Raw genomic sequence first — 54,571 nt, forward strand, 5'->3', positions numbered from 1 at the left:
GGATGGTACGTCCGCGACTTACATCGGTCGTCTTGCCGCTGTACGATATCGGCGCCGTCGCAATGCGTCTTCTGACGAAGTATATGAGTAACGAGGAAGCCGGGGATCCTGCCTTTATCCTCCCTCACCGGATGGAAGTGCGTGAATCTGCAAAGTTCGATGATTAAATGGGAAAGGAGTTGCCGCAGTATCGGCAACTCCTTTTTTTGTTGCGGCAGATTCGTCTGCCGGGTATTCTTCATCTTTTCTCGCTTCGGATGATATGCAGTGCTTTTTCCATCATCAGGCGATTTTTCTCCTCAATTTCTGCTTTGCGGGGAATCGGCTTAAATAGCGGATCGGGATCTTCCCAATCAGGAATAAGGGGAACGGGCGACTCCTGATTATACTTTTCAAGCCATTCTTTAGGGAGGGGGCCGGTAGGGATATCCGCCTCGTTCATCGTGAGCCAGATAAGTGACCATGCCCGCGGCACGACCCGCCAAATGTCGTAACCTCCGCCTCCGACTGCGACCCAGCGTCCGCCGCAATATTGTTCGGCGAGTTCCATGGCTACTTCCGGAATTCCGCGGTAGGTTTTCATCGTCGAGTGCAGATGGGTAAGCGGATCGAAATAGTGGGCATCTGCACCGTTTTGGGTGAGGATGACATCGGGTTTGAAGAACTCCGCAATCTCCCGCACTGACGTCCTGTACACTTCAAGGAACGACTCATCCTCTGTGAAAGCATCTACAGGGAAGTTGAAGGAGGTTCCATATCCCTGGCCGCTGCCACGTTCCGTGATGGATCCGGTTCCCGGAAACAGGTAACGGCCCGTTTCATGGATGGAGACTGTACAGACATTCGGATCATCATAAAAGCTCCACTGGACACCATCACCATGGTGGGCATCTGTGTCGATGTACATGACCCTCGCACCATACTTTTCCTGCATATAGCGGATGGCGACCGAACTGTCATTGTAGACACAGAACCCGGATGCCTTTCCGCGGAAGCCATGATGGAGGCCACCGCCCAGATTAACGGCGCGCCGTGCCCTGCCCTCCATCACTTCATCGACCGCTGTAAGGGTTCCGCCGACAAGCTGGGCACTCGCTTCGTGCATTTGGGGGAATATGGGTGTATCTTCCGTTCCGATTCCGTAATTCTCGGCAACAACCTGATCGACTTCGCCGTTTCCGGCTTTTTTGACGATTTCGATATACCGCTCATCATGAATCAGTGCCAGCTCCTCATCCGTCGCGACCCTTGGCTCTACGATTGCGGAATCGGGGAGGGCATTAATCGAGCGAAGCAGGTCGGTGGTCAGCACGAGCCTTTTCTGATTGAATGGATGCGTCTCCGAGAACTTATAGTCAAGCTGACCCTCGGAATAGACGAACGCCGCCCGTTTCATTACTGCATTCCGGGTAGACTCGGCCATAGCACGTCATATCCTTCCTTGCGCAGATCTTCGATGATGGAGAGCGGATTCATCGTCTTGACCCGGATGACAAGGATCTTGTGGTCCAGCCGTTCCTTGTCCGGATAGACAAGGACACTCAAGACGTTCGAGTTGTTTTCGTAGAAGACTTTGGACACGCCATGAAGGACGCCGGCCACATCTGGAACGCGCACTTCGATTTGAGAGCCGGGTTTGCTGGCGCCTGTAAGCTCTATGTAGCGGTAGAGCAAGTCGGTTTCGGTAATGATGCCGACCACTTTCCCGGACGATACGACTGGCAGGCAGCCGATGCCATTTTCATAGAAAATCACGGCTGCATCTTCCACAAAATCAAGCGGATGCCCGGTGATCGGATTTTTCGTCATGATTTCAGAAATTGGAAGTTCGTAAATCGAGGGATCCTGTTTCCCGATCAGCGATGAAGGAATGGCCTCTTTCATGTCGCGGTCCGAGACGACCCCGATGATACCACCTTCGTCATCGATGATGGGGAGGTGGCGGATCTTTTTTTCTTCCATCAGTTCACGTGCTTCACGGATAGTCCGGCCCGGGCCTAGTGTCACTACTTCCGTATTCATGATTTCCTCAAGAATCATCCCCAACACCCCTTTTGTTCAGTTAGTACATGAACCGGTTCATGAACCGCAACTGGTCAAATTGCTGTACTGATTCCTGATCCACGCGGCTTCCGATCTTTGCCATCAGGCAGTTTGCAGGATGGGAACTGATTTCCGGGTCGTCTGTCGCGTAGTAGGTCAGGCCCCCGGCATTCATCATCTTCTCCATCACTTTCCGGTACTCCCACACATTCAGGTTCGTACCCTTCAAGTCCCAGTGCCAATAATATTCGGTCGTAATAACGATGTAGTCTTCCATCTCATCATCCATCATCGACACCTTCAGCAACTGTTTGCCGACGCCCCCGCCCCGAAAGGCCGGAATCACTTCAATCGCCCCGAGTTCAATCAGATTTTCCATTTTGCCTTCCGACCAGCGTTCGAGAGGGTCCGGATACAGGAACGTTACATATCCCACAATCGTGTTTTCGTGGCGGGCAATGATGATCCGCCCTTCAGGCAATTTCGCGATGCCGATAATGGCACGATGCTGCTGTTCCGGCTGGCGGAAAGCGACCAGATCTTCGTGGAATTCAAGTGATTCCAGTTTTTCCGGGGAGACCGGCCCCTCGATGATCAGATCACCCGACGGATGGGCCAGCTCCGCCGAATAATAATTTTTCACATGTTCCAATATGTCACCGCCTCATTATAGTGGCTATTTCAGATTATACATGAATGCGTTCTCCCGATGGCGGAGAATTTTCTCATTTTTGTGACTGAGCCATACAGCTTGCTTCATCACCGCCAAATTTCCTTTTCCCTGAATCAAACTATTCATTCATGACATTGACCATAATGATTAGTTGTAATATTCTAAACATACTGATCGGTCAGTATAACGGTAGTCTGCTAGGCGCGGTCATAATGCAACAATTTCAGGGGAAGAGGGGGCACAAAAGATGAGTGTTTTGGATTTGTTCAGGTTGGATGGAAAGACTGCGATCGTCACCGGTGGGGGAAGAGGACTCGGTGCACAGATTGCCGAGGCATATGCTGAGGCTGGTGCGAATGTGGTCGTTTGTTCGCGGAAGCGGGAGGCCTGTGAGGAAATGAGCATCAGGCTTAAGGAAATGGGTGTGGACTCACTTGCATTTCAATGCGATGTCACAAATCCTGAAGACGTCAAAGCGGTTGTGGAGGGAACACTTGAACATTTTGGTAATATCGATATCCTCGTCAATAATAGCGGAGCAACTTGGGGAGCTTCGGTTGAAGAGATGCCGCTTGAGGCCTGGGAAAAGGTTATGAACGTCAACGTAACCGGCACTTTCCTCATGAGTCAGGAAGCAGGGAAAACAATGATTACCCAGAAAAGCGGAAAGATCATCAATATCTCCTCAATTGCAGGTTTTGGCGGAACGCCTCCATTTATGCAGACCATCGGCTACAACACGAGCAAGGGGGCGGTCATGACGTTCACAAAAGACCTGGCGGTGAAGTGGGGCAGCCACGGCATTAACGTGAATGCCATCGCACCCGGGTTTTTCCCGACCAAGATGTCGAAAGTGCTGATCGAGAGGGGCAAGGATACCATTATGCAGAACACACCGCTCGGACGGCTCGGGAGCAATTCGGACCTTAAAGGGGCCGCTCTTTTCCTGGCATCCCCGGCATCCGATTTTGTCACGGGGGAGGTTCTGGCCGTAGACGGAGGCATGCACGCCCTATAAACCAGTGAACACCGGCAATCATACATCAGACCACGGGATACGGATGGAGAATGCCCGATGAAAGAAAAAATCATCCGCGCCAGCGTCACCCTTTTTGAGGAAAAGGGGTTCAGCGCAACATCGATCCAGGATATTACCGATTCAATCGGAGTGACCAAAGGAACCTTCTATTATTATTTCAAAACCAAGGAACAGCTGCTTATGGAAATCCATAAGGAATACATCACCGGCCTGCTCAGCCGGCAACAGGCCATAGTCGAAAACGCTGAGTGGTTGTCTGCGGAAAAGCTTCGCGCGATGATCGGGCTGCTGATCCTGGATATCCGGAAAAACGGTTCGAGCGGACGGGTGTTTTTCCGGGAGATCCGTCATCTGTCGCAAGCGAATATCCGAGCTGTAACTGAAGATCGGGACCGGTTCCGACTGAACATCGAGGCCGTCATACGGGAAGGCGTCGAGTCTGGAGAATTCCGGGAAGATCTCAGACCGGATATGGCTGCATTCGGAATCCTCGGAATGGCGAACTATAGCTATAACTGGTTCGACCCGGAGGGGGAGGTGAATCCGGATGAACTTGCAGCCATCTATGCCGGCATGGTTCTTGATGGAATGAAAAGCGGTGAAGGACCTTTCAGGAAGAGATAAAGGAAGAAGCCGTACGTTGACTTGTCTCCTGGAGGACGGGAATCGGAAAGCAGTGTTGAGACGCCCTCCGACCGAAAGAAATTTCGCGGAAAGCCTGCTTGTTCATGGCGACCGTTTAGCTGGGTAAAGGGATTTATTCCCACTCTGACCAAAGGCCCAAAAGTTAAAAGATTGCCACATATTCTGATTTTTCGTGTAGAATGGTAGAGTATTCGTATAACGAAAGGGTGATTTTATGGCAACAATGGAACAGAGCATCATTCCGGTTAAAGAGGGGGACTTTAACCTGGCGGACTATGAAAAGACCGCAAAAGAGTTCCGATGGGAAGATGCCGAAAAGGAGTTTAGCTGGTCCGATACAGGCAAGGTGAATATCGCCTATGAAGCCGTAGACCGCCATGCTGAATCCTTCCGGAAAAATAAAGTCGCACTTTATTACCAGGACCAAAACCGGAAAGAAGCGTATACGTACGACCAGATGAAACGCATGACGAACAAAGCCGCCAATGTGCTGAAAGCGCATTCAACGCTGGACAAGGGCGATCGTCTGTTTATCTTCATGCCGCGCTCCCCTGAGCTTTATTTCGCTCTTCTCGGCGGATTAAAGATGGGGACGATTGTGGGTCCTCTTTTCGAGGCTTTTATGGAAGGTGCAGTGTTCGACCGTCTTGACGACTCGGAAGCAAAAGCGATCGTCACGACACCGGATCTTCTCGATCGTGTGCCGGTCGACCGGCTTCCGAAGCTTGAGAAGGTGTTCCTGGTTGGCGAGGATATTGAAGAAACCGACAAGATCGTCGATTTCAATAAACATATGAAAGAGGCATCGGTGCACTTCGAACCGGTTTGGCTCGGTAAAGAAGATGGCACGGTCCTCCACTATACATCAGGATCGACCGGACGGCCAAAAGGGGTTCTTCATGTCCAGTACGCAATGGTCCAGCAACTCCAGACCGCTAAATGGGTGCTCGATCTGAAAGACACTGATGTATACTGGTGCACGGCGGATCCAGGCTGGGTAACGGGAACAGCATACGGGGTATTCGGCCCGATGCTCGCCGGTGCGACATCTCTGATTTTGGGCGGCCGCTTCAAGACTGAAGCATGGTACCAGGCGATCGAGGATTACGGGGTGACTGTCTGGTATTCCGCGCCGACGGCATTCCGGATGCTCATGGGTGCCGGTAACGAGCTGATCAAGGAATACGATCTGTCATCCCTCCGTCATGTACTTTCGGTCGGCGAACCGCTTAACCCGGAAGTCGTCAAATGGGGACTTGAAGTCTTCGATAAACGGATCCATGATTCTTGGTGGATGACAGAGACAGGTGCCCAGATGATCGTCAACTTCGCTTCCCTGCCAATCAAGCCGGGTTCGATGGGCAAGCCGGTTCCGGGTATCGAGGCGGCCATTGTCGATGACCAGGGCAAGGTGCTTCCTCCCAACTCGATGGGGAACCTCGCACTGAAAAAAGGCTGGCCGGCGATGATGAGAAAAATTTGGAACAACCAGGAAAAGTATGACTCGTACTTCCTGAATGATGAATGGTATGTATCCGGCGATTCTGCCTATATGGATGAGGATGGCTACTTCTGGTTCCAGGGACGTGTTGATGATGTCATCATGACATCGGGCGAACGGGTCGGTCCGTTTGAAGTCGAAAGCAAGCTGATCGAGCACCCGGCAATCGTCGAAGCCGGAGTCATCGGCAAGCCAGATCCGGTTCGCGGCGAAATCATCAAAGCATTTGTAGCCCTTTATGACGGTTACGAGCCGACAGATGAGCTGAAGGAGGACATCCGCCAGTTTGTCAAGAAGGGCCTCGCTGCCCATGCGGCTCCGCGTGAAATCGAGTTCAAGGACAAGCTTCCGAAGACACGGAGCGGCAAGATCATGCGCCGTGTGCTGAAAGCTTGGGAGCTCGACCTTCCTACAGGCGACCTGTCTACAATGGAAGATTGAGAACACCAATATAAAGCAGGCAGGGATTTTTCCTGCCTGCTTTTTGTGATGGAGAAAAGAGGGGGAAGATAGCTGTTTTGATAGAGACGTTAACATAGTCGGTTGAGACGTTAACAAACTCGGTTGAGACGTTAACATATACCCTCCCATTAGCTGCAGACGAAGAGCACTGCTCCTTTGTCTGCAGCTTTTTTGCATTCATCGGATGCAATCAAAAACCCGGCATCCTCGTTTAGGATGCCGGGTGAATGGGGATCAGCCGCCGTTGCCGCTGTTTCCGCCATTTCCATTATTCTGGTCGTTTCCATTTCCGGAGTTTCCACCATTTCCGTTACCATTGCCATTTCCACCGTTACCATTTCCGCCGTTCTCCGGCTGGCTTTCCTCTGGCTCTTCTTCGTTGCCGTCAGATGGTGGAGCACTGCCGCCCTCGGATCCTTCATTGCTGTTTTCTTCCGGAGGTTCAGTGTTTTCCGGCTCAGGAGGAGGTTCCGGAGCATCGATCGTGATGACATTCGATGGACCGGAAAGTTGTCCGGTAATATCTACTGCCCTTACGCTGTAGGAACCCGGAGCGGATGCGCCGGCACTGTAGGAGCCGCCGTAGGCCACTGATGCGATCTTGGCCCCGTCTTTGTAGACATAGTAGCCGACGACATCAGCGGAAGGGGAGTTGCTCCAAGTGATGTTGCTGCCGGAGCGCGCAGCACCAGGTGCGATTGGCGCGCCGGAGATGCCGCTGTAGCTGCGTGCGGACACGATATTGGTTCCGAACCTGGATCCGTTCGGGAAGAGTCCGGATGGGTCACCGCCGTACGGAGAAAGCATGCGGTCAACAAAGTCTTTGCTGATGCCCGCTGCGCCGCTCCGGACGAATTCCCTTGGCGTGGAAGGGAGGGCCTGGTAGCGGGTGCCGCCCGCCACGACATAGGAACCTCCTGATGCGCCGAAGCTGTCATCCACTTTGTTCGGCACGAATGTGTGGGCGTTGAACAGGTCGGCACGAATCAGTCCGGCCGCCTGGCAGGCCTTGGATGGCGCCATTCCCGAGATGCCGCAGAACGAACGGGTGACAACGCCTTCCGGCTGCTGGAAGCGTTCACCGGCCGCCACGATGTCCGGTGCCACTTCATTCATGCCATTCATGAGCCGCGCGAACAGCTTGTTCACCCTGGTGCTCGGCTGCAGGTCCCGGGATGTCATCCTGCCGAGATTGTATTTTTGCTGATTGTCATAGCCAAGCCAGACGCCGAGCGTGACGTTCGGGTTGTACCCCATCATCCAGACGTCCTTAAAGTCGTTGGTCGTTCCGGACTTTGCCGCGATATCGGGGCGGAAGTTAAGGTCACGCCTCATGATGGTGGCCGTTCCGGATGTCACGGTGTCACGCAGCATGTCCGTGACAATATATGCCGTCTGCGGGCTGAAGACATCAACCGGCTCGGACTTGTGTTCATAGACAGCGTTTCCTTCGCTGTCTTCAATCCGCTCGATCATGTATGGCTTCACGAATTTCCCGCCATTGGCGAGAGTGGAGAAGCCTCCGACGTTCTGTTCAACAGATGCCGAGTAGACACCGAGTGCGGCGGAAGGTACGTTCCGTTGGAAATCCTGAATCTGGTCAAAGCCCATCTTGTCGAGGAACTGGGTCGGGTCTTTGTCAGCGATCTTGCCAAGTGTCCGTACGGCTGCCAGGTTATACGACTTGGACAGCGCCTCGCGTGCCGGCACGATCCCGTATTGTCGGGAAGCGACGAAGTTTTTAGGCTTCCATCCGCCGATGTTGGCCCAGACGTCCACAACAGGACTGCCTGCCCCGATCTGGCCGAACTCGATCGCAGGTGCATAGACGAGGAGTGGCTTCACGGACGAACCGACCTGGCGGAAAGCACTGGTTGCGTGATTGGTCTGTTCGATCTGATGGTCACGGCCCCCGACAAAGGCGAGAATACGGCCGGTACCATTTTCAACAGCCACAGAGCCGACTTCGACGGGATTCAGCTCTTCGACCGTTTCGCCGGTCTCGCTGTCGACTTTTGACTCGGTTAGCGTCGGGCCGTAATACTCGAAGTTGTTTTTGATTTCCTGGAAGCGGTCATACAAGTCTTTTTTGATTGTCGTATGGATCCGGTACCCGCCGCTTTTCAGGTCCCGGTCGGCCAGCTGCATGTACTTGGCCAGCAATTCGGCTTCTTCATCAAGCCGGGCAGGGTCAAGCCCATCCTTTTCCGCGAGGATCCTGGCGAGAATCTCTTTGGAGTCTGCCTGGATTTCGGGGGTCAGGAACGGATAACGTTCAGTCGCCCGCTGCTCGGGCTGCTTGAAGTCCTTGGTGATGTCGTAGACGACAGCCTGTTCATATTCATCATCGGTGATGTAGCCGGTTTCCCTCATTCGGAACAGGACCGTTTTCATCCGTTCGATGCCCGGTTCCAGTTCTTCCGGACTCTTCATTCCCCGCTGTCCCGAGTAGAATGGGGTATAGAGGAATGGAGCCTGGGGAAGGCCGGCGATATAAGCGGCCTGAGGAAGGTTGAGTTCTTTCGGGGTGACCCCGAACAAACCTTCCGCTGCGGTCGCGACACCGGCGATGTTCTGGCCGGATGCATTACGGCCGTATGGAATGATGTTCAGATAAGCTTCAAGGATTTCTTCCTTCTCCATGAACTTTTCAAGCCGCATGGCGAGGAGGATCTCCTTGGCCTTACGCTCATAGGAAACTTCATTGGTGAGGACCTGGTTCTTGATCAGCTGCTGGGTCAGCGTCGATCCCCCTGTCTGGGAGTCGGCGTTCGTGACGTCCTGGAACAGTCCCCGGAGAATCGCTTTCGGGACAATCCCCTGATGTTCATCAAAGTACTCGTCCTCTGTCGCCAGCACCGCATTGATCAGGTGAGGGGAGACATCTCCAACCTTGGTCTCCCTGCGCTCGATGTCAGCATTGACTTTGCCCAGGTAGACTCCATCCGAAAAATACAGCTCGGATGTTTCCTCGTAGGTCAGGATCGTCTGTCGCATTTCTTCCTTTGACCGGAGCGGCTCCTCTTTGACGAGCGAGGCAAAATACCCCGCACCGGCCGAACCTGCAAAGATTCCCAGCAGGACAGCCGTGACCCCGAAGAGGAGGAGGAGGTTCCAGGCGACGCCCGATCCGATCCTCAGCCGCCGGCCCCATTGCGATTCTTGGAACTCGTTGACCTTCTCTTCTATATATTTAAATGGATTTCTTGATTCCACAGGATCCCCCCTTAAAATCTCGTCATATTATACCATATTGCGGAGGGACCCTGGGAACCTATTGGCAGCACTATCTTTGCGGCCGATAGAGGGAAGGGCTCCCCCAAAATCTCCCCCAATTCATAGATTAAGGGCATTCGCGAAGAGGGTGACAGACTCTTCTTTCAGGTCATCAACGGCATGTCCATAAATCTTCATAATCATCTCGGCTGTGTTCCCTAAACGTTCTGCGACATCATGGACCGGCAGCCCCTGGGTGAGGAGCAAGGTGGCATGTGTATGTCGTAGTCCGTGAAGGGTGATGTCCGGTATCCCCATCTTATGTCGGTTCAGGAAATCTTTCAGATAGCGTTGGCAGGCAGAAGCACTGATCGGGGCGCACTGAATTGAAACAAAGGCAAAATCCCTTTCGGAGTGACCTTTGCCGTGGCGCAACTTCAGTGCCTTGGTCCAAAGCTTGTAGCTCATCAGCATGTCGAGAATCTGGGTGTCAATCATAATCGTTCGTTGACTGTTGAGCGTCTTCGGGGACCGCACTCCTTTGGTGTCGCGTGTCCGGTTCACCGTGATGGTCTTCTTCTGGACGTCGATGTCCTCCCAGGTGAGACCAAGCGCTTCTCCTAGCCGGAGGCCAGAATACGCTAAAAGGTGAAAGAGGGCGCTATGGGTAGGCAGCGCATGATCACTGACCACCTTCAAGAAAGTATTTAACTGCCGTGCGTTAAGAAAGGCGGTCTTTTTTCTCGTCACGTCAACAGACATTCCACTGAACCGGTTCCTAGGAAGGTATTCATCGTCAACCGCTGCATTCACCACGATCATAAAGGTCTGATGATAGAGGTGAACGGTCCGTTGAGCCAACTTCTTATGCAGTACATTAAGAAATTCTCGTTCGTAGGTGGTCCTGTCGAGGGAGGATAACTTATATCTTCCTATTAAAGGCTTAATATAATTATTTATTATACCCTCCCGGTGGTCCCGTGTGGATACCTTCCATTTATGTTGTTTCGTGTCGAACCAGATATCGACCCATTCTGATACCGTCATGTTTGATTTCTCGATCTGCCGGGTCTCTCCGTTGAATATGGAGGCTTTTACTTCAAGCAAGGCACGGATGGCAGCGTTCTCCGATGGCAGTCCTTGCTTCGACTTCTCCCGCCGTTTGCCGAGGGCATCGTAGTACCGCATCCGATAGCCCCATTTCTTCTCTTTCTTCCCCGTGTAGTAATAGTAAACTTCCTTCTCCTTCTTCGATGGGATTCGCTCCATCTTGATCTCCCTTTCTTTTCGCGTGGACAGACGCTTGTGGGGGAGGGGACGGAAGTGTGTGCATCACCCCCTTTCCGGGTAGCTGTTTACAGTGCTCTGTTTTGCGCAAGGTGGTTCCTTATGTATTGATGAAGCCGCAGTCGTGCGAACTCCGGTTCGACACAGAAAGCCGTGCACAGCATATCCACAGCGGCCGCCTCATGGTCCGGCAGATCAAGATTGTGGAGCATGGCCGTTGGGATGCATGCGTGCCTCGAGAAGGTATTTGCCTGTTCCTCCTGATAAGCAACAAATGGAGGAGGTAAGTGGAATCGGTTCCCGACATGCAGCAGAGCGTGAGCGAGCTCATGGGTAAAGTCCTGCCATTGTCTTTCTTTTGAGAGTCGGTCGTCGATATTAATGACTCCGTTAGAGTAGAAGGACATGAGAGGAGCGTACATGACCGACAAACCCAAACGGGCAGCAATGTCTTCCGCATCAAGCTGACGAGGAGAAATTATATCGATTGACTGATACAGGACATGTACATATTCCTCGATAGTAGTGTAAATATAACGCATTTCATCACTCCTTATAGAACGTATGTTCTATTCAGTGGTTAAAAGAAAAGCCCGAGTGGGGCGAGAGGAATTTATTTCCGCGATTTTGAGATCATCTCAGCTTGACGCTGCATTCGTTTATCGTCCTTTTTATCTTTGACGACCAATACGGCATGGATGGCACCCGGGAACCAGAAGAAAAGTGTCAAAACAAGATTTAATAGCGCTTGAAAAGGTTTCCCTACCAGCAGAACAGCAACGGGGGGAAGAATGACTGCTAGAAAATACATAATACACTCCTCCATTCAGAAATTAAGCATTAACTAGACTCTTTTCTTTTTCAATTAGTGCTTGGGTCTCCCTATACTCTTCCGCTTTAGCGGTCATTTTAAATTCCACAGTTTTGTTATAATTCTCTTCAACAACTTTTTTAATCTCTTCTAAGCTTACATTAAAGAACTCTTTGCGTTCATTAATCATATTGACCCTGCGATTAGTAAATGTCTGGTGAAGAATAGTTTCTAGGGAAGGGGCGTCTTCGCTAAAGATCATTGCATGAACATCAAAGTGGAAAGGAACTGAAGCATCGCCAAGTTCTTTTACTCGATCAATCGGTTCAAGACGTCTTGTCATACCAATTTTGTATATGTTTTCCCCAAATGAACCGATGTTAGAAATAATATAGACGTAGCCAGCTCTTGTATTGCGTTCGCGGTTAAGCACATCTTCTTTTTGGAGATTAACCTCTTCTAGTTTCTTTTGCAACTCAATGAGTTTTTGTTCCAACTCCGCCAACTTCTCATCACTAGCACTTCTCTTTTGCTCTTCCAACTGTTGAATAGCCTGAAGGAAGTGTTTTTCCTCTTTCTCAACCTTTTCTTTGAGTTTCGCAATTTCTCTGCGCGCTTTTTCTTCTTCTCGCATTTGTTCTCTAATCTCTCTTTGTTCTTCTTTTTCTCGATCAACTTTTAGGGCGTACTCTAACGCCAAATCAAGTTCATCCAACTTCAGCTTAAGATACTTTGTTGTAAGCGTAATGTTATTGCTTTGATTCAATTTGTTTATTCGTTCAAATGTTTTCTTGATTCTTTCTCTCATAGACCCAACGTTTGATACGGTGACTTTAGATATCGCAACATCACATTCGTTGTTAAACGATCTTATTGACAATTGAACATAATTGTTGATCATCTTTCTTCCTTCGGCTTTGCTTCCGTTAACTTGCCATTCAGTACTGAACGATGCAGCAGTTTTTTTGCGTACCATCTCTTTTTGCTTGTCTCTTATTTCTTTTAGTCTAGCTTTAAAAGCTTTCGAGTCTTGAAGGTCGTATTTGGGTTCATAAAATCCATGTTGTTGCAGCAGTACTTCATCTTCCATCTCAACATACTCTTTACTGAGGGATTCAAGTTGTCCTTTGATGGTTGCTACCTTGTTCTCCATCTCAGTAACTTCATTCTGTTTCTGCTCTTTAAGAGCTTTCAGACTTATTGTTTCGTTTAGCTCAGAGAGTAAACTAGTCTTTTCATCGATCTCCTTTTTCAACTCTGCATTTCGAGATGTTAAATCAATTGTTTCATGGAATCCGCTATCCCTCAGCTGATTAAGCTTCTCTACCTCTGAGTTGAGCACTTTGGATTTTCTTAAATGGAAGATCAGCAAAATTATTGGTATTGGAAGCAACCACAAGGTTATCCCGGAAAGAAATGCGAAAGAAACAATTAGCCAGGTCTTCAAATACCACGGCATAATTGGCTTTTTACTCACTTACTCTCCTCCTTTATTCCTCTTTTTCTCATACTCCTCTTGGAACTTCTTAAATTCCACATACTCTTCGAGATCTTTCATGAACTGTTCTGGATCCCCACTGAGGGCGAATGCCTCGCTGGTTACTAATCGCTTTAGAAAGTTTTTTCGTCCTTCGTCGAGATGGTTGAACCAAGTTTCGGAAATGCCGTTTGGAAGCTCCCAAGGAGGGGCAGGATCATCGGTGAGGCCTAGCAAATAGTCAGTGCTTACTTCTAAGACTTGGGCAATTTTAGCAATCATTTCGCCATCTGGCTTTCGGTCTCCAGATTCGTATCTATTCAAGACAACGTTTGAGACTCCTATCTTCTGAGCAAAGTCCTTCTGGCTAAACCCCCTCCGTTCCCTCAAATACCTAATCCTCTTGCTGAGAGTAGACATGTATTTTCCGTCCTTTAATAGATTTATTGCCACCATAATACCATTACCAAACCGGTAAAAATATAAAATTACCGAAAGGGTAATAAAACAGTTGACATTGCCTTAATGGTAATATAGATTATAGTTAAAGTTACCGAAAAGGTAATAGGAGGGAGGTGAGCGAAATGGCGAAACGGAGTGCTGTAAACCTCGAACGCCTTAAGGATCTTCGAACAAAGAAAGATTTCTCTATTGAGGAAATGTCGCTCCGTCTTGGTTATGAACACTATCAAGGTTACTACTATAAAGAGAGAGGTCTTCGTACGATTAGCGCTGATGATATAGCTGCAATCGCCGAAATCCTAGAGGTACCTGTTCAAGAGCTTTTTTTTGATAGTAAAGTTACCAATTCGGAAATAAGGGTTTGCTGATGCATAAAAATGAATGAGGGGAGGGGTTCACATGGGTTTGGCTCAAGTCCAATTGGACGAGCAGGAGATCCAGCGCCAGATCAATGACCGGCTGGATCAAATATTCCGAGACACTCTAATTTTGTGGGACATCAACGAAATGTCAAAACGGCTCTGCATGAGCAAGTCATTCCTGGAAGAAAACATTCTGCACGATCCTCGAATGCGGCTGCTGGAACGCAGGAAGCAAAACGGGAAGCGCTTCTGGTACTACGAGCAGTCGGTACAAGTGATTAAGCAGATCATGGACGAATGGTGATTAAAAAATGAGCGTGGACAGACGCAAAAAAAAAATGGGGAGGGGACCGGGGAAGGCCCGGCTATAGGAAGAGTCATGAGAAGTGAATATCTTGCGAGGCATTTGGGAGGTACAACTTTAGATTACATCAAGACCACCCCCAGTAGTATGTCAATCCGACATAAGGGGGTGATCACATGAAATACGGAGCTGTACTGCGGGCCGCCCGGGAGCGCCAGGGGCTTTCGCAGGAAGAACTGGCGCACCGCCTGCATATCCAGCAAGCGGACGTGAGCCGGATTGAAAATAACCGCAAAGAGCCATCCATGACGTTGTTCCGCGATTGGACGATGCTCACACAGGCACAGGATGTCATGGTGGCTTTTATCTGCGGGATGGACGGACTCACGATCTTACAAAACATGATGTCGGTTGTCACGGGATGTATAGGAGGGTGGTTCATTTGATTAAGAGGCTGGCCGAAGACTACGGGTTCATCGCCGCCGGGATGCTGCTGATCATATTGATCTTATGGATTGTTTTATGAAAGGAGAGAGGAAGTGGACGAGCTAATAGCAGCCAAGATGAGGATCCTACAGGTGATCAGAATCGAAAAGCGCGCCGATAACATTCATACCGTTGACCTGCTCAGGGAAGCAGTCGAGCTGATCGACAGGCAAATAAAAAAGACGGCCTGACGTTGCACCGTCAGACCGCCGAAAGCTTGTTTTGTTAACTCAATTATACCACGGGAGCCTGGCTCCCATCAAGAAGCGTCGGGGCTACCTCCAATCCCCCTTGGTGCTGAATGTTCTTGCCATAGAATATCGGCTCCGGCGTTTCTTGATGGGATTCAACCATCGGAAAGGAGTGACAACATGCAAAAAATTATCGACGCTCGCATCGCCTACTACACCCGCAAGGTGGCACAGCACTTCGGCCGTAAACAACAATGGTCGCCGGAGAGGATAGCGGCACGGCATGGCCGACTGATGGACTACAAAGCGGCTATGCACAAACAAATTGAAAAGGAGGTACCAGAATGGATCACCCGACCGTATCTCAAATCATGACGACCGGCTACCCGTCACAGTCCTATCTCACCTATGAGGATCGGCAGTGGAGCACAATCGATCACGGCGTAGTCGCTGATCATCCGATCGAGGATATGTACGGTGACGAGATCCGAACAGGCGACAAGTACTTCATTGATGATGCCGGTCGGGTCGTGCTGCAGGACAACGTTAGAGATTACCTGATGGATCAGTGCGGAGTCGTGTTTTACGAAACAAAATAAAGCCCGCTGCGGCTACAGCGGACTTAGGGCTCTTAGGAACATATTCTCACTTAAGTATACCCGGAGAGCCCGCCGATTTTCAAGGGAGGGGAAAATATTGCAAGCTGAAGTGTTGATCAGCACGGCCGCTATGAACCGGCAGGAGTGGCTCAAAGCACGCCGTGCGGGAATCGGGGGCAGTGATGTCTCCGCCATCGCAGGCCTGAACAAATGGAAGTCTCCTGTCGCGGTATACCTGGACAAGGTGGGAGAGGCGCCGGAGGACGAAGCGGGGGAGGCGGCATACTGGGGCAACGTCATGGAAGACATCGTCGCTCAGGAGTTCACGAAACGATCCGGCATGAAGGTCCGCCGGCGCAATGCCATCCTGAAACACCCGGAGTACCCTTGGATGCTCGCCAACGTGGACCGGCTGATTGTCGGGAAGAAGGAAGGTCTCGAATGCAAGACGGCCAGCGAATTCATGAAGGGTGAATGGGAAGGCGAGGAGATCCCGGCCGCCTACTTGCTGCAGATTCAGCACTACATGGCCGTGACCGGATTCAAGGCATGGTGGATCGCAGTCCTTCTCGGGGGCAACAAGTTCCACTTCAAGCGCATCGAGCGTGACGAAGAGATCATCCAATACCTGATCGAGATCGAGAAAGACTTCTGGCTCAATCATGTCGTTCCTCAGAACCCGCCAGCCTTCGACGGATCGGAGGCGTCAGTGGATCTGCTGAAGGCGCTCTATCCGCAGTCCGAACCGGAATCGGAGATTCATCTGCCAAAGGATGCAGAAGCCCTGGTGGAAGCATTGGACGCCATCAGCGAGGAACTGAAAGAGACCGAACGCCAGAAGAAAGAGTACGAGAACCAGCTGAAAGACATGCTCAAGGATTACGAGAAAGGCTTGATCGGAGAGCGCACGGTCATCTGGAAAAGCTATGTCTCCAACCGGCTGGATACAAAGCGCCTGAAGGCAGAACAGCCTGAGATATACGAGCAGTACATCAACCAAACGAGCTCACGCCGATTCAGCGTGAAATAAGGAGGAACCCATCCATGGCAAATAAAGAAACAGTGAAAAACCAACTCGCCCAGCGAGCAAATAACGGCGTTCAGAAGCAAGTATCCCCGGAACAATCACTCAACCACCTTCTGAAACGCATGGGCCCAGAAATCCAGCGTGCATTGCCGAAACACTTGGACGCCGACAGAATCGCCCGTATTGCCATGACGGCGGTCCGGACGACACCAAAGCTCCTGGAGTGCGACCAGATGTCTTTCTTGGCAGCCATCATGCAATCGGCCCAGCTCGGCGTTGAGCCAAACACCGGCCTCGGGCAAGCCTACCTCATCCCATACGGCAAGCAGGTTCAGTTTCAGTTGGGTTACAAGGGGCTCATTGATCTCGCTGTCCGAAGCGGACAGTACAAAGCCATCTATGCCCACGAAGTCTATGCGAACGACGAGTTCGAATTCCATTACGGTCTGACGAAGGACTTGATCCACAAGCCTGCCCCAACCCCTGAAGGGGAGCCTGTCGGCTATTACGCGGTCTACCACCTTCAGAACGGCGGCTACGACTTCGTGTACTGGACAAGAGAACGCATTGACCAGCACGCCCAGAAGTTCAGTCAAGCGGTCCAGAAAGGCTGGACAAGCCCATGGAAGACTAACTACGACGCGATGGCGAAGAAGACGGTCCTCAAAGAGGTTCTGAAGTATGCGCCGAAGTCGATTGAGCTGCAGAAGTCAGTTGAAGCTGATTCGACCATCAAGACCGAGATCGCCCAAGACATGAGTGATGTCATCGATGTGACGGACTACTCGATTCACGACGCTGAGGAGCGGCCCAAAGAGGAAAATCCACGGAAAGAAACAGCCGAAGAGTACATGAACAAGCTGGTGTGATGTGAGGGGCTAAAAGCCCCCCATCATCAGAAAGGGATGAGCTTTGAATGAGTGGATGGATTAAGATGCACCGGCAGATCATGGACAGCGACCTTTGGAGCGACGTGACAACCTTCCGTCTTTTCATGTTCCTTCTGATGATGGCTGCACATCAAGACGGCGTGAAGGTTCAAGGACACGAATTAAAGCGTGGACAGTACATCAGGTCCTATCGAAATCTCGCGAAAGACCTTGCTTATAAAGAGGGAAGAGGAACCAAATCCTACTCTCTTAGCACAATTAAGAAGAGCATAAACAAACTCATTGAGGCCGAAAGGGTGAACGTTAAAGAAACGGAACTGGGAACGCTGTTCACCATCCTTAACTATGCGAAGTATCAAGGTTTTGTAGACCCAAACAATTTAACTGCGAACACCCAAAACGAGGAACAGCGAACTAACAGCGAACTAATGGCGAACGAAGTGCGAACTAACTGCGAACAAGAACAAGAATTAAAGAATTTAAGAATTAAAGAACTACCTACTACTACCACTCCGGCAGCTGATCCGTTTGTCGAGGTCCATAGAGCATTCGAATCGAGCATCTGCAGACTGTCTGCCTTTCAGGTTGAATCCCTTGAACACTGGTTCAATGATTTTGGCCAGGACAAAGACATCTTGCTCGAGGCCATCAAGGTCGCAGACGACAAAAACAAACGGCATTACGCCTTTGTTGAATACCTGCTCAAAGAGTGGTCGAACAACAAACTGACCACCTTAGATCAGATTCGGTCCCATGAGCGAAACAAGTTCAGCAACGTTCGCCCTTTTGAACCGAAGAAGAAGGTCGACAGTGAATACAATTACGGATTTTAAGGAGGTGCCAGCATGCAAGCCATCCAGTACATCATGCAGAAACTGAACATGCCTGAGCCGGTCGTCCTGAACACTTATGACTGCGAAGGATGCGGTGAAAAAGTCAAAGTCACTGAGATGCCGATCGCCGGCGGTCCGGAGATGGGCAAGATCGAACGGTTTTACCTGGGGTGTAAGTGCGGCGATGTCTCACTGGCCGAGAGGGCGCTTCGAAACGACCGCAAGGCAAAGATGAACCGAATGAGTGCTCTGTTCGATGCCCAGTCTCTCATCAACGAATCACTTAAGAAGGCGTCGTTTGGCACATACGATCCTCCCTCTCCTGAATTAGCGCACGCAAAGGGCAGGCTTCTGCAATTCGTCGAGCAGTTCGATACGGGGCGACCTCAAAGTTTTCTGCTATCGGGATCCTATGGGACCGGCAAGAGCCACTTGTCTTACTCGGCGGCAAAAGCTCTGCTGGACGCAGGACACTCGGCAATATTCCTATCGGTTCCAAAGCTCCTGACGAAAATCAAGGACACCTACAATGGCGGCGTGGGCTTCTCCGAGGCTCAGCTGCTGGAATATGTCGCCCAAGTGGACCTGCTTGTCCTGGACGACCTGGGTGCCGAATACACCAACGTCCGGAACGGCAACGACAACTGGGTCTGGAGCAAGCTCTTCGAAGTCGTAGACGGCCGTTCCGGGAAGTCGACGATCTACACGACGAACCTATCGAGCGGGGAGCTTGAGCAAAAGGTTGGGACGCGGAACTTCTCGCGGATCCTCGACGGCACTGAAATTCTCGTGATGAACGGAAAAGACTACCGCCGGAAGGCGTTTTGAGGGGGAGTAATTATGAACCAAATCGAGAAGCACACCGATACCATCCTGAACACACCCGAATACCTGGCTGGCGCCTTAATCATTGCATGCGGCCAATGGAACGACTCCGGCCAGCAGGACGAGCAGCTGGAGCGCGTGGCGGCCGAATACCTGGAGAAGCTGCAGGAGGCGCTCGGGACAGACCGGGACGGCGCGGTGGCGTATCTGCTGGGGCTAGAACAACAAGTGGCGTGAAGCCTATATTTTTTAGCCAACTCTATCAATCTCAAAGACTACTAGGGGAGGAACGGACATGCTGCACTACACGGGGATCAGCTACACCGACACACGGAGCAAATCGAAAGAGGAAATCGAGGAAACCAAGCGGATTGTGAACATTGTTGAGCACTGCGGCCACCAGATTGCCTTCACTGTGGACCGGAACCGCAGTCACGACGATTATCTGGCAATCATGGAGCGACAGGAGGAGGTCGAGCGACGTGGGCTTCACTAAGGACGCCCAGGCAGCCGAGCAGAAGTTACAGAGGTTGCAAGAGATGTCACCGGCAGAACGGCGCCGCCTCAAAGAGGAACGGCAGAGAAAACGCAAGCTATTCATGGAGAAGGTTAATGCCAGCGATGAAGGTCTGCTGATAGGCGGAAGAAATCGCTTCTCGCCTGAAGATGTCGAGGCCGCTAGGCTGCACGGCGTCAGCTACAGCCTGTTACGCTTTCGGGTCATCAAAAAAGGATGGTCGATCGAGAAAGCGATCAAGACACCAGTCGCCAAACAGCCCTGGACGTCCAAGGACGACGAAATCATCCGGCGTGAACTCCTTAAGGGCAAGACCGGCACACAAGTTTCGGCGCTGTTCCCAGACCGGTCGCATAGCGCAGTGGAGATACGCTGCTCGTTGGTACGTCGGCAACTGCGAAAGGAAGGGCTGGTCAAATGAACGACTACTTCCCGAACAACGTCCGGCAACGGGCTGACGGCTACCTAGAGAAAGCGGTATGGGCGCACACGGAAAAGAGGCTGCAAGAGCTAATCAACCACATGGAGGCCTCCGGATGGCAACAAGCCGGCGAAACGTTTAAACGAGGCCGGAACTTTGTCGCCAGGATCGTGCACCAGGGCAATCAGGCAACACCGAAACAGCGGGCCGGATGGCAGTGACCTTATGATTTTTTGCTCACTACGGAAAATCATGCCGAATTTAGTGGTTTCTACCTTATGGGGCGACTAGGAAGACCGAGAACGAACAAACACTCACGGAAAAACAGGACAGCAGAGAGAGAACGAGAGGGCGGTTTGAATGGACGTAAGAGAATTGCAGATGCATGTTAGTGCGATGGTGCAGGCTGAACGACGGAGACAGGATGCCAAGTGGGGAGTCCAGAGACATGACATGCTCCGCTGGCTTTCCATCCTGGTTGAGGAGGTCGGCGAAGTAGCAGAGGCGACACAAAAGGGGATGCCGAGCGAAAAGGAAACGGATGCCGGCGATTTACTGTCCGAGTTCATCCAAGTGTCTGCCGTTGCACAAGCGGCCGCGGAGCAACTGTACGAGGAGATGCAGAGGAATGGTCGCTAAACAATTCTTGGGACTGATGATCGGGGCGATGCTACTGATCGTGCTGCTGGCAATCCTGACGGGAGGGAGCTTGTAATGAAGGTCAATTACGAATTTTTGTTTAGGAATGGCGCGAGAGAAAGCCAGATCGTCGAAATCACCGAGGCGGAGAAGGTGCAAGAGCTTGTGAGAATCAGTGAGGTAGTGTCTGAAGGATTTCGAGACGACCTATCCGGTTGCATAACCCTTGGTGACAATGAAACTAGTGGTATTTATATTCGGTTAAGTGACGTATCCAGCGTGCGAACCACAGTAATTCAAGAAGGTGAAACGGATGACTGAAGCAACTTGCAAACGCTGCGGCCGGCCGCTGAAGGCTACCCAGAGTATCGAGAGGGGTTACGGCCCGACCTGCAAGCGGAAGCATGATGAAGCCGAGGCGGAGTTCCTGAAACGGCAGATCACCATCGATGAGTATGTGAAGTATGCGGAAAAGGCGGTGGGCTGATGAGACAACGCCAGAAGGGCGCACGGTCCGTCCGGCAGCCGCGGCAGTTCGTGTCTAAGAAAGTCACGGTGGACGGCATCGAGTTCGATTCAGCGACCGAAGCGGCCTATTACAAGCTACTGAAATGGGATACCACCGTAAAAGACATCGAGGTCCATCCGCAATTCCAAATCATCGACCGTTACCAAGTTGAGTGCAAACGATGCTCAGGCACCGGCAAGCAGATCAGCAGGAAGACTGCCAATCAGATTCAATGCTCCCTCTGTCGAGGGGTGGGTAAGCGGGAGAAGCCGGGGGCAGTGTATACGGCAGACTTCCGTGTGACCTACATTGACGGATGCGAGGAAATTGTGGACGTCAAGGGAGGACCGGTCACGAGAGACTTTCCGTTGCGCCGGAAGCTGCTGGAACAGGCAATCGGCAAGGAGCTCGTCGTGGTTCGGCTCAAGGACAAGGAATGGGTGCGAGAGTAACGAAAGGGGCGAGAGGAATGCAGAAAAACACAACTCTGACGCTGCTATGTGAAGGATGCAACAGCCCGGTGTTTATAGACGAACATCACGAAAGCCTTCTCCGCTGGACCTATCGGATTGACTGTCCGCGATGTGGCCATGAGCACCGAGACCCTGCGGATATCCATAAGTTGCACCTGTATTCCAAGTGGACCAGATCGTACCAATGAGACGGCCGAAGTGGGTGCTGATGCATAGGACAGAGTGGGTCGACGGCCAGAAACAAAAGGTGTGGATCTATGAGCCGGCCATCCCTGCGGAGGTCGGGAGAAAGAAGCGGAAAGGGTGGAGAGTCGAGGCATGGCAGAAGCAAAGCAAATGAGCCTGTTCGGGGTGGATCGGCCCCGGGAAGATGATTTGGAGCAGAAGTATACGGCGCTGCTGGCAAACCTTCGGGAATGGGAGCCGAAGCAAACACCACGGCGCGGCCTATACGACATTCGATATGAGCAGTTCACGACGCTCACGGTTCAAGAAATCTTGAAGAGCACAGGCAAGACATGCACGTTCCTCGAGGCTCGAGGGCTTCTGAAACGGTTGGTAGCTGAGGGACGGGCGCCCGAGGTGGAGGGATGATGGTAGATTTCTGGGCTGTTGTACTCGGCGGGGTTATTGCATCATTGTTGACTGGCGTTCTTTATGACCACGAGAACAAGAAGTCATACAACAAAGGGTTCCACGATGCCATGGCTACCCGAATCGCAACGATCGAGAAGGACAAAAACGGCTACAACGTGACGTGGAGGAAGAAACGATGAAACAGGCGGTTATCCAAGACGCACTGGACCGTATTACTGACTGGGTACTGTCCGGCGGCAGATTGACAGATCCATATGTTCAGCGCCAATACGCATTCGTGCAGGAAGTGCTGGGGAGGGATGATCTATGTGGCGTATCCGGAAAAAAGGAGAACGATTCCGTCCGATCGTAACGGTGCTCAAAACGAAAAAGGACGTCCCGACCGTGATAGAGGTGTCCGGCTACCGGTACGTGCTCAAGCATGAGGACCACCATCAGGGAGGTCGGAAGCAATGACACACATTCTTTTCGAGGACCGGAACGTCCGGTGGGTTTATAAGGACCGGGAGATCGAACACTTCCGAAAGCTTTGGAACGATGGCGTGTCGCTCAAGGGCATCGCATTCGCTATGCGAAGGACGCAGCTGGACATCACATTGCTGATCATCGACCAGGCGGAGGAAGGGAAGATCAAACCGCGCGAGACGGGCATATTTGGGGAGGAGACAGCATGAAAGACAACGAGAAGAAAGATGGCGTGTACATCGTGAAGGACGGCAAGGAAAAGAAAGTGGCTCCTCCAGCATCCGGTTTCGGGAAGCAGGTCATCTATTGGGAAAACGGCAAGCCGACGCGGTCGGAGGTCAGTTTTACGGAGAAAGCCTAGTATCAGTTAATAAAGCAGATATGTATTTAAGTACGGACAGTTTGAATAAAAAAGCCTATATTCCACTGGAATATAGGCAGTTGAAATTCAATCAGTTTGAAGCTTGGAATAAATATTGAGATCAATAAATTTCCCTTTGGATTTTTCACATTGACGCATTGTGCCCTCGTACGTAAAGTTTAACTTCTGCAAAACTTTTATAGAGCCTTTGTTTTCAGGCTCAACTTTGGCTTCTACACGATTAAACATTAAAGAGTTGAAGGCGAAGTTTATTAACGCTGAGACTGCTTCGGTTGCATACCCCTTACCCCAATGCGTTTTGGCTAGGTCGTAACCAATTTCAGTTTTAGAGTTATCGAAGTCCAAAAAATTGTATCCGCAAGAACCAATAATTTTATCTGATTCTAATTCAACTACAGTGAAACGAATAGCTTTGTTCTCTTGGGCTAACTTTTCAAGATGAATAATCATTTCTTTTGCTTGGTCTTCATTAGTGAAATTGTCGATATTCATGAATCTTGTAACATCTAAATCCGACCAAATTTCGAACAAACCAGGTGAATCTACAATGGCCATTGTTCTTAAGTGTAATCTTTCTGTATACATCTCGGTTATCAATACTTTTACCTCCAGTTTTAATATGTGGTGGGTTAAAAATACTGATATCTGTGCATAGTTCAGTCCCTTCTGGTTTTGAATCTTAGTAAGTATACTTGCTTCAAACTTCCAGAACAATCTCTTTTGTACTAAGGGTCAACAATGAACTTAATTAACCGTTCGCTATCGGAACAACCGAGGCACTGACTAAACCACCTGGGGAGGGGTTTAATCAGTGCTTTTCAAGTGGGAGGGATATACATGGGCGAATTGACATTTGATGGTCGCGGGAAGCTTGAGATTGATATAATGGAACTACCAGCAAACTGCGTGGTAGTTATTTCGGAGGGGAAGGCCAAGGTCCGTGAGCTACCGGAGTTCGGAGAGTACAAGATTGTGACGCATCAGGGGAAGGTTAAGCGGATGCGGAGGGAAGAGGGAGAAGAGTTTTGAGACCAGAACAATACTTAGTAGAAGTTATGGAAGAAATATCAAAAGAAATATATGATGAAATAAAATCAGAAGACGAGAATTTACCAATTCATAAGGTTATTCCCTTGTTATTATTTAGAAAGATACTTGAGAAAGTAGATGCTATTTGTATTTTAGTAGACAATAATTCTGGGGATTCAGCACTAACTATTAGTAGAGGAGTTCTAGAAAACTATTGGTATTTCATGTATATGATAAAAGAAGACTCTGAATTCCGGGCGTTGTCTTATCATTATTTTGATCAGATAAATTCTTGTACCAAAGGGTTAAGCGAACTAACATATCATGAAGATGAATGTTTTAAGTACAAGAAAAAAAGACTTGAAGATATTGAATACCTTAATTCAAAAAATGAATTTTTGGTATACAGCATAAATAAAAACCGGAATAATAGAAGGTTGTATGAAGTGTTGAAGGAGAAAATGGGTGTTGTTATGCCCGAGGAAAACTTAAAGAGTTATGAAAAGCAATGCGAAATGAATGAACACGAAGTAAAGGCTAATAACAATAAAATTGAAAAATTATTAGAGAATGTTTCTTCTCTTAATGAAATGCTTGAGCAGGCGAAAGAGAATAAAAAGAAATACCATTCTATTTTAAAGAGAATAAACAGAGATCCGCAATTTGAAGAAGTCAGGAATGAATTTGCGAAGGCAAAAAAAGATAACTGTTCAAATATTATTACCTGGTATACACTTAAAACTAATATTACTTCAATAAAGCAATTAGCTAAAAAAATCAGCTTAGATCATGAATACAGCCCGTATTCATCTTTATCTCAAGAAACCCATGTTATGAATGCAAGTAGCCAAATAAAAGTTAATGAGGGTGATATTTTACTCTCTGATTTGAGGAATATTCAAATGGGCAAAACGGCTTTGGCAAGTGCCTCACATTTCTTGTCTTACGCTATTAAGCCATTATTATTGTTTTACGGAAAAGAATCTCGCTATCAAGAAATTAGTAAACAAATGAACCGGTTTTATAATAATTAGTCCGCCTGGCCAACCAGAGGACAACATTTGATTACGGCAATTTGCTGTGTCATTTGTTGTCCTCTTTTTATTTTCCGAATCAAGGGGTGAGGACAATGGGTGAAGTGCAGAAGCCCCCTGGCCGACATCAGGACGACAAAGAGAAAGAGAGGCCGCCTGTGAGCCGCAAAGACTGGGAAGATCTCATGGGTGTAAGCAGGGACACATACAAGCGGGCACCGGGCGGGGCCATTCGCAAGCGCTAGGGGAGGGCTATACATGGACGAGAAGCAGCTGGAACAACTATTGAAGGACTACCACTGGATGATCAACAGCGTCAAAGTCAATCGGGAAGGATTGAATGATATCGGTGAAGGATTAACGGCTGCTTATGGTCTCGAGGCTGTTATGCCTAAAGCTGCCGGCGCGCACAGTGATCCGATTTTCCGGGAATATACTCGCCGAGAAAAACGATGGAATCGAATTACTCACTATGAGAGAAAGATTATGGCAGTTCAGGAGAGAATTTGCATGATCACTGATGACCGGGAGGCTGAGGTTCTGCACTGGCTGCTTGAGGGGAAGTCCATGCGATGGATCGGGAGGCATATGGGGCTGTCTGATCGGCACATCGGCCGCATCAAGGATTCGATTGTGGAGAAAATGTCGCAAACGTCGCACACGTCGAAGAAGTGAGCGAGTCGAGAAAAGCGTGTATACTGGGAGGCAGGTCGGCGCGGCAGGTGGTTCGGGCAGTTTATCCCGCCGTGCTATGTACATAATGCGAGCGTTCTAGGCACCCATTGCGGTGCCTTTTTGCGTTCATGGGAGGGTGCAAATGAGGGATTACCGCAAGGAAGTGCTTCTCACACAAGAGCAGCTTGAAGAAAGGCTGGTCTACTGGCAGGAGAAGCTCAGGTTGCAGGATTGGATCATCGATGTCGCCATTATTCGCATTCACGGAATGAGCGTACCGGAAGCCCTCGGGAATTGCTACTGCACGCCTTCGGTCAAACGTGCAACCATCAAGTTATTGGATCCTAACGACCATGAAGGATACGATCCCTATGATATGGAATGGACACTCGTTCATGAACTTCTGCACATTCATACACGTTCATTGATTGACTCGGATGATGAAGTTCTGGAGGAGGAACAGGTTATTGAAAGCATCACCTATGGACTGATCCAGCTAGAACGAAAGGGGCAGGGCAATGCAGACGGTGTATGAGCATCCATTACTGACCACATGGTTCCTCTTCCAGATAGGCTTTTGGCTCACGGTTGCAGCTGGGGAAATAAGCATTAAGAAATGACTGGGTGTGAAGGATTCCCATCCGGCTTTAGAGAATGTTGTCGGAAAGGGAGTGGGGAAAGTGAATATTTTTAAAGGATTATGTTATCCCACGGAAATAGAATGGGGAAATTTATACGATAAGAAAAAGGAGAAATTTGATTTACTGCAGATCCAAAATCCATACACTAGCTTTAACCCTTTGGATGTTTTTAATTTTTACCATGATATGAAACTGTCAACTAGTATTACTGAATATAACAATAGAATATTTGACTTAGTAAATAATTACATTCTGCTCTTATACTTCTACGAAAAAGAAATCCCTGATGATGAATGGTATGTCTCACCCGGTGAAAAAATTGGAGTTAAATATTTTCCTCATTTTAGTGAGGAGGACCATACAAAACAATATTGGTTTAGTTTTTATGCGGAGAGCTATTATGCAAGGTTTTATGGGATTATAGATCAAGTCTTTCATATGATTAACGCTAGATATAGATTTAATCTAGACCCCTCTCTGGGTTTCAATCAAAGAGTATTAAAGAAATTAAAAGAAGTAGACCCTGATTTGTATAGATACCTAGATAACCATAAAAAGAGTAACACGATGAATGAAATCAATAAGTTTAGGAACGACTTTATTCATAACTTGAGGCCAGGCCAAATTGATAATAGCCCTATCTTAAAGAAAAACGAAGACGGAAGAGAAGTTATATCATTTGGAGCTGGCAGTTATACAACCACAACTTCGATAATTAAGAATATCGATTGCAGCATTGATGAATTAGTCAATATCAATAGAAAGATAAAACGATATATTATTTAATACGACGCCTAATTAAGAGGCGTTTTTCTACTTTCAAGTGTCTGGGGGTGGTGAAGTGCAGTGAAACTAACAGAAAAACAAAGGCGCTTTGCGGATGAGTATATCCGGCTAGGGAATGCAACAGAGGCTGCGCTGAATGCTGGATATAGCAAAAAGACGGCAAAGTCCATTGGTAGCGAGAACCTGACCAAACCTGACATAAGATCATATATCGATAAACGGCTGGACGAATTGAAGAAAGAATCCATTGCCGAGCAAGATGAAATCCTGCAGTTTCTCACGAAAGTCCTCCGCGGCCAGGCAAAAGGCACGGAACTTGTTGGTCTTGGAATGGGCGAGCAATCTGTAGAGCAGGTCCCGCCGACAGTTGCCGAAAGGACAAAGGCTGCTGAACTACTCGGCAAGCGCTTTGCCATGTGGACGGACAAGCACGACGTCGATGTACAGGGCGCCGTGCAATTCATTGACGATATCGGGATGGATGAGAAATGACTGCAGTGAAGTTGCTGTCCGAACTATTCCCTCCGGCCTTTCATTCATTCTGGAAAGCTGCCATCGATCCGGAGAAACTGCACGTCGTCTGCAAGGGCGGCCGTGGTTCGGGGAAGTCATCGGACATCGCCCATGCCATTATTCAAATCATCATGCGCTACCCAGTCAATGCGGTCGGCATCCGTAAGGTCGACAACACGATTGAACTATCCATCTTCGAGCAGCTCAAGTGGGCAATCAACGAGCAGGGGGTCTCTCACCTGTTCAAGATTACCAACTCCCCCATGAGGATCACCTATAAGCCGCGCGGCAACATGATTGTCTTCAGAGGGGCAATGGATCCGGAACGAATCAAATCCCTTAAGACCTCCAACTTCCCGTTTGCGGTAGCATGGGTGGAAGAACTGGCTGAATTCAAAACCGAAGAGGAAGTCACGACCATCACCAACTCCTTGTTGCGGGGAGAATTGGGGGATGGTCTTTTCTATAAGTTTTTCTACTCATACAACCCACCCAAGCGAAAGCAGTCCTGGGTTAACAAGAAGTACGAGACGTCTTTTCAGCCGAAGAATACATTTGTCCATCACTCAACCTACTTGGATAATCCGTTCATCTCAAAGCAGTTCATCGAGGAAGCGGAAGCCACCCGGGAACGCAATCCGAAACGATATGACTGGGAGTATGGCGGCAAGGCGATAGGATCCGGCGTTGTACCGTTCGATAACCTGCAGGTGGAGGCTGGTTGCATCACCGATGAAATGGTGAAGTCGTTCGATAACATCCGTCAGGGGCTCGACTTCGGTTATGGTCCGGATCCGCTGGCTTTCGTCCGCTGGCACTATGACAAGAAGAAAAACGGTATCTATGCGGTGGACGAGCTTTATGGACAGAAGATCAGCAACCGGGAAACCGCCAAGTGGATAAAGGGCAAAGGTTACGAGCGGCAAGACATCACTGCTGACAGCGCGGAGCCGAAGTCTATCGACGAGCTGAAGCATGAGCACGGCATCCGGCGTATTCGAGGGGCCAAGAAAGGGCCCGATTCAGTTGAATACGGAGAAGAGTGGCTCGACGACCTTGATTTCATCTGCATCGATCCTCTCCGGACGCCAAACATCGCCCGGGAATTCGAAAATATTGACTACCAGACGGACCGGGACGGCAATCCGAAGCCGCGGCTTGAGGACAAGGACAATCACACCATCGATTCGACACGCTATGCCTTTGAAAGCGATATGAAAACGCGGAAGGCCGGAATCTCCGGCGCCTCCGCTTGGTAAAGGGGTGAGCACATGACCATCAAATGGAGCAAGTGGGACGAATCAGTCGTCCGCAATACGCACGGCAACCTGTACTATTACCGAGACCTGTACGACGGCAAGCACGCCACCCTGTTTCCCCGGGCGCAGAAGCTGATACAAGAAGGCGACATCGTGGACGTTATCACGACAGGGGCTGCCAACGCCGCAAACGTGCAGACGCCTTATATCGTAGCGAACGTCGCCAAGCTCATCCCGGAGATCCCGGCAACACTGGTGGCCCGATCGCTCGGTCCGATGACCAGTTCACTCCGCAACGACGAGGAACGAAACCAGGAGGCGAGTGACAAAACGGATGACCTGATTGATGGAACAGAGGATGGCAGCTATAACGCCGAAATCGACGATCTGCAAAACGAACTGATCCGACAGATCGACCTCAACAGTAACCTTCAGTTTGAGCATTGGGGCAACTTGGTGCAACACCAGGTGGACGGCGGGCTGGTCGGTGTGCCTTGGCTGGACGAGCGCGGACTGCGCATCGAGTTTAAAAGCCGGGACGTTTACTATCCGCACGAAGATGGGTTGGGCGCGGATCTGGCCTATAACCGTACGTTTGACGACGAGGAGTATCTGCACGTATACCGGGAGCGCATCAAAGATGGCGACCTCTACACGCAGCACCTGCTCTTCCATCTTACCGACAGCCATGAAACAGAAGAGCTCGATGAGGACACGACAAAAGAACTGCTCGGCATGGAGGAACTTGAAACCGTCTATCCGGGGCGCGGCCGGCAGTTTATTGAGTACTGGCCGAACGATAAGACGTTCATGAATCCCCTCGGAGTTAGCTGCCTCAAGAACCAGGAGGGCAAGCAGGACGAGATCAACTGGACGCTGACCCGGAACGCGCTGACGTTTGAGAGAAACGGAAAACCAAGGCTCGCCGTCACCACTGACATCTTCAACGCCTTAGTGGAAAAAGCGCAAGAGCGGTATGGAGACGATGCACGAATTGACCATCGGGATCTCGAAATCACGACGATGGATGAGCACGGTAATTCGCTCGAAGTCATCCAGATAGACATCACCAAGATCGGCGATATTCAGTGGGTCAAAGACCTGATGAAAATGATGTTCATGGAGACAAGGACATCCGAAAAGGCAGTCGACTTCTACCTCGACAAGGAAGTCGGAAGAAGTGGCGCCCAATCCGGCGTGGCGAAGTTTTACGATCTGTTTGTCTCGCTTACGAAGGCAGAACAGCTGCAAATGGAGTATGTGCATTTTCTGCAGCGTTTAGTTGAAAATGCGCTCTGGATCGCCGCAGAGGACGACCCGCACGTGCGGATCGAGCAACCGGACTTCGTCCTAAAAGCCATGGTGCCGGTAAGCCGCAAGGAACTGGTCGAAGAAAACATCCAATCCTTCACGGCGGGGGCTCAGTCGCTTGAAGAGACGGTGCGCCGGCTGAACCCGGCGAGCTCGGAGGAGTGGATACAGGAGGAGATTGCAAAAATCCAAGAAGCATCGGCAGCGGATGACACGACGTCCATCCTGCGGGGGCGGTACACGCTTGGCAACTTCTTGGATAACCGGACAGGCGGCGCTGACGAGGAGTGATGACGCATGAACGAAAAGGAGCTCCAGCGCTACCTGCAGGACATCGTAAACCTCATCCATCTGCGCATCACGGAAACCGATCTGACCAAAAAGAAAGCGGCTGACCGGCTGATCAGTGAGATTGCAGTCCTGCTCGAGCAGTTCGGGGTAACGCTGGAACGGGTAATGCCGGAAGCCATTGTCCGTGAGTACTTCGGTGGCATCGATGAAGCATCCAAGCGCCTGGTTGAAGCGGGCGTCATCAATGAGGCGAGCAAGGCTGTCACGCCGTCCGGAGAGATAGCCAAGGCATTCCGCAAAGGTGTCCACTTGGAAACAGTCGCCGAGTTACTGGACGACACCATGCTGGACCTGCGAGCGGCCATACGGACAGCGCAGGCAAGTGCAGCCGCCAGCATCACCGAAACACTCAAGGGCGTGCAGAAGGATCTGGCACAGGGCATCATCAGTGGCGACCCGCGCAAGATGACACAGGCAAGGGTAGCCAAGACGTTTCAAGAAAACGGGCTGACATCGTTCATAACGAAAGACAACCGGAGATTACCGTTGGACTATTACAGCCGGCTGGTGGCGGCAACTAAGACGCGTGATGCCCGCGTCAACGGCTCGGTAAAGCGGTATGAGGAATTCGGCCAAGACCTTGTGCGGATCAGCGGTAATGCGGACACCTGTGAAGTGTGTGCCCGCTATCAAGGCATGGTGGTCAGTCTGACGGGTAAGACGCCGGGCTATCCAGTGGCCGGTGAAGATATCCCGTTGCCGCCATATCATCCTCACTGCAGAGACGGAATCATCCCCTTTGTGGCAAGTCGCAAGACGCCGGAGGAGATCGCCGCAGCCAAGGACCGAAACGCCTCATACAGCCCAACAGCGGATCGGCGGACGCCTGAACAACGGAAGGCGTATGAAAGGGAGCAGAAGGCACGGCGGCAGGCGAACGCCGAGAAGAAACAATATGCCCGCTGGCAGATGGTTCTAGGAAATCAAGCACCTAAGTCGATTGGCGGGTTCCGGCGGATGAAGCGGCAGAACACGGTAAAGTTTCAGGAGCTGTCGGCTGAGTATCGGCGGATTACAAGAGAAGACGTAAAGCGATGACGCCGGTAAGGCGTTTTTATTTTGCTTTCAAGGGGGTGATCCGTGTGTTCGCAGTGGCTGTCCCGCGATATGCGGAGAAAGGAGTGTGATCCGCAGGGTAACCAATCCCTGTATCTCCGCTGGCCACGGTTATCCGGCTGGACCAAAGCGCGTGAAGTCCTTAAAAGCTCGTGTTTTTGTTTGCACTCATCGTCTGGCGAACGTTAAACGCCACCCTTTCGAGGTCGACACCCTCGTAAAAAAACGTAAAGGAGAATCAGTATGAAAAGAGACTTTCTGAAAGAACTCGAACTCTCTGACGAACAGATCGATAAGATTATGGCCGAACATGGCTCGACGTTGAACGCCACAAAGCAGGAGCTACAGACGACGCAAGCGACGCTGGAACAGTTGAAAGTCGAGATCCAGACGCGCGACCAGCAGCTGAACGACTTGCAAGGCAAAGCAGGCGACAGCGAAGCACTCAAGCAAGCCATCGACGACCTGAAGGCTGCCAATGAGCTGACAAAGACCGAATATCAAAAGAAACTCAACAAGCAAAAACTCGAGTATGAGCTGGATAAGTCCCTTCTGGGTGCACGAGCCCGGAACCCTCGCGCGGTCAGGGCGTTACTTGACCAGGACATTATCAAGCTTGACGAAAATGGCTCGGTCGCAGGTTTGACAGAGCAACTTGAGAAGCTGAAAAGTTCGGACCCGTATCTGTTCGAAGGGGAGGAGAAACCGGGGCCGCGAGGCTTCACCCCGGGATCGAATCAGAAAGGCAACGATCCGAAAGAGCCGAATCACTACAGCCTCGGCGTATCCGCTTACGAGCGACTGCGCGGCAAGAAAACAAAGGAGGAATAATTCATGCCATACACACTGAAGAACGAGCAGAGCCCATTCCGGGGAGGTCGTAACATCCTGGCATCCGGCTGGGATCTCCAATTCATTGAAGAGGGAATCACGCTGGACGCGGAAGTGATTGGGGCAACGTATCTTCCGGTCGGCACACCGGTCATGCGGAATCTTACCACCGGCAAGTTTGTCGTATACAGCGATGGCGGCACGACAGAAGCCCCGACGGCTCCTGCGGGCCATGACGAATTCTGCATCCTGAACGTCGATGTCGATTGCGACGGGCAGAACGACGTGTTCGTTGGAGAGGCGCTGGTTCGTGCGTCCGTTTACGAGGCGAAGCTGCCGGACACCGTGACAGACACTTTCAAGACGCTAACACCTATGATCCGATACGTTCGCAATGTCTAATTTAAATTAATTTAACAATCAGGAGGGATTCCATTGGCAGGTATCACACATCTCGAACAATTCAAACCGGAAGCGCTGGCGGGGGTCGTGGATGCGACTGTACAAAACGTCGTTCCATCTTTCGCAGACCGCTTTCTCCCGACGGTAGAAGACTACAACCGTAAATTCGTATATGACATCATCAAGAACAGCCAATTCCTTGCCGCCTACATCGGCAAAGGTGCAGAGCCGCCGGTTGTCGACCGTAACGAAGTGGCTGACCGTCACATGGAGGTTGCTCAGTTCGGTCTGGAGAACGTCCTTACTTACGAAGAACTGGAGGCAATCAACCACGCACGGCAGGCTGCGCAGAACAATGCGATCGACCGAGTGCTTGCTGACAGCATCGACCTTGTAGAGGCGACGGTGCGCCTGACGCAGCTGGCGAAACTTGACGCCCTTTTGAAGGGTGAGCACGAAGTCAGCGGCAAGGGTGTCCGCTTCAACTTCGACTTCGGTATCCCGGAAGAAAACCGTGTTGCGCTGACCGCGGACAACGACTTCAACACCCCTGACTTTGATGTTCTTGGTTACCTCATGGATCAGGTGGACGCATACATCGATACAAACGGTAAGGCTCCGGACTTCATCGGTGTGTCCCGCGAACTCAATGCCAAGATCCTGCGAAACAAAGGCATCGTCATCGAGTCTGGACGTCCAGCAGGCTCTACACGCGCTTCGCAGGACGATTTGAACGAAGTCCTCGATTCGTTCGGCATCCCGCAGCTCACAGTTGTTTCGCAACGCCACATGACATACCAGGATAACTATACAGGTCAGACCGTCCGCCGAGAGTACATGCCGGTCAACCGGATCGTCATGCTGAGCGATGGGATTGGGGAATACAAACTGGGTCCAACGCTCGAAAACAACTTCCAGCCGGGCATCCTTCTCCGTGCTCGCGATAAGGAAGATCCGATCCGTTCGGTTATCGACACAGTGGGCGCAGGCTTCCCGCTTGTTGAAAACCCGTATCTGATCCGACACATCGACGCATTTACACCGTGATAGGAGGCGATGAAGCATGGAGAAAGTAAAGGTAAAAGTCGTCAGATCCATCGTTGATGGCAAAGGACATGGAGAGACGCTGTCAATCGACGAGAAATCGGCTGCGCATCTTGAATCCATCGGCTATGTTGAGCGTCTGGCCGAGAAAAAGGACGACAGCAAAAAGGACGGCAAGAATGATAAAAAAGGCAAGGAAGGCAAGGCGTGATGTCTTGTCATTCTTTGCTGAAAGGAGAATGACCCATGCCAACATACACAGCAAAAGAGTACCTAACGCACAAAGGCAGCGTGGTTAAACCAAACGAAACGCTTGAGCTTACCAACGAGCAAGCGAAACGCCTTGGCGACAAGGTGAGCATCGTCGCTGGCGCAGAGAGTTCTGACAGCTCGGAGGCGGGCTCCAAGGACTTGAAGGACCGCACAGTCGAAGAACTGAAAGAAATCGCCCAGACGTACGAAATCGAAGGTTACAGCACCATGAAAAAGGCGGAGCTGGTCGAAGCGATCGAAGCCCGTCAGTAAGGCGGTGATCGAATGGAATTCACAGAAGTGAACGCCTACATGGAAAAGCTCTACTCAGCGGGTCCGTATTTCGGACTGCCGGAACACGAACAGCAGACAGCCGTGTTTGAAGCGACCGAACTGCTTGCCGATGAATACGGCCAAGACAAGCTGACGCCACGCATCATCGCCCTCCAGACCCTCTACATGATTGAGGGAGAGGCGGAGGAATACGCGATGCTCAAACGTCAGGGGGTCAAGAACCTCAAGGTGAAGGATCTCTCCGTCGAGTTTGCTGCAGACTTCGGCATTGCGCCGGCCGTCATCAAGATCATGACACCATCGGCATCTGCCGTGAGCGGGGCGAGAGTGGGGCGGCTGATATGAGACCGCCCATGAGGCAGCGCATTCTCTATCATGCCATTAAGACGGACGAACAGGGCAATCCAATCAAGGACAAATTCGGCCGGCCGCAGACCATCAAGACGGAATCCGTCGCCCGGGTACAGCGGCGCTCACGAGTCGTCGCAGACACCAAAGGGACGGAACGGCGCATCAACTTGGAGATCGACCTTCCACCGGACATCAATCCGGACATTGGTTTGGAATTGGAATTCGAAGAACCCGGCGGCAAGTGGGGCAAGGGAACGATCGTGACCAAGGATGAGGCCATCAACCTGACCGGAACCCGCGTTTATTATCGGACGGTGTTTGTCGATGGCTAAGCGGCGGGCTTTGCACATTGACCTAACATTCGAAGGGCTTGACGAGTTTGTTGATCTGTTAGATGACGCTGAGAAGCATCTTGAGCACAACTTGGTCAGCGCAATGAAAGAGTATTATGCCCTGGTTGACGAGGGAACAAGGTCGCTTGCACCTCGCGATGATGGCGACTTGGAAAACTCTTTCACGGTAGACATCCCGAGAGTCGTCGGAAGTTCGGTCGTCGGAGGTATTGCCAGCAACCTCGCATATGCGCTCAGACGGAACGAGGAACCCTACAGGGCGGGTGTCCATGACAAATACGACAACGGCACGAAGTATGAGGACTACTACGTTGACGGACGAGGACAGCGGACACTCCAGAAGCCGGCTTGGCGGGGGCAACGTCCCGGCAGGAAATTCATGACCCGGGCGGTTGAACTGACCGAACGAGACTACGACGAAATCTTTGCACAAGCGCTTGAAGACACACTGAGGGGGCGACGCCGATGATCCAGAGCTATTTGAGGGAATACCTCGCCGGTGTGCTGCCAGAGCTCAGATGGACGGAGAGCTACCGCGCAAACGACAACAACGTCGGCACGGTGTACTCCGAAGGGGGCAGCTCCCCGGATGAGTACGATGTTCCGAATCGATACCCATCATACATGGTCTATATCTCTTCGCCGGACTGGGATTTTGCCCAAACGGCTGCGGAGATTGCATTTGAACAACTGAAGAAGTTGAAAGGCGTGCGCGTGCCGGTGACGTTCGAAAAGGACGGCGCCCCGGTCATGACGCGCGTCTTTTGGTTATGGCGGACCCGAATGCAGGGCGAGCCAAATGATCTCGGAATCGAAAATGGCATCCGGGATTTCTCGATCAACTTTGATGTGATACTCACAAGATTGAAGGAGGATGAACATGGACGTTAAAAGCATTCCATTCGGCCCGGCCACCATCACGGTCGGCGAAGGTGCAGAAGCCATCAAATTCGATGGCAAAAACTATTTCCAGGCGGACGGGGGCGAGGTCAGCATTGAACCGACGCTTGCTCCAATCAGCGTCATTGACTTTGGAGAAAACGAGATTGACGACCGTGTGAACGGATACGCTGTCGGCGTGACCATCGTGGCCGCCCAAGAAACTATCGAGACGTTTAAGCTGGCGATGGCCTATACGGACGAAATCACAGATACAACATCAGGAGAAGCGACCGGGCTCATGGACTCGGCGATCGGCTCCAGCTTGCGCAAAAAGGCGCGGAAGGTCGTCATCCACCCACGTGAACTTCCGGAGAGCAATACTTCCCGGGACATTACGGTCTACAAGATGGCGGGTGCAGAAGGAATCACAAAGTCTTATGGAGTGGAGCAAGGCAACCTTTCGATTGCACTCAAAGCCTATCCACGCGATGGCGCAGATGCCTCGAAGCCGGGGAACTACTTCTTCATCGGCGGCACGGATCCAAACGCACAATAATCACGACAACAGAGGGGGCCGCTGGCTCCTTCTTTTTTTGTATTTGAACCCAAGGAGGCAATAAACAATGACAGCAAAAGTACTACTCAAAACCAAAAAAGAAGGCGTCACCGAAACTATTCCCTTTGAAATTGAAAAGTTGGGCCTGTTGAACTTTGCAAAGGCCATGAAGGCACTCAATGAGATTGTCGATGTCCTGGGAAAGAATCCGGCGCTCGCTGAGCTGTTCGAAGACATCTTCATGAGCGAAGGTGATTCAGACGAAGGTAGCGACCAAAAATTCATCACAGCTCTTGTGCAATCGGCAGAGACACTATTGGTCCACTTGCCTGATCAAGCCATCAACCTGTTGTCCATCTTCTCCGGAATCAAGCGGGACATCTTGGATCAGCAGGCAATCGAAGACATCTTTGACGTGTACGATGCCATTCTCGAAGTCAACGACATTGAACGCTTGATCGTGCGCGCAAAAAAGTCTTTGGCCGCCACAAAAACAAAGACAGCGTTTCTCCGAAAGGCCAGGGAAGCGACGGCTCCAGCGACGGTGGCGGCGGCCAAGTAAAGCCGTCACTGGAAGAAGCGTTCATTTTCAAGCTCGCCAAGCCACTAGGTGGCCGGCGGGAAGTGCTTGAGACGCCGGCGGAGGAACTGTTGCAGCATATGGACTATGTGATGACGGATGAGAAACAGGAGCGTGAAAAGGAACGGGCACGGGCTTATATCCAGTTCCTGATCTCCCATTTCACAGCGCCGTCGTTCGGCGAACCGGACCGAAAGTTCCTGGCTGCTAAAGAGCAGTTTGTGGAGTCCATCATGCCAGAGTCGGCGCGACCAAAGAAACTGACGATCGAATATAAGTGGGATTATGAATTGCTCGATAAGCTGGCGGGATCGCAGAAGGGAGGTTAATCAATGGCGGTTGTAAGGGAATTGAGGGCGCGCTTTACAGCGGAGGCAAAGGCACTCAAGAAGGTTATGGATGACGTCAGGCGGAGTACCCGGGAGCTTGCAAAAGGGCAGGACACGGCACGGAAATCGATGGAAGGCGTCGGTCGGGAATCCGATACGATGGCAAAACAGTTCAAAACGGCAGACGGGCGCATGATGCGGCTTAATCGGACCACAGCCGATACCGGCCGAACCTTCTCAAATGCAGGGAAAAACACGGCTGGATTCAGCAATAGCCTTTCCCAAACGGAGAAGGTGGCCTCTAATACCAACCGCACCTTCAAGACGGCTGACGGACGGCTAGGGACCTTGAACCGGTCATTCCTTGAGTCTAACAAGACGTTCCGGACGACAGGGGGCAGCCTGACCACTCTCGGCAGGCATTTCTCGGCCGCAGAGGTCAGCGCGCTCACAGCCGGCAAGCAGGTCCAGTCCACAAGCGGACAGATGATGCGCCTTAATCGATCGGCGAGCGAGTCTGTAAGGACGTTCAAAACCACTGGCGGTAGTATTACGACGCTGGGCAAGCACTTCAGTGCGGCTGAGACGTCGGCCATGACCATGGGCAAACAGGTCAAGACGACGGCAGGCGGAGTGTCCGATCTCGGAACAACTGTCGGGAAGTCTGCCAAGACCTTCCGTACAAGTGGCGGTGATATTCGGGAGCTTGGACGCCACTTCACAGCAGCGGAAACCAACGCCCGTTTGATGGGCAAAAGCATTGAGAAAAGCGGGGACACGGTGGGCAGTACTTCGAAAACTGTGCAGTCCGCTGTTAGGGATCAGGTTTCCGCGCCGTTTAGGGGAGCGATTGACAACGTTAGAGGGTTTACCCGATCTGTCCGTGATATTGTCACATCGCTCGGTGTCTTCACGCTCATTGACAAAGGCATCGGCATGGTCACCAATTCACTGGCCGGTGCCATCTCACGCTATGACACGCTCAACAACTACCCTCGAGTGCTGGAATTGATGGGTTTTGATGCGGAGCAATCCTCCAAGTCCATCGACCGGCTGTCAGAAGGAATCGACGGGCTGCCAACTACGCTCGACAGCGTGGTCAGCACAGCACAGCGGATCGCCATCATCACAGATGACCTCGACAGCGCTACGGAGACGACACTGGCACTTAACAACGCATTTCTGGCAAGTGGTTCGTCCGCTGCAGATGCAGAGCGGGGTCTAGAGCAGTACGTCCAGATGCTGTCCAGGGGCGAGGTTGATTTAGAGGCTTGGCGATCCTTGCAGGAGACAATGCCAGTCGCACTCTCCCGGACAGCCGAGGCGTTTGGCTTTACTGGACGGTCCGCGCAAAACGACCTATACGATGCGCTGAAAGATGGCGACATCACCTTTGACCAGTTCAACGAAAAAATCATCGAGCTAAGCAACAAGACCGGCGGCTTTGCGGATATGGCGAGAGAAAGCGGCGCGGGTATCGCCACAGCGTGGACCAACATGAAGACCGCGGTTGTCCGTGGAACGACCAACATCATTGAATCGGTGGACAAGTCACTCGGCGGTGTCGGCTCGATCGCTGGATTTATCGACAAGATGAAGGGCAGCGTAAACACCGGATTCAAGGCGATGGAGAAAGCCGTGCCGCCTGTCATCACCTCATTCAAATTCCTGTATGGCGTCTTCAAAGACATCAGTGATAGGGCTGAACCTCTTCGCGACGGCATCCACGGTGTAATCGAAGCGTTCAAAGGTAATGACACGCCGCTGATGGCGTTTATGGGAAACCTCGGCAAGACGTGGGATGAAACGCAACGGGTCGTCAACGGAATTCACAACCTCCGCGATGGGATCAAGGCGTTCTTCAAACTTTTACAGGGAGACACTATCGGCGCCCAAGCCATCTTGGTCCGCATGGGCTTGACCTATGACGAGATTCAGCGCGTCTTTCGGTTGATCGATACGCTAAAAGAAAATCTTACCCGCGCCCGAGATTTTATTGTCGATGTGTTTGAATCGGCACGGCCTTCTGTAGAGGCGGCATTATCGGCTATTCTGGGCGTCGTCATGTCGGTCGTCGGCAAAATCATCGACTTCTGGAAGTCTGACGGCAAACAGATCGGTGAAGCGGTATCTAATGTCTTCAATGGCATTCTGGCCGTTGTGAAATTCGTCATGCCGTTTGTCCTCGGCATCATTAAAACAGTCTGGGGCAATATTGCCGGCGTGATCAATGGTGCGCTTAATATAATCATGGGTGTCGTCAAAGTGTTCAGCGGACTGTTGACCGGAGACTTCTCAAAGATGTGGGAGGGCATTAAGCAGCTCTTCTCCGGTGCAGTGGAGTTTATCTGGAACTTTATCCAGCTTACGTTCTACGGGAAGATCCTCGGCGGGGCGAAAACTTTCATTGCTGCGTTCCGTTCCGGCTTTGCGTCCATGTGGCAGGGGATAAAAGCTCTGTTTACCGGCGGAGTCTCTGCTGCCCGGGAAGCAATCACCAAAGGCTGGAACACCATTTGGAATGCAACGAAGACCGTCTTTACGAACATCGGAAACTTCCTCCGCGATACTTGGAACTCGATCAAGTCGATCACATCCGGGGCGGTCAACCTGGTCAAGACCGGGATTACGACTGGCTGGAATGCAATTCGGAATACAACCACATCGGTTTATAACGCCATCAAGGGCTTCCTGACGACAACTTGGAACACAATAAGGAACTTCGTTTCTCGTACGGTCGATGGCATTCGGGGAACAATTTCGAATGTCTGGAACTCGATCAAGAATACGACCTCGACAGTATTCAACAACGTCTGGAACTCAATCAAGACTGCTTTCACGAATGCATGGAATTTCGTGAAGTCAACGGCGACCAATATCAAGAACTGGGTCGTTGATACGTGGAACGGTCTAAAGGTTAGCACGGTCAACACCTTTAAGGGTATCTACGACGAAATCGTCAAGCGGTTCAATAACATTGTGGATGCTGCCAAAGCACTTCCGAAGAAGATCGGTGACGGCATCGGCAGCATGGCCTCAAAGGTCACTGCCGGCGTTACTAAGGTCATCAACACGCTGGCATCAACGCTCGGCAAGGGCGTCAACGGCGTGATCGGCGGCATCAACTGGGTGCTCGGCAAGATAGGCGTGAGCTCGTCGATTCCGCAATGGAGCGTCCCACAATACGCTCATGGAACGGACGGGCACCCCGGTGGCCTTGCTTATGTGGGTGACGGGAAAGGCGCACTGAAGGGACCGGAGCTCATTCAGCATCCCGACGGGACAACATACCTGTCTCCGGATAAAAAGACGCTTGTGAACCTTCCAGAGGGTGCTCAAGTGCTGAACGCGAAGGATACGCAGAAACTTATTTATCCTCACTACGCTAAGGGCATCGGCAGCAAAATCAAGAATGCCGCGTCCAAAGCGTGGGACAAGACGAAGGAAGTCGGGAGCAAAGTAAAAGATGTCGCTCTGAATGTCTACGATTATGTAAAAAACCCCGGGAAACTGCTAGACCTCGCTCTTAGCACCATTGGGGTTTCCAAGCCGTCTGGCAATAACTTTGTCGGCTGGATGGCTCAGGGAGCTTGGAATAAGGTCAAGGAGGGGGCGGCCGGTTATCTAAAGGGCATGATAGAGAAGTTCGGAAACTTTGGTGGCGGCAAGTTCGGCCCTCCGTTCCGGCTGACTAGCCGCGCAGGATGGCGGATCAACCCGGTTACCCGACAGTATGCCTTTCACTATGGTGATGACTACGGCGCGCCGATGGGCACTCCAATCCCATCTCAATCCTCTGGCGTCGTAACGGAAGCTGGCTTCCATAATATTCGCGGGAACTATGTCCGGATCAAATCAGGCATTTACAGCTTGCTCTATCAGCACCTTGCGCGGATGTTTGTCGGGCGAGGGCAGTCAGTGACTAAGGGTCAAAGTATTGGTACTGTGGGCTCCACAGGTCGTTCGACCGGCCCTCACCTTCACTTTGAGGTCTGGAAAAACGGTCAGTTCGTGCCGCCGGTCACCATGGGATATGCGGATGGTGGCATCGTAGATCGCGCACAACTTGCATGGATTGCAGAAGGCGGATGGGCTGAATCCATCATCAGCCATGATCCGGCCAAGCGTGTGAGCCAACGGGCGATTTGGGAACAGACTGGCCGGGAACTCGGCTTCAACACCCAGGAAAACCCTCAAATTATTGCGCTTCTCCGCCGCATTGCAACACTCATGGAGGGCAAGCGAGATGTGAATGTGGATGGACAGAAGGTTGCCGAAATACTGGAACCATGGCTGGATATTCTGCAAGGCAACAAAACGAGCCTGCGTGGCTCGATGGCCAGGGGGTGATGAGATTTGGGATTGATTGTTGAAAAGATGACCGGTGAATTCATCGACCTTGATGAAATCGGCATCCATGAGGAAGAACGGTTGGTGATCGGCTCCCCTGAATTTGATGGGGAGCTGATTTCGATTGAAGGGATGCATGGGGTAATCGCTGGGGAGACCTACTTCCGCGGACGGCCCATACAGGCAAAGTTGATTTCTCTGGAAGACGGCCTTGAGCTAATGGCGCGCAAACGCAGCCAGATCTTCTGGCTGTTTGACGCCAGGCAGCCGTTTTGGCTCACGGAAAAGCGGGAGCGCGGAAGAAGGTGGCTGGTTAAATGCACGAGTCCCTATTCGATAGCTGAAGTGGCCACAATTGGCCGGTTTGATTTAGACCTTACCGCGCTTGTTCCATTCTCGCAGACCAAATTGATCATTACGCGAAAATTTAGCGGTGCTACATTCGATTTTTTAAATGAGGGTACAGAAGAAATCGACATGGCCAGCCCGAATATGCAAGAGACCGAGATCGAGTTCCGCGGCCCATCCGATCAGCTCGCCATCCGGAACGCTACGACAGGGAAAGTCTGGTCCTACAAAGACAAGACGGGGGCCGGTGATGTTTTGCTCTTGAAGGGGCCGCGATCAATGAAGAACGGAGAAAGTATTTTCGGCCGGACGAACTTTGAAGTCCTGACGTTCGCACCTGGCCGTAACAAAATAGAATTGATTGGCACGACCGGAGAGTTTGAACTAACCATCCGGACGCGTTTTTATTTCCAGTGAAAGGAGGGTGAACGATGATTTCAGTCACATATGGCGGTCAAACGGAACCGATCACTCGGATCGTTGAATCCAGCTATGAGCGTCACCGGGAAGTAAACGGCCCGTTCACCCTTTCTTTTGTATCAGTTGAAGACGGAGAGAACAATCCAGGCCACGAACTGCTGCAGGAAGAAGCGCTTATCACCGAAAAGAACGGCCATACCTACCGCATCAAACAGATGCAGCAAGTTGGCAGGAGGAAGACGGTACGAGCGATCCACACGTATTTCGACACACTGAACGGCATCCAGAAGCATGAAATCTTTGGTGGCACAAAGACACTCAAAGAGTTTGCAGAGTGGGTGTTCGCCGGTACTGGCATCACGGTGGAAGTTCGGGGAATTACAGAGTTGAGGCTAATCGCAAACTTCGGTGAAGCGGACGGTCCGAAACTCATGGAGATCTTGCTTGCGACGTTTGAATGTGAGCGGGACATCCAGCCCGGTCCGCACATCGTCTTCGAGCGTCAGATTGGACCGGACAATGACGAGCAGTTCCGATATGGGAATGACGTCATCACGCATTCTTACAGCGTTGACACGACAAACCTGAAAACCTCAATCACCGGCTATGGCGGCAACGGCTTGAAAGTGACCTATACGTCACCAAACGCAACACTCTTCCCGCATGCCGGTGAAGCAGAGCCTGTCCGGGATGAGCGTTACACCATAGCGGATAGTCTTCTTGAACGAATCAAGCAGGATCTGAATGACGTGCCGGAAGTCGCAATCGAAGTTGAATCTGTAAAAGCCACGGAACGGGAGCTCGGGGAGCGTATCTGGCTCATCCTCGACAACATTGGAATCCGGATGAAGAGTCGCATCCTGGCAAAGACGGACCGGAAGCCGGCCCATAAATCAACCGCTGTTGTTGGTAACACATTGCAGAAATCACGTACAGATCAGCTAACCGAGACCAACGTCCGAATTGACGATACCAACACAACGGTGGAGGAAAACCGCCGCCAATCAGAGACTAAATTCGAACAAACCAACGAACGCATCGGAATGACTGCAGAAGCCCTCGAAAGGTATACAGACGAGCGTTACGGCCAAGTCCAGCGCGACATGTCCGCCCAGTGGGAGATCACCGCTGAAGGCATCGCCGGAGCCGTCAGTGAGTCTAAAGGGTACACCGACAGCCGCGAACTTATCATCATGGATGCGCTTGAAGCTGCCGAAAACCGGTGGGGGGAAGACCTCTCATCCATCGGCGCCCAGGTCACGAATCTTGATGGGTCTTTCTCCACAATTGTTGATGACCTCGGGACACTCGACAGCGATCTGGACACCTTGCGGGGCGATGTTGTCGCGATCACTGAGAACTATGATTCACAGTTCACTCAAATGTCCAATCGCATCACACTTGAAGTCAGCGGGGCGCGGGAGTATTCCGAAACGCAGGCCGGCATTGCACAGGCAGCCGCTGAGGGATACGCCGATAATCTCGTAGGCCCGGTCTCGGCTGATCTCGCGACTCTGCAAGGGTCCGTGACTGACCTTGACACATATATTGACGGAGCGTTCTCCGACAAGATGGTAGACCTAACTGAGCGCAAGACAATCGGCCAACTCATTAAAGACGCGGATGCCCACAAGGCAAGTATGGATGGCCGGTATACAACGCTGATCAATGATCCGGACCTTCCGGCTCACTCCAAGACTTACTTGAGTGACGCTAAGACTGCGTTTGATACCGCCTATACAAATCTCGTCACTCGAATACAGGGCGTGATTCGGGATGGTTTCGCCTTCCCTAACGAAGCATCAGAAATCGAAGTCTTATTTGAAGTGTTCCGGGATGCCTATGGGGAGATGAATAAACAGCTTCAAGACGCCACCGCAGAGCTCTCCGCGAAGTTTGCAAGTGACGCCGGTGCAGATGCGAAAAGCTACACTGACGGTGAGATCCAAACAGTCCGATCAGAGGCATCGTCGAGTTTCGACGTCCTGGAGGGCCGCATCAATGCAAAGGCCGACTCTTCCACGGTTACGAGCCTCGGAACCCGAACCTATAATCTTGAGCAGGACATGAACGCCATTGAGGGACAAATCACGAACACGGTGAAATATACTGATTACACCGGACAGGAGATTATTTCGCGGGTGAATCAGACGGCCTCCACCTGGAAGGTTCATGCTAAGAATATCGACATGGAAGGGATCACAACAGTCAACGGGGTTCTCAACGTCGGGACCGGTGACGGATCTGCGAAAGAGCTCCGGTTTCCACTTGACCGATACGGTTACGCCGCGAATATCCGGGGGGAACTGGCCGGAGGATTGTCGGGGATGTCCTTGAATGCTAGTGACATCCACATACTCGGATCAAATAACATTACAATCGGGTCCTCATCAAACGTTGATGTTGTCGCTCGGGGGAATTGGAGCTTCCCGCAGGGCTTGACCGTTCCGGCGGTGTTGGCGTAATGGCAAATGTTGAAACATGGGGCAAGTATCTCAGCATCACGTCTATCTCACAGACACAAATGAGTATCAGTTGGTCATCCATGGGCGAGTCTGGGAACGTCGTCACAGATTCCTATTACAATCTCGAACTTTGGGAGAACGATGAGGGGCCTGAGGGTACTCTGGTTTTTAGCAGCTACAGGGTATCCTTATCTGCGAGATCGTGGACGTTCTATAACTTGAAGCCGTCTACCCATTACCTTGTGAAGCTATACGCCAACCGGCAAAAGGACCGGGCAATTGATCGGCATTGGGCACTGACCTCAGCGCCGACCAACCCTACCCCTGGAACTCCGAGCCTCTCGCTTTCGACGAGCGGCCGGAATGTCTACATCAGCGGGAGCAAGGGTTCGGATACAACCTATCTGAATGTCTACGTGGATGATGTGAGGCAATGGCGGGTTTACATGGGGAGCAACACGACATATACCCTCACCTATACCGGCAACTACAGCACTCGTTATAAGGTGACGGTCACGCCTGAGAACTCCTGGTATACAGGGACATCGGTCACTCGCTACATCACGACAGGAGCCGAGCCATTACCTGATCCGCCGCCCGCACCGTCGGGGCTGAACATCTACAACTCAGGGGAGACATGGGTCTCGTTTGCCTGGAATGCTGCAGCGCGGGCAGAAAAGTATGCCATGGAAATCTGGCAAGGTAATAATGTCGTAGCCTATGATTACAACATCTACGCCACAACCAAGACATTCTCGGGCCTTTCGCCGGGAGTCTCTTATATGGTGAAGCTCTACGGCTGGAACACTGGCGGGAACGGTACGCCGATATCGTTCCATTTCTCACTGGGGTATGTACGACCGAACAACTTTGGCTGGACGATCACTAAAGCCCGCGGAAGGTCGTATAGCATCGTCAACGGAGTGTTCGTCAATCTCATTTCATATGATGAGTTTCTTGCCTTCCGTCAGCGGATCAATGACTTCCGGCGATACTCCGGCAAGTCGACCTACACCTTTACCAACGTTGCGAGGAATACCCTTTTGTCCGCAACGCTCTATAATCAGCTCAATAATTCCATAAACGACATGGCCCCGCCAACTCGTCCGCCCGGAACTCGTTCATCCGGTGCAGGCGATTTGCCGGGGCTTTTTAATGGAGTCAGGGACTCGCTCAACTCAATCAACTAGGAGGTCATCAAATGGCAATCACAGTGAAAACGAATCAGGTCACCGGCACATACGACACAGAGGACATCAACGTTGTGGCCAGCGCGCTCAACTCCCCAAGCCCAATGATCAGCATCGGGGCGGACTACATGACGACCAAGGACGACGTCATCAGCTTCTACTCCGGGGAGCCTGGGGAAACAGCCACAAATACGTATCAAGTCACCACTCGAGCTGGAGATGCCTACATCATTTCCCTGCCTGACGGCGAGAATGCTAAGACACTCTCTGAAAAAATCAACAAGCATGCTGAGGGGAAAGAGGACCGGTTTGGCAATCGCATCGTCACCAAGCCGTTCATTGTACTTGGTGACGAAACCTCTGCGGTTGGTCTGCGATACAACGATATCAAGACCGCCGCCAAGGTGAGTCGGTCAGAACAAACACAGTAAGGGGTGGTCTAATTGGCAGAACTACGAACATGGCACACACTCACCATCGACACCGGAGATGAAAACTGGTCCGCCCGGCCCGACCTTGTCCAAAACGCGGATTACGGATTCATCCTCAACGTCCGTCACTTTGGCGCGGAAATCAACCTCACGGATGTCCGCGATGTTATTCTCATCAGCCAGCCGCCCAAGCGTGGAGAGGTACCAGTCATCTCAGAGGGAACGGTCTCCGGGGAATCACAGGTAACTGTTCCAATAAAGCGCGGAGAAGTTGCATGGCCGGGAGTCGTAAAGGCCCAACTGAAGCTACTCGGCACAGACGGCGGCACGATCAGCACTCTTCGATTTGAGTACCAGGTGCAGGAAGACGTGGACAATGGCGCTGTTCCGTCCACAGAGGAGCGCACGTATTTCGAGGACGCCATTGACAAGATCTACGACTCGACAGCGAATGCCGACCGGGCAGCTAAAGAAGCGGACGCCGAGCGAAGCAAACTGACCGGACAAGTCGGGCAGGCCATTAAGACGTTGAATGAGGATAAAGAACAAGTTCTCACGGAAGTCAGCTCGACCATCAGCACGCTCAACGAACAGAAAACGTCAGCCATCGAACAGATGCAGACCGAAACCCGGTCGAATATTGAATCCCTGCACGCGGAGAAGAGTCAGGCTATTGAGCAAATGGAGGAGCGCACTACCACTGCCATCGATACCCTCAACACAGAGAAGGGCGAGGCGATCCAGCAACTGGCCGATGTCCGGGAAGCGAACCGGATCAACCGGCTTCCGGCTGTCGAAACCGTTGCTGAACGGGACAGCCGGTATCCTACTCCGACGCAGGGCGACACGGTTCGGGTCATTTCTGAAGCCCGCACATACAGCTACGAGGACGGTGCCTGGATTGTAACCGACGCGAATCATCCGACGGCGATTAGTGAGGCCCTGTCCAAGTTGGACGATGCAGGTGCAGCCCAGACAGTTCTGTCCGAGGGGACGCACGTCGTAACAAGCCCGACAGACTCCCCGGTCGGCATGGAGATCCGCGGGACCACCCTTGTCTCCCTGGGTAACTCGAATCTAGAGAAGGGGAAGTATTACGCCCTTACAGACGAGAAGTACAAGGTTATCACGGATGGGAAAACGGTGGCCGGGGTCGGCAAATTTCAGAAGGGCGAGACGAATAAAACGGTTGCGGATTACACAGGAAAAGTTGTAGGAAGTACAACGTTGAATCCTCATAAGGCTTTGAGGACGGCATATCCTTCACATTTCAATGTGGATGCACCGAATGAATTAGGTAATGACACGGAATATGCACGGATAAGTTCTCTGGATTCCCAAGCAACGGCAAGTGGAGGGCCGAACGCAACATCAGGATATTACGGTCAATTCGTTTTTACCTTCAATGTCATCGAGCAAGTAGAAAGAAATCTGGGGACTATTCCGGGGGGGACAGTTTCAGAAAAGGTCGCATGGATTAATGCTAACGCAGAAACCATTCGGATTAATTGGTATGGATACGGTCAAGGACCAAGCGGATATAAAGCGAGCTTGGATGTTTACCGTGCAGGCACATCATATAAAAATTGGTTGAAAGCCTCTGAACATACTTCAAATGCTATCACAAGATTAACCTACCCTCTGTTTTCTGGCGATTTAGCAAGTACGTCAGGATTCGTTAGTCAAGATGGTTTGTTACGGGCGATTGTATACGCCGAACCGTCAGACGGAGTAACTTTTTCTCAAATTTACACCGACTATGTGAATCTCGACATCACCCTCAAACCCACCGCCCAACTCAACACCCGCCCGACCATCGTGAGGGTGGAGAACTTTGAGGGGAAAGTGAAGGGAAGCAAAGCAGAAAACCCTCACATCATAGGAAACCGGACGTCATCGACTGAACTCGCAAGCCCTGGAAGTATTGGCGCAGAGCCAGAATCGACAGACGCCTACAAAGAAGGCGACGGGCGATATGTAGCCATTTCAAGCAACCAGGTCATTGGCTCCGTTCCGCAACAAAAATATGAGTTCGATCTGGTGGAGGCCGTCGAGCGGAATGTGGGGAAAATCCCCGCAACAGGAAGACAAGGAAAGGCTGACTGGCTAAAAGATAACCTGGAAACTCTAAGGTTCTATTGGTCCGGAAAGGCCACCTCGACGACGAACACAGTCCGAGTACGCCGGTGGCATTATGACGCGAACAGGTGGGACGTCGCGGGCTACGAAACATCGAATAAAGTCTCTTTTTTCACCCGCATCACTGACGCGAAATACGATTACATCGGGAACGGATACGCGATCTTCCTGGCTGACGGCAGTCCGTATGACGGGGCTACGTCGTCCGACCTCTATATGGACTATGTTGAGCTGGAGATCCACCTGAAACCGACCGCCGACTTCCGCCAGCCGCGCGTGCCGCTCTATGAAGTGCCAAAAGCGGAATATGACCGGATCGGCGTGACGTACACGGACCAGGAGACCAAGCGCCGTTACCCGATCGTCGAGGGCGTCCAGCACTTGAGGAATCCATATGTGGTGAGTGCAGGAAGGACCGCAGGGGATAACCTAATCAATCCGATAGAATTTGTACACAGGCACAACAATGGTGAAATTTCACTATCTGATTACGGGGTTATTGTCTCGAAAACATCGTCCGGTGCAGGAGAATTGTCTGGGTATTTGGTGAAGGTTGAACCTAACACGACTTACACTCTTTCCGGAAGTCTTGAAAATAAGGGCAGCGGGGCAAGGTTAATGCAATTCAAAAAGAGACCTTCCGATCCATCGAACGGATATGACACACTGGTGAATAATTTCAGTCTACCATTCACCTTTACAACCAGAAGTGACGCCGGGTATCTGCTAATAGGGGCGTATTCATCAACAAGCTCGGTAGGCTTGACAATGGAAAACCTCATGCTCACCCCTGGCACAGACCCAAAACCATTCACCCCTTACAACCCACATACTCTCAGCGCTCCCGTCACACTGAGCGCCGTTGGAGACAGACGTGACGTTCTGTATCAGCATGACGGCCGGTGGTATGTGAGGAATAGGGTGAAGGAAGTCGAGATAGAGCCGGGTGACTTCCGGGTAGGTGGCGTGAGAGAAGGGTTCCGAATGATTGAAACCACCGAATTGGCAGAACCTAAATACGCAAATGGGAATGTTAGCAGTCGAATCATCACTGATTTTACCGGGAAAAGATTGGCTCACGGTGTCAGTACCGTTGTCGATAGGTTTAGTGGTCTGGAAAGAGGTTACACATGGCTCACGATTCCGAACGAACACACCGGCTTTTCTCCCGATGCGTCTTACACGTTTGATGATGCAAGTCGCTACTTCAACGGATGGCGCTATACGGACGGCACAACCTGGATCTCAGTCACTGGCAACGGCCAGACCGCCACAGCCGAGGAAGCACTGTCCACCATGCCAACCGACTACACGCCGTACAAGCTGACGTATGTACTCGCGACTCCGGAAGTGACCGATGTGACCGACCTGGTGGAAGGCGACCTCATCGTCAGCGAACTCGCGCAGATCACGGTCGGCAGCGAAGGACAGGTCAATGTCCAAGACGCTATTCTCACGATCCAGCAATCACTCCGGTCCGCGTTCGATGCAGTCAACACCAAACTCTCGGATAACGTTCGCGACACGCTCATGCTCAAGCGGCAGATGCTTGAGGTCCTTATCCGCTTGGATGCCGTTGAGGGGCGTGTGGACGTACTCGAAATGCCGCCTGAGCTAGTACCAGAGGGAGGAGAGGTCTGATGCAGTACCTACGCGAGAAACTGAAAGAGGATCTCGGGATCACAGACGAGCAGTACAATGAGCTCGTCCGGCAGGCCCGGGAGGAATCCACGGTGAAGAACGATATGGACAACATGGGCGAGATCAGCGCCGTTCAGGTCCAGATGCTGAATGACATGGGTGGTATGGTGGCAGATCTCATGACGCGGGTCATGATGCTGGAGGTGAAGAGCAAATGATCGAGTTCTATGTAACGGCCGTTCGTTTTGGGCTGTTGGATATGGAGCGGGTGCCTGCGGTTTATCAGACCATTGTGGAGGCGCGACTAGCCGAATTGGAGCAGCCGGAGGAAGAAATTGTCGAATACTAGTAAAAAAAGGCATTTTACTAGAAGGACTTTCCTCCTTGGTATCGAATTATGCAGTATCGACGCCAAGGAGGGGTTTTTTGTATGCGTGAAAAGCTGAAAGTAATGGATCCTGAGTTAAGAAGCGCCCTATGTGAAATTCTCTTTACGAGGAAAATTAGATCGGTACAAGAAATTGTTGAGTCTGCAACGATGAGGGGCTATGACCAAGAAACCATTATGAATAACCTTGATGTTTTTCTATACAATGAATTAATAGAACTACGTCAAGCAGGAATGCCTCTCTATGACACTAATGATTTGTTAATAAACGAGTCGAAATATAATGAACTCAAATCAAAAGGGGACCTTTAAATAACCCTTTCACGAAGGGAGTGGATCTTTAATGAGGAATAATTTTTTTCCTGTAGAAGCAGATAAGCTTAATTATGTAATGCGTATTTATGAAAATGAAATTAGCAACAGGAATGAATGGATTGTAGAAAATAGCATTCAGTTAAACCAGTCTATTAATACCAAGCGACCGTCTGTTGTTATTTCGTACGCAATGTCTATCATTAATCATGCGATGCTAGTATTAAGATTATTAGATAAGGAGGCAATAGGCGCTAGAATCAAAGATGATGAAAAAGAAAAGGCAAAAGAGCGCGCGCATATCTTACATCAAAGAAATCCCGATTTGCCACCTCCTCCAGACTCTTTGAGAGCTATTAGGAACGATTTTGAGCATTTTGAGGCGCGATTAGATGAGTGGGCGACGTCACATAACCCCAATACGTATATTGATCTAAATATGAATATAGGGCCTGGGGAGTTTATTTCTAAAGTAAGAAAAGAAGATACCTTTCGGCAATTAGACAACCTTAAATTAACATTTTGGAACAATAGTATCGAATTACAAGACGTGGTAGACTGGGTTGGCCAGGTTTGTGAAATAATCGAAAGCAATAATAGTCAATAAGAGCAACCAACCGGATGCTCTTTTCTTATGAAGGATTACTCCCACGGATTGCCGAATTATGAGGCAAAAGGGGGAATGCTTTATGAGGACGGCGGAATTTCGTCGAATCGCATTTGATGACTGGGAACGAGCTGCAAAGGGGACCATTGAGGACAATGCAAGTTATCTGGAGATCAAGACAGAAAACCGAGCTGTTTTATCATTTCTTAGCCGGTGTAGGACAACCCAGGAGGTTATTTCGAATCCTGTTGTCTGGGTTGACAGAACTTACAGGGTCCACGCCGGAGCCTACAAGGTCATCCACATGGATGATCAAGGCACAGTATTACGCAAGATAAAATAGGAATAGTGTCCGTCCAGGTAATCTTTTCTAGCTACATTGGGAAGGACTCCCTTTCTATTTGTCGAATTATGACACAGGAAGGGGGAGCTCCAATGAAAGATATAGAATTTTGGAGAATTTCTTTTAACGATGGGGTATTTGTAGTAAACGGTACAATTAGGAGATCCTCAAAAGCGCTCGAGATTATGACAGAGAGTGAGGCCGTCAGGGCATACCTCATGCACTGCATGGAAACTCAAGAGGTAATCAGAAACCCTCTAGTGAATGTCGGGAAAAGCTTCCACTTCTATGCGGGAGACTACAAAGTCATCTACATTGACGAAAAAAACATTGTTCTTAGTAAATCGAAAAAATAAGAGGAATACTACAAAAGAACATCCAAATTGGGTGTTCTTTTTAATTTTAAAGGGAAAAGGCAAATAGGTGCAGAAAAGAGAGTAGGGACAATATCACTACTCAACAATAATATCGCAAGGAGAACAAAAGTTATGAATGATGATGAAATCCAGTTGCCAAAGGCGAAAGTGAATACCTACTTAGGCGACTCTCGAGAGCAAATTCGGACAAGGCTAGAGGTCCTTCTGGAAGATCTACCTAATGGGATAGAAAAGGCAAAGGCAGGAGATGCTGAATACGCTGCTGTCTATCTTTCAGCTATAGAGAAAATTCTAAGTTCTGCTCTAGATGATGAAGCTATAGCATATAAGAAGTTAGTATCCAAGCAGGATAAATAATATCCATAGATAGTAAGCATGAGCGTCCACACGGGCGCTCTTTTTATGTACAGAGAGATTCATTTCAAAGGGGGAGCGTGAATGCAGGAGGGAGAGAATCGGGGTGATGAGTCGCTTGGAAGTCACCGGTATTAAAGGGGTTGGTGCCCTGATCATAAGTTTCATCATATACATGATCGACGTTGTGAACGAGGCCATTGTGGTTCTCGTCTTTTTTATGCTCTTAGACATGATCACGGGTCTGTTGCGCTCATGGGTGACTAAGTCACTGGACAGTACAATCGGCTTTGCCGGGGTGGTCAAAAAGTTCGCGATTATCATCATGGTCGGCATGGCTGCGGCACTTGAATACATGATTATGGCAGTTGGACAGGATCCCCACGGTTTTGTTTTGCTCGGAGTAACATCGTTTTTCATCGTGAATGAAGGAATCAGTATACTCGAGAACTGTGCTCAAATTGGGCTGCCGATTCCGGCGGCTCTTTTTAATGCGCTTGTAAAACTTCACCGGGATCCAACCGGGAAGGAGCAGCGTATCGCTCGGCATCCAGTAATGGACCGGGTGGATAAGGCTGATCTGTTAAAGCAGAACGAGATTCTCCAGCACGAGCTTCAACAACTCAAAAAGAAAGAGGAGGAAAATCTAGATGAACATTAACTGGCGTGTGAGATTCAAAAACCCCGTATTTTGGGTGCAGTTACTGGCCGCGGTCGCTGGTCCGGTGCTCGTGTACTACGGATTGAATTATGAGGACTTCACCACATGGGGAGCAGTCTGGTCCGTCACTGTGGATGCGTTCAAGAATCCATATGTAGTCGGAATGATTTTCTTTGCGGCATGGAATGCGGTGAACGACCCGACCGTCTCCGGGGTACACGACAGCCGCAAAGCCTTGACGTATGACAAGCCAAAAGATCCAAAGGGGTTGTGAACTATGGTTTCACTCAAACAGCAACTTGTGTCCAGCCGTGCGGCGGTATCGTCCGGCGTGAATGCTTGCGATTACATCACCATCCACGAAACAGCCAACACAAGCCGCGGGGCAGCGGCGCAGTCACATGCCAACTTGCAAAGCCGGGGGAACTCCCGGAACGCATCCTGGCATTATCAGGTGGATGATATAATCGCTATTCAGTCATTCCGCGACAATCAGATTTGCTGGCACGCCGGTAGCGGAACCGGGAACCGCCGATCCATCGGCATTGAAATCTGTGTAAACTCGGATGGCAACTTCAAGAAAGCGGTTCAGAATGCTGCCGACCTCACCACGTTGCTGATGAAAAGACATAACATCCCGGCAAGTCGTGTGGTCCAACACAATCATTGGTCCGGCAAAGACTGTCCACGCTTCCTCAGACACTCTTCAAAGGGCGTTAGTTGGTCTCAGTTCAAAGATATGCTCGGGAAGGGCACCGCGGTTTCTGGGACATCCAGTGACGCATTGGACTACAAGACCTTCCGTTACGGTCAAATGCTCACAGAGGGCATGGGCGGGGCGGCTGCCAAACGGATGCAAGAGGACCTAACTAAACTCGGAT

75 protein-coding genes (2 of these 75 cut by a window edge) are annotated in these 54,571 nt (G+C 50.9%); 65 read left to right on the top strand and 10 right to left on the bottom strand.

Annotation, left to right across the window (positions count from 1 at the left end):
* Positions 1-167: the 3' end of a catabolite control protein A gene (gene ccpA / locus AC6CHQ_RS07390; protein WP_251238399.1), read on the top strand. Its footprint begins 832 nt before the window's first position; 167 of the gene's 999 nt are visible here — the last part of the coding sequence; its start codon lies off the left edge, out of view; the stop codon is at positions 165-167.
* Positions 168-238: 71 nt separating this feature from the next.
* Here the strand turns inward: ccpA and AC6CHQ_RS07395 are convergent, their stop codons facing one another.
* The 3 genes from AC6CHQ_RS07395 to AC6CHQ_RS07405 are packed head-to-tail and all read right to left on the bottom strand — an operon-like array spanning position 239 to position 2,695.
* Complete coding sequence (locus AC6CHQ_RS07395) at positions 239-1,396, bottom strand: acetoin utilization protein AcuC (RefSeq protein ID WP_251238593.1); 1,158 nt, start codon at positions 1,394-1,396, stop codon at positions 239-241.
* On the bottom strand, positions 1,396-2,040 hold the full coding sequence (locus tag AC6CHQ_RS07400; protein ID WP_092051959.1) for an acetoin utilization AcuB family protein: 645 nt from the start codon (positions 2,038-2,040) through the stop codon (positions 1,396-1,398). Before AC6CHQ_RS07400 ends, AC6CHQ_RS07395 begins: the two co-directional genes overlap by 1 nt.
* 22 nt (positions 2,041-2,062) lie before the next feature.
* Positions 2,063-2,695: a GNAT family N-acetyltransferase gene (locus AC6CHQ_RS07405; RefSeq protein WP_092051956.1), complete on the bottom strand. Its 633-nt coding sequence runs from the start codon at positions 2,693-2,695 to the stop codon at positions 2,063-2,065.
* 268 nt (positions 2,696-2,963) lie between these two features.
* Between AC6CHQ_RS07405 and AC6CHQ_RS07410 the strand changes: the two genes are divergently transcribed.
* From AC6CHQ_RS07410 to acsA, 3 genes are all read left to right on the top strand, one after another.
* On the top strand, positions 2,964-3,734 hold the full coding sequence (locus AC6CHQ_RS07410) for an SDR family oxidoreductase (RefSeq protein ID WP_251238401.1): 771 nt from the start codon (positions 2,964-2,966) through the stop codon (positions 3,732-3,734).
* 57 nt (positions 3,735-3,791) lie between these two features.
* Positions 3,792-4,379: a TetR/AcrR family transcriptional regulator gene (locus tag AC6CHQ_RS07415; protein WP_498081205.1), complete on the top strand. Its 588-nt coding sequence runs from the start codon at positions 3,792-3,794 to the stop codon at positions 4,377-4,379.
* A 235-nt stretch (positions 4,380-4,614) separates the two neighbouring features.
* Positions 4,615-6,342, top strand: a complete 1,728-nt coding sequence (gene acsA / locus AC6CHQ_RS07420) for an acetate--CoA ligase (protein WP_407640873.1) — start codon at positions 4,615-4,617, stop codon at positions 6,340-6,342.
* Positions 6,343-6,597: 255 nt separating this feature from the next.
* On the opposite strand, the gene AC6CHQ_RS07425 is transcribed toward acsA, so the two are convergent.
* The 6 genes from AC6CHQ_RS07425 to AC6CHQ_RS07450 form a co-directional block, all read right to left on the bottom strand.
* A complete protein-coding gene (locus AC6CHQ_RS07425; RefSeq protein ID WP_498081206.1) occupies positions 6,598-9,579 on the bottom strand; it encodes a transglycosylase domain-containing protein in 2,982 nt (993 codons plus the stop codon).
* Positions 9,580-9,699: 120 nt separating this feature from the next.
* On the bottom strand, positions 9,700-10,848 hold the full coding sequence (locus tag AC6CHQ_RS07430; RefSeq protein WP_498081207.1) for a tyrosine-type recombinase/integrase: 1,149 nt from the start codon (positions 10,846-10,848) through the stop codon (positions 9,700-9,702).
* Positions 10,849-10,934: 86 nt separating this feature from the next.
* Positions 10,935-11,408, bottom strand: coding sequence for an ImmA/IrrE family metallo-endopeptidase (locus AC6CHQ_RS07435; protein ID WP_498081208.1), 474 nt, complete (start codon positions 11,406-11,408; stop codon positions 10,935-10,937).
* A gap of 71 nt (positions 11,409-11,479) precedes the next feature.
* Positions 11,480-11,680 (bottom strand): YqaE/Pmp3 family membrane protein, encoded by a 201-nt coding sequence (locus AC6CHQ_RS07440; RefSeq protein ID WP_498081310.1) that lies wholly within the window; start codon positions 11,678-11,680, stop codon positions 11,480-11,482.
* A 19-nt stretch (positions 11,681-11,699) separates the two neighbouring features.
* Positions 11,700-13,154: an SNIPE associated domain-containing protein gene (locus tag AC6CHQ_RS07445; RefSeq protein ID WP_498081209.1), complete on the bottom strand. Its 1,455-nt coding sequence runs from the start codon at positions 13,152-13,154 to the stop codon at positions 11,700-11,702.
* Entirely contained in the window at positions 13,155-13,574 is a 420-nt protein-coding gene (locus AC6CHQ_RS07450; RefSeq protein WP_498081210.1) for a helix-turn-helix domain-containing protein, read from the bottom strand.
* A 164-nt stretch (positions 13,575-13,738) separates the two neighbouring features.
* Between AC6CHQ_RS07450 and AC6CHQ_RS07455 the strand changes: the two genes are divergently transcribed.
* The 24 genes from AC6CHQ_RS07455 to AC6CHQ_RS07570 all read left to right on the top strand — a co-directional run bounded on the left by AC6CHQ_RS07455 (position 13,739) and on the right by AC6CHQ_RS07570 (position 23,114).
* Positions 13,739-13,984, top strand: a complete 246-nt coding sequence (locus AC6CHQ_RS07455) for a helix-turn-helix domain-containing protein (RefSeq protein ID WP_498081211.1) — start codon at positions 13,739-13,741, stop codon at positions 13,982-13,984.
* A 31-nt stretch (positions 13,985-14,015) separates the two neighbouring features.
* Entirely contained in the window at positions 14,016-14,282 is a 267-nt protein-coding gene (locus tag AC6CHQ_RS07460; protein ID WP_498081212.1) for a hypothetical protein, read from the top strand.
* A gap of 176 nt (positions 14,283-14,458) precedes the next feature.
* Positions 14,459-14,728: a helix-turn-helix domain-containing protein gene (locus tag AC6CHQ_RS07465; protein WP_498081213.1), complete on the top strand. Its 270-nt coding sequence runs from the start codon at positions 14,459-14,461 to the stop codon at positions 14,726-14,728.
* A 93-nt stretch (positions 14,729-14,821) separates the two neighbouring features.
* Positions 14,822-14,959, top strand: coding sequence for a hypothetical protein (locus tag AC6CHQ_RS07470; protein ID WP_498081214.1), 138 nt, complete (start codon positions 14,822-14,824; stop codon positions 14,957-14,959).
* A 180-nt stretch (positions 14,960-15,139) separates the two neighbouring features.
* Positions 15,140-15,334 (top strand): hypothetical protein, encoded by a 195-nt coding sequence (locus tag AC6CHQ_RS07475; protein WP_498081215.1) that lies wholly within the window; start codon positions 15,140-15,142, stop codon positions 15,332-15,334.
* Complete coding sequence (locus tag AC6CHQ_RS07480; RefSeq protein ID WP_498081216.1) at positions 15,304-15,558, top strand: YqaI family protein; 255 nt, start codon at positions 15,304-15,306, stop codon at positions 15,556-15,558. Before AC6CHQ_RS07475 ends, AC6CHQ_RS07480 begins: the two co-directional genes overlap by 31 nt.
* Positions 15,559-15,655: 97 nt before the next feature.
* Complete coding sequence (locus tag AC6CHQ_RS07485) at positions 15,656-16,588, top strand: YqaJ viral recombinase family nuclease (protein WP_498081217.1); 933 nt, start codon at positions 15,656-15,658, stop codon at positions 16,586-16,588.
* 14 nt (positions 16,589-16,602) lie between these two features.
* Complete coding sequence (locus AC6CHQ_RS07490) at positions 16,603-17,454, top strand: recombinase RecT (RefSeq protein ID WP_498081218.1); 852 nt, start codon at positions 16,603-16,605, stop codon at positions 17,452-17,454.
* Between the two features lie 47 nt (positions 17,455-17,501).
* A complete protein-coding gene (locus AC6CHQ_RS07495) occupies positions 17,502-18,308 on the top strand; it encodes a DnaD domain-containing protein (protein WP_498081219.1) in 807 nt (268 codons plus the stop codon).
* 12 nt (positions 18,309-18,320) lie between these two features.
* Complete coding sequence (locus AC6CHQ_RS07500; RefSeq protein ID WP_498081220.1) at positions 18,321-19,136, top strand: ATP-binding protein; 816 nt, start codon at positions 18,321-18,323, stop codon at positions 19,134-19,136.
* Positions 19,137-19,148: 12 nt separating this feature from the next.
* Positions 19,149-19,370 carry a hypothetical protein gene (locus tag AC6CHQ_RS07505; RefSeq protein WP_498081221.1) on the top strand — a complete coding sequence of 74 codons (222 nt, stop codon included), beginning with the start codon at positions 19,149-19,151 and terminating at the stop codon, positions 19,368-19,370.
* Between the two features lie 58 nt (positions 19,371-19,428).
* On the top strand, positions 19,429-19,629 hold the full coding sequence (locus tag AC6CHQ_RS07510; RefSeq protein ID WP_498081222.1) for a hypothetical protein: 201 nt from the start codon (positions 19,429-19,431) through the stop codon (positions 19,627-19,629).
* Positions 19,616-20,071 carry a hypothetical protein gene (locus tag AC6CHQ_RS07515; RefSeq protein WP_498081223.1) on the top strand — a complete coding sequence of 152 codons (456 nt, stop codon included), beginning with the start codon at positions 19,616-19,618 and terminating at the stop codon, positions 20,069-20,071. The genes AC6CHQ_RS07510 and AC6CHQ_RS07515 overlap by 14 nt, the downstream gene beginning before the upstream one ends.
* Complete coding sequence (locus AC6CHQ_RS07520) at positions 20,068-20,292, top strand: hypothetical protein (protein WP_498081224.1); 225 nt, start codon at positions 20,068-20,070, stop codon at positions 20,290-20,292. The genes AC6CHQ_RS07515 and AC6CHQ_RS07520 overlap by 4 nt, the downstream gene beginning before the upstream one ends.
* Before the next feature lie 139 nt (positions 20,293-20,431).
* On the top strand, positions 20,432-20,710 hold the full coding sequence (locus AC6CHQ_RS07525) for a MazG nucleotide pyrophosphohydrolase domain-containing protein (RefSeq protein ID WP_498081225.1): 279 nt from the start codon (positions 20,432-20,434) through the stop codon (positions 20,708-20,710).
* A gap of 75 nt (positions 20,711-20,785) precedes the next feature.
* Complete coding sequence (locus tag AC6CHQ_RS07530) at positions 20,786-21,031, top strand: hypothetical protein (protein WP_498081226.1); 246 nt, start codon at positions 20,786-20,788, stop codon at positions 21,029-21,031.
* Complete coding sequence (locus AC6CHQ_RS07535; RefSeq protein ID WP_498081227.1) at positions 21,024-21,197, top strand: DUF6011 domain-containing protein; 174 nt, start codon at positions 21,024-21,026, stop codon at positions 21,195-21,197. The genes AC6CHQ_RS07530 and AC6CHQ_RS07535 overlap by 8 nt, the downstream gene beginning before the upstream one ends.
* Complete coding sequence (locus AC6CHQ_RS07540) at positions 21,197-21,670, top strand: DUF1064 domain-containing protein (protein WP_498081228.1); 474 nt, start codon at positions 21,197-21,199, stop codon at positions 21,668-21,670. Before AC6CHQ_RS07535 ends, AC6CHQ_RS07540 begins: the two co-directional genes overlap by 1 nt.
* A gap of 339 nt (positions 21,671-22,009) precedes the next feature.
* Complete coding sequence (locus AC6CHQ_RS07545; protein WP_498081229.1) at positions 22,010-22,285, top strand: hypothetical protein; 276 nt, start codon at positions 22,010-22,012, stop codon at positions 22,283-22,285.
* Positions 22,285-22,467: a hypothetical protein gene (locus AC6CHQ_RS07550; RefSeq protein ID WP_498081230.1), complete on the top strand. Its 183-nt coding sequence runs from the start codon at positions 22,285-22,287 to the stop codon at positions 22,465-22,467. The genes AC6CHQ_RS07545 and AC6CHQ_RS07550 overlap by 1 nt, the downstream gene beginning before the upstream one ends.
* Positions 22,464-22,640, top strand: coding sequence for a DUF6877 family protein (locus tag AC6CHQ_RS07555; protein WP_498081231.1), 177 nt, complete (start codon positions 22,464-22,466; stop codon positions 22,638-22,640). The genes AC6CHQ_RS07550 and AC6CHQ_RS07555 overlap by 4 nt, the downstream gene beginning before the upstream one ends.
* Positions 22,595-22,744, top strand: a complete 150-nt coding sequence (locus tag AC6CHQ_RS07560) for a hypothetical protein (protein ID WP_498081311.1) — start codon at positions 22,595-22,597, stop codon at positions 22,742-22,744. Before AC6CHQ_RS07555 ends, AC6CHQ_RS07560 begins: the two co-directional genes overlap by 46 nt.
* The gene (locus tag AC6CHQ_RS07565) at positions 22,741-22,962 is read left to right on the top strand and encodes a hypothetical protein (RefSeq protein ID WP_498081232.1); all 222 of its coding nucleotides are present in this window, start codon (positions 22,741-22,743) and stop codon (positions 22,960-22,962) included. The genes AC6CHQ_RS07560 and AC6CHQ_RS07565 overlap by 4 nt, the downstream gene beginning before the upstream one ends.
* Positions 22,959-23,114, top strand: a complete 156-nt coding sequence (locus AC6CHQ_RS07570; RefSeq protein WP_498081233.1) for a DUF3954 domain-containing protein — start codon at positions 22,959-22,961, stop codon at positions 23,112-23,114. Before AC6CHQ_RS07565 ends, AC6CHQ_RS07570 begins: the two co-directional genes overlap by 4 nt.
* 87 nt (positions 23,115-23,201) lie before the next feature.
* Here the strand turns inward: AC6CHQ_RS07570 and AC6CHQ_RS07575 are convergent, their stop codons facing one another.
* Positions 23,202-23,732, bottom strand: coding sequence for a GNAT family N-acetyltransferase (locus AC6CHQ_RS07575; protein WP_498081234.1), 531 nt, complete (start codon positions 23,730-23,732; stop codon positions 23,202-23,204).
* Positions 23,733-23,972: 240 nt separating this feature from the next.
* Between AC6CHQ_RS07575 and AC6CHQ_RS07580 the strand changes: the two genes are divergently transcribed.
* The 37 genes from AC6CHQ_RS07580 to AC6CHQ_RS07760 form a co-directional block, all read left to right on the top strand.
* Positions 23,973-24,164 carry an XtrA/YqaO family protein gene (locus tag AC6CHQ_RS07580; RefSeq protein ID WP_498081235.1) on the top strand — a complete coding sequence of 64 codons (192 nt, stop codon included), beginning with the start codon at positions 23,973-23,975 and terminating at the stop codon, positions 24,162-24,164.
* Positions 24,161-25,198: a DUF5677 domain-containing protein gene (locus AC6CHQ_RS07585; RefSeq protein WP_498081236.1), complete on the top strand. Its 1,038-nt coding sequence runs from the start codon at positions 24,161-24,163 to the stop codon at positions 25,196-25,198. The genes AC6CHQ_RS07580 and AC6CHQ_RS07585 overlap by 4 nt, the downstream gene beginning before the upstream one ends.
* 95 nt (positions 25,199-25,293) lie before the next feature.
* Positions 25,294-25,443, top strand: coding sequence for a hypothetical protein (locus AC6CHQ_RS07590; protein WP_498081237.1), 150 nt, complete (start codon positions 25,294-25,296; stop codon positions 25,441-25,443).
* Between the two features lie 13 nt (positions 25,444-25,456).
* Entirely contained in the window at positions 25,457-25,873 is a 417-nt protein-coding gene (locus AC6CHQ_RS07595) for a LuxR C-terminal-related transcriptional regulator (protein ID WP_498081238.1), read from the top strand.
* Between the two features lie 142 nt (positions 25,874-26,015).
* The gene (locus AC6CHQ_RS07600) at positions 26,016-26,408 is read left to right on the top strand and encodes a hypothetical protein (RefSeq protein WP_498081239.1); all 393 of its coding nucleotides are present in this window, start codon (positions 26,016-26,018) and stop codon (positions 26,406-26,408) included.
* 145 nt (positions 26,409-26,553) lie between these two features.
* On the top strand, positions 26,554-27,300 hold the full coding sequence (locus tag AC6CHQ_RS07605) for a Cthe_2314 family HEPN domain-containing protein (protein WP_498081240.1): 747 nt from the start codon (positions 26,554-26,556) through the stop codon (positions 27,298-27,300).
* A gap of 60 nt (positions 27,301-27,360) precedes the next feature.
* Positions 27,361-27,792 carry a terminase small subunit gene (locus AC6CHQ_RS07610; protein WP_498081241.1) on the top strand — a complete coding sequence of 144 codons (432 nt, stop codon included), beginning with the start codon at positions 27,361-27,363 and terminating at the stop codon, positions 27,790-27,792.
* Positions 27,789-29,072, top strand: a complete 1,284-nt coding sequence (locus AC6CHQ_RS07615; protein WP_498081242.1) for a PBSX family phage terminase large subunit — start codon at positions 27,789-27,791, stop codon at positions 29,070-29,072. The genes AC6CHQ_RS07610 and AC6CHQ_RS07615 overlap by 4 nt, the downstream gene beginning before the upstream one ends.
* A 12-nt stretch (positions 29,073-29,084) precedes the next feature.
* Positions 29,085-30,674 (top strand): hypothetical protein, encoded by a 1,590-nt coding sequence (locus tag AC6CHQ_RS07620; RefSeq protein WP_498081243.1) that lies wholly within the window; start codon positions 29,085-29,087, stop codon positions 30,672-30,674.
* A 6-nt stretch (positions 30,675-30,680) separates the two neighbouring features.
* The gene (locus AC6CHQ_RS07625) at positions 30,681-31,772 is read left to right on the top strand and encodes a phage minor capsid protein (RefSeq protein WP_498081244.1); all 1,092 of its coding nucleotides are present in this window, start codon (positions 30,681-30,683) and stop codon (positions 31,770-31,772) included.
* A gap of 261 nt (positions 31,773-32,033) precedes the next feature.
* Entirely contained in the window at positions 32,034-32,621 is a 588-nt protein-coding gene (locus tag AC6CHQ_RS07630; protein ID WP_498081245.1) for a phage scaffolding protein, read from the top strand.
* Positions 32,622-32,624: 3 nt separating this feature from the next.
* Positions 32,625-33,023: a hypothetical protein gene (locus tag AC6CHQ_RS07635; RefSeq protein WP_498081246.1), complete on the top strand. Its 399-nt coding sequence runs from the start codon at positions 32,625-32,627 to the stop codon at positions 33,021-33,023.
* 33 nt (positions 33,024-33,056) lie between these two features.
* A complete protein-coding gene (locus tag AC6CHQ_RS07640) occupies positions 33,057-34,070 on the top strand; it encodes a major capsid protein (RefSeq protein WP_498081247.1) in 1,014 nt (337 codons plus the stop codon).
* Between the two features lie 16 nt (positions 34,071-34,086).
* Entirely contained in the window at positions 34,087-34,278 is a 192-nt protein-coding gene (locus AC6CHQ_RS07645) for a hypothetical protein (protein WP_498081248.1), read from the top strand.
* 35 nt (positions 34,279-34,313) lie between these two features.
* Positions 34,314-34,592, top strand: coding sequence for a Rho termination factor N-terminal domain-containing protein (locus tag AC6CHQ_RS07650; RefSeq protein ID WP_498081249.1), 279 nt, complete (start codon positions 34,314-34,316; stop codon positions 34,590-34,592).
* A gap of 12 nt (positions 34,593-34,604) precedes the next feature.
* Entirely contained in the window at positions 34,605-34,958 is a 354-nt protein-coding gene (locus AC6CHQ_RS07655) for a hypothetical protein (protein ID WP_498081250.1), read from the top strand.
* Positions 34,955-35,296 (top strand): hypothetical protein, encoded by a 342-nt coding sequence (locus tag AC6CHQ_RS07660; protein WP_498081251.1) that lies wholly within the window; start codon positions 34,955-34,957, stop codon positions 35,294-35,296. The genes AC6CHQ_RS07655 and AC6CHQ_RS07660 overlap by 4 nt, the downstream gene beginning before the upstream one ends.
* Before the next feature lie 10 nt (positions 35,297-35,306).
* The gene (locus AC6CHQ_RS07665) at positions 35,307-35,786 is read left to right on the top strand and encodes an HK97 gp10 family phage protein (RefSeq protein WP_498081252.1); all 480 of its coding nucleotides are present in this window, start codon (positions 35,307-35,309) and stop codon (positions 35,784-35,786) included.
* Positions 35,783-36,208: a hypothetical protein gene (locus AC6CHQ_RS07670; RefSeq protein WP_498081253.1), complete on the top strand. Its 426-nt coding sequence runs from the start codon at positions 35,783-35,785 to the stop codon at positions 36,206-36,208. Before AC6CHQ_RS07665 ends, AC6CHQ_RS07670 begins: the two co-directional genes overlap by 4 nt.
* Complete coding sequence (locus tag AC6CHQ_RS07675) at positions 36,198-36,755, top strand: hypothetical protein (RefSeq protein WP_498081254.1); 558 nt, start codon at positions 36,198-36,200, stop codon at positions 36,753-36,755. Before AC6CHQ_RS07670 ends, AC6CHQ_RS07675 begins: the two co-directional genes overlap by 11 nt.
* Positions 36,756-36,822: 67 nt before the next feature.
* Positions 36,823-37,317 carry a hypothetical protein gene (locus tag AC6CHQ_RS07680; protein ID WP_498081255.1) on the top strand — a complete coding sequence of 165 codons (495 nt, stop codon included), beginning with the start codon at positions 36,823-36,825 and terminating at the stop codon, positions 37,315-37,317.
* Between the two features lie 62 nt (positions 37,318-37,379).
* Positions 37,380-37,664 carry a hypothetical protein gene (locus AC6CHQ_RS07685; protein ID WP_498081256.1) on the top strand — a complete coding sequence of 95 codons (285 nt, stop codon included), beginning with the start codon at positions 37,380-37,382 and terminating at the stop codon, positions 37,662-37,664.
* Positions 37,665-37,667: 3 nt separating this feature from the next.
* A complete protein-coding gene (locus AC6CHQ_RS07690) occupies positions 37,668-42,014 on the top strand; it encodes a tape measure protein (protein WP_498081257.1) in 4,347 nt (1,448 codons plus the stop codon).
* Between the two features lie 6 nt (positions 42,015-42,020).
* Positions 42,021-42,779 carry a phage tail domain-containing protein gene (locus AC6CHQ_RS07695; RefSeq protein WP_498081258.1) on the top strand — a complete coding sequence of 253 codons (759 nt, stop codon included), beginning with the start codon at positions 42,021-42,023 and terminating at the stop codon, positions 42,777-42,779.
* Between the two features lie 14 nt (positions 42,780-42,793).
* Positions 42,794-45,247: a phage tail protein gene (locus AC6CHQ_RS07700; RefSeq protein WP_498081259.1), complete on the top strand. Its 2,454-nt coding sequence runs from the start codon at positions 42,794-42,796 to the stop codon at positions 45,245-45,247.
* Positions 45,247-46,437 carry a fibronectin type III domain-containing protein gene (locus AC6CHQ_RS07705; protein WP_498081260.1) on the top strand — a complete coding sequence of 397 codons (1,191 nt, stop codon included), beginning with the start codon at positions 45,247-45,249 and terminating at the stop codon, positions 46,435-46,437. Before AC6CHQ_RS07700 ends, AC6CHQ_RS07705 begins: the two co-directional genes overlap by 1 nt.
* Before the next feature lie 11 nt (positions 46,438-46,448).
* The gene (locus AC6CHQ_RS07710) at positions 46,449-46,868 is read left to right on the top strand and encodes a hypothetical protein (RefSeq protein WP_498081261.1); all 420 of its coding nucleotides are present in this window, start codon (positions 46,449-46,451) and stop codon (positions 46,866-46,868) included.
* 12 nt (positions 46,869-46,880) lie between these two features.
* Positions 46,881-50,648, top strand: a complete 3,768-nt coding sequence (locus AC6CHQ_RS07715; protein WP_498081262.1) for a hypothetical protein — start codon at positions 46,881-46,883, stop codon at positions 50,646-50,648.
* Positions 50,648-50,866, top strand: a complete 219-nt coding sequence (locus AC6CHQ_RS07720) for a hypothetical protein (RefSeq protein ID WP_498081263.1) — start codon at positions 50,648-50,650, stop codon at positions 50,864-50,866. Before AC6CHQ_RS07715 ends, AC6CHQ_RS07720 begins: the two co-directional genes overlap by 1 nt.
* Entirely contained in the window at positions 50,863-50,997 is a 135-nt protein-coding gene (locus AC6CHQ_RS07725) for a hypothetical protein (RefSeq protein ID WP_498081264.1), read from the top strand. Before AC6CHQ_RS07720 ends, AC6CHQ_RS07725 begins: the two co-directional genes overlap by 4 nt.
* A gap of 81 nt (positions 50,998-51,078) precedes the next feature.
* The gene (locus AC6CHQ_RS07730) at positions 51,079-51,348 is read left to right on the top strand and encodes a hypothetical protein (RefSeq protein ID WP_498081265.1); all 270 of its coding nucleotides are present in this window, start codon (positions 51,079-51,081) and stop codon (positions 51,346-51,348) included.
* Between the two features lie 31 nt (positions 51,349-51,379).
* The gene (locus tag AC6CHQ_RS07735) at positions 51,380-51,955 is read left to right on the top strand and encodes a hypothetical protein (protein ID WP_498081266.1); all 576 of its coding nucleotides are present in this window, start codon (positions 51,380-51,382) and stop codon (positions 51,953-51,955) included.
* Positions 51,956-52,390: 435 nt separating this feature from the next.
* The gene (locus AC6CHQ_RS07740; protein WP_498081267.1) at positions 52,391-52,654 is read left to right on the top strand and encodes a hypothetical protein; all 264 of its coding nucleotides are present in this window, start codon (positions 52,391-52,393) and stop codon (positions 52,652-52,654) included.
* 132 nt (positions 52,655-52,786) lie between these two features.
* On the top strand, positions 52,787-53,032 hold the full coding sequence (locus AC6CHQ_RS07745; protein WP_498081268.1) for a hypothetical protein: 246 nt from the start codon (positions 52,787-52,789) through the stop codon (positions 53,030-53,032).
* A gap of 106 nt (positions 53,033-53,138) precedes the next feature.
* Positions 53,139-53,690 carry a phage holin family protein gene (locus AC6CHQ_RS07750; protein WP_498081269.1) on the top strand — a complete coding sequence of 184 codons (552 nt, stop codon included), beginning with the start codon at positions 53,139-53,141 and terminating at the stop codon, positions 53,688-53,690.
* Positions 53,680-53,964, top strand: coding sequence for a phage holin (locus tag AC6CHQ_RS07755; RefSeq protein WP_498081270.1), 285 nt, complete (start codon positions 53,680-53,682; stop codon positions 53,962-53,964). The genes AC6CHQ_RS07750 and AC6CHQ_RS07755 overlap by 11 nt, the downstream gene beginning before the upstream one ends.
* Positions 53,965-53,967: 3 nt before the next feature.
* Positions 53,968-54,571: the 5' portion of a peptidoglycan recognition protein family protein gene (locus AC6CHQ_RS07760; protein WP_498081271.1), read on the top strand. 533 nt of this gene lie beyond the right edge of the window; only the first 604 of its 1,137 coding nucleotides appear in the window; it begins with the start codon at positions 53,968-53,970; its stop codon lies off the right edge, out of view.

Source organism: Bhargavaea sp. GQ12 (genome assembly GCF_059758705.1).

Coding starts and splice junctions, on each gene's coding strand:
- AC6CHQ_RS07395 (WP_251238593.1), bottom strand. CDS start 1,396: ATGAAACGGGCGGCGTTCGTCTATTCCGAGGGTCAGCTTGACTATAAG.
- AC6CHQ_RS07400 (WP_092051959.1), bottom strand. CDS start 2,040: ATGATTCTTGAGGAAATCATGAATACGGAAGTAGTGACACTAGGCCCG.
- AC6CHQ_RS07410 (WP_251238401.1), top strand. CDS start 2,964: ATGAGTGTTTTGGATTTGTTCAGGTTGGATGGAAAGACTGCGATCGTC.
- AC6CHQ_RS07415 (WP_498081205.1), top strand. CDS start 3,792: ATGAAAGAAAAAATCATCCGCGCCAGCGTCACCCTTTTTGAGGAAAAG.
- acsA (WP_407640873.1), top strand. CDS start 4,615: ATGGCAACAATGGAACAGAGCATCATTCCGGTTAAAGAGGGGGACTTT.
- AC6CHQ_RS07430 (WP_498081207.1), bottom strand. CDS start 10,848: ATGGAGCGAATCCCATCGAAGAAGGAGAAGGAAGTTTACTATTACTAC.
- AC6CHQ_RS07435 (WP_498081208.1), bottom strand. CDS start 11,408: ATGCGTTATATTTACACTACTATCGAGGAATATGTACATGTCCTGTAT.
- AC6CHQ_RS07450 (WP_498081210.1), bottom strand. CDS start 13,574: ATGTCTACTCTCAGCAAGAGGATTAGGTATTTGAGGGAACGGAGGGGG.
- AC6CHQ_RS07455 (WP_498081211.1), top strand. CDS start 13,739: ATGGCGAAACGGAGTGCTGTAAACCTCGAACGCCTTAAGGATCTTCGA.
- AC6CHQ_RS07460 (WP_498081212.1), top strand. CDS start 14,016: ATGGGTTTGGCTCAAGTCCAATTGGACGAGCAGGAGATCCAGCGCCAG.
- AC6CHQ_RS07465 (WP_498081213.1), top strand. CDS start 14,459: ATGAAATACGGAGCTGTACTGCGGGCCGCCCGGGAGCGCCAGGGGCTT.
- AC6CHQ_RS07475 (WP_498081215.1), top strand. CDS start 15,140: ATGCAAAAAATTATCGACGCTCGCATCGCCTACTACACCCGCAAGGTG.
- AC6CHQ_RS07480 (WP_498081216.1), top strand. CDS start 15,304: ATGGATCACCCGACCGTATCTCAAATCATGACGACCGGCTACCCGTCA.
- AC6CHQ_RS07490 (WP_498081218.1), top strand. CDS start 16,603: ATGGCAAATAAAGAAACAGTGAAAAACCAACTCGCCCAGCGAGCAAAT.
- AC6CHQ_RS07495 (WP_498081219.1), top strand. CDS start 17,502: ATGAGTGGATGGATTAAGATGCACCGGCAGATCATGGACAGCGACCTT.
- AC6CHQ_RS07500 (WP_498081220.1), top strand. CDS start 18,321: ATGCAAGCCATCCAGTACATCATGCAGAAACTGAACATGCCTGAGCCG.
- AC6CHQ_RS07505 (WP_498081221.1), top strand. CDS start 19,149: ATGAACCAAATCGAGAAGCACACCGATACCATCCTGAACACACCCGAA.
- AC6CHQ_RS07510 (WP_498081222.1), top strand. CDS start 19,429: ATGCTGCACTACACGGGGATCAGCTACACCGACACACGGAGCAAATCG.
- AC6CHQ_RS07520 (WP_498081224.1), top strand. CDS start 20,068: ATGAACGACTACTTCCCGAACAACGTCCGGCAACGGGCTGACGGCTAC.
- AC6CHQ_RS07525 (WP_498081225.1), top strand. CDS start 20,432: ATGGACGTAAGAGAATTGCAGATGCATGTTAGTGCGATGGTGCAGGCT.
- AC6CHQ_RS07530 (WP_498081226.1), top strand. CDS start 20,786: ATGAAGGTCAATTACGAATTTTTGTTTAGGAATGGCGCGAGAGAAAGC.
- AC6CHQ_RS07535 (WP_498081227.1), top strand. CDS start 21,024: ATGACTGAAGCAACTTGCAAACGCTGCGGCCGGCCGCTGAAGGCTACC.
- AC6CHQ_RS07540 (WP_498081228.1), top strand. CDS start 21,197: ATGAGACAACGCCAGAAGGGCGCACGGTCCGTCCGGCAGCCGCGGCAG.
- AC6CHQ_RS07545 (WP_498081229.1), top strand. CDS start 22,010: ATGGCAGAAGCAAAGCAAATGAGCCTGTTCGGGGTGGATCGGCCCCGG.
- AC6CHQ_RS07550 (WP_498081230.1), top strand. CDS start 22,285: ATGGTAGATTTCTGGGCTGTTGTACTCGGCGGGGTTATTGCATCATTG.
- AC6CHQ_RS07555 (WP_498081231.1), top strand. CDS start 22,464: ATGAAACAGGCGGTTATCCAAGACGCACTGGACCGTATTACTGACTGG.
- AC6CHQ_RS07560 (WP_498081311.1), top strand. CDS start 22,595: ATGTGGCGTATCCGGAAAAAAGGAGAACGATTCCGTCCGATCGTAACG.
- AC6CHQ_RS07565 (WP_498081232.1), top strand. CDS start 22,741: ATGACACACATTCTTTTCGAGGACCGGAACGTCCGGTGGGTTTATAAG.
- AC6CHQ_RS07570 (WP_498081233.1), top strand. CDS start 22,959: ATGAAAGACAACGAGAAGAAAGATGGCGTGTACATCGTGAAGGACGGC.
- AC6CHQ_RS07580 (WP_498081235.1), top strand. CDS start 23,973: ATGGGCGAATTGACATTTGATGGTCGCGGGAAGCTTGAGATTGATATA.
- AC6CHQ_RS07590 (WP_498081237.1), top strand. CDS start 25,294: ATGGGTGAAGTGCAGAAGCCCCCTGGCCGACATCAGGACGACAAAGAG.
- AC6CHQ_RS07595 (WP_498081238.1), top strand. CDS start 25,457: ATGGACGAGAAGCAGCTGGAACAACTATTGAAGGACTACCACTGGATG.
- AC6CHQ_RS07600 (WP_498081239.1), top strand. CDS start 26,016: ATGAGGGATTACCGCAAGGAAGTGCTTCTCACACAAGAGCAGCTTGAA.
- AC6CHQ_RS07615 (WP_498081242.1), top strand. CDS start 27,789: ATGACTGCAGTGAAGTTGCTGTCCGAACTATTCCCTCCGGCCTTTCAT.
- AC6CHQ_RS07620 (WP_498081243.1), top strand. CDS start 29,085: ATGACCATCAAATGGAGCAAGTGGGACGAATCAGTCGTCCGCAATACG.
- AC6CHQ_RS07625 (WP_498081244.1), top strand. CDS start 30,681: ATGAACGAAAAGGAGCTCCAGCGCTACCTGCAGGACATCGTAAACCTC.
- AC6CHQ_RS07630 (WP_498081245.1), top strand. CDS start 32,034: ATGAAAAGAGACTTTCTGAAAGAACTCGAACTCTCTGACGAACAGATC.
- AC6CHQ_RS07635 (WP_498081246.1), top strand. CDS start 32,625: ATGCCATACACACTGAAGAACGAGCAGAGCCCATTCCGGGGAGGTCGT.
- AC6CHQ_RS07645 (WP_498081248.1), top strand. CDS start 34,087: ATGGAGAAAGTAAAGGTAAAAGTCGTCAGATCCATCGTTGATGGCAAA.
- AC6CHQ_RS07650 (WP_498081249.1), top strand. CDS start 34,314: ATGCCAACATACACAGCAAAAGAGTACCTAACGCACAAAGGCAGCGTG.
- AC6CHQ_RS07655 (WP_498081250.1), top strand. CDS start 34,605: ATGGAATTCACAGAAGTGAACGCCTACATGGAAAAGCTCTACTCAGCG.
- AC6CHQ_RS07660 (WP_498081251.1), top strand. CDS start 34,955: ATGAGACCGCCCATGAGGCAGCGCATTCTCTATCATGCCATTAAGACG.
- AC6CHQ_RS07670 (WP_498081253.1), top strand. CDS start 35,783: ATGATCCAGAGCTATTTGAGGGAATACCTCGCCGGTGTGCTGCCAGAG.
- AC6CHQ_RS07675 (WP_498081254.1), top strand. CDS start 36,198: ATGGACGTTAAAAGCATTCCATTCGGCCCGGCCACCATCACGGTCGGC.
- AC6CHQ_RS07680 (WP_498081255.1), top strand. CDS start 36,823: ATGACAGCAAAAGTACTACTCAAAACCAAAAAAGAAGGCGTCACCGAA.
- AC6CHQ_RS07690 (WP_498081257.1), top strand. CDS start 37,668: ATGGCGGTTGTAAGGGAATTGAGGGCGCGCTTTACAGCGGAGGCAAAG.
- AC6CHQ_RS07700 (WP_498081259.1), top strand. CDS start 42,794: ATGATTTCAGTCACATATGGCGGTCAAACGGAACCGATCACTCGGATC.
- AC6CHQ_RS07705 (WP_498081260.1), top strand. CDS start 45,247: ATGGCAAATGTTGAAACATGGGGCAAGTATCTCAGCATCACGTCTATC.
- AC6CHQ_RS07710 (WP_498081261.1), top strand. CDS start 46,449: ATGGCAATCACAGTGAAAACGAATCAGGTCACCGGCACATACGACACA.
- AC6CHQ_RS07720 (WP_498081263.1), top strand. CDS start 50,648: ATGCAGTACCTACGCGAGAAACTGAAAGAGGATCTCGGGATCACAGAC.
- AC6CHQ_RS07725 (WP_498081264.1), top strand. CDS start 50,863: ATGATCGAGTTCTATGTAACGGCCGTTCGTTTTGGGCTGTTGGATATG.
- AC6CHQ_RS07730 (WP_498081265.1), top strand. CDS start 51,079: ATGCGTGAAAAGCTGAAAGTAATGGATCCTGAGTTAAGAAGCGCCCTA.
- AC6CHQ_RS07735 (WP_498081266.1), top strand. CDS start 51,380: ATGAGGAATAATTTTTTTCCTGTAGAAGCAGATAAGCTTAATTATGTA.
- AC6CHQ_RS07740 (WP_498081267.1), top strand. CDS start 52,391: ATGAAAGATATAGAATTTTGGAGAATTTCTTTTAACGATGGGGTATTT.
- AC6CHQ_RS07745 (WP_498081268.1), top strand. CDS start 52,787: ATGAATGATGATGAAATCCAGTTGCCAAAGGCGAAAGTGAATACCTAC.
- AC6CHQ_RS07750 (WP_498081269.1), top strand. CDS start 53,139: ATGAGTCGCTTGGAAGTCACCGGTATTAAAGGGGTTGGTGCCCTGATC.
- AC6CHQ_RS07755 (WP_498081270.1), top strand. CDS start 53,680: ATGAACATTAACTGGCGTGTGAGATTCAAAAACCCCGTATTTTGGGTG.